This is a genomic window from Halomarina pelagica, assembly GCF_024228315.1.
GTDB lineage: Archaea > Halobacteriota > Halobacteria > Halobacteriales > Haloarculaceae > Halomarina > Halomarina pelagica.
In genome coordinates, this window is sequence record NZ_CP100454.1 from 3,198,618 (window position 1) to 3,251,287 (window position 52,670).

General features: G+C 66.8%; 65 protein-coding genes, 2 tRNA genes and 1 pseudogene (2 of these 68 cut by a window edge). 35 read left to right on the forward strand and 33 right to left on the reverse strand.

Annotated features, from left to right (window positions below):
• Positions 1–307, forward strand: partial view of an archaellin/type IV pilin N-terminal domain-containing protein gene (locus tag NKI68_RS16655; RefSeq protein ID WP_254544248.1) — the end only. Its footprint begins 728 nt before the window's first position; only the last 307 of its 1,035 coding nucleotides appear in the window; its start codon lies off the left edge, out of view; it ends in the stop codon at positions 305–307.
• Between the two features lie 11 nt (positions 308–318).
• On the opposite strand, the gene NKI68_RS16660 is transcribed toward NKI68_RS16655, so the two are convergent.
• From NKI68_RS16660 to mvk, 6 genes are all read right to left on the reverse strand, one after another.
• Positions 319–1,383, reverse strand: coding sequence for a DUF7972 family membrane protein (locus tag NKI68_RS16660; RefSeq protein ID WP_254544249.1), 1,065 nt, complete (start codon positions 1,381–1,383; stop codon positions 319–321).
• Entirely contained in the window at positions 1,376–1,567 is a 192-nt protein-coding gene (gene sp36 / locus NKI68_RS16665) for a Sp36 family protein (protein ID WP_254544250.1), read from the reverse strand. The genes NKI68_RS16660 and sp36 overlap by 8 nt, the downstream gene beginning before the upstream one ends.
• A 61-nt stretch (positions 1,568–1,628) precedes the next feature.
• Complete coding sequence (gene idsA3 / locus NKI68_RS16670; RefSeq protein WP_254544251.1) at positions 1,629–2,660, reverse strand: geranylfarnesyl diphosphate synthase; 1,032 nt, start codon at positions 2,658–2,660, stop codon at positions 1,629–1,631.
• Positions 2,657–4,009: a ribonuclease J gene (locus NKI68_RS16675; RefSeq protein WP_254544252.1), complete on the reverse strand. Its 1,353-nt coding sequence runs from the start codon at positions 4,007–4,009 to the stop codon at positions 2,657–2,659. The genes idsA3 and NKI68_RS16675 overlap by 4 nt, the downstream gene beginning before the upstream one ends.
• 303 nt (positions 4,010–4,312) lie before the next feature.
• Entirely contained in the window at positions 4,313–5,044 is a 732-nt protein-coding gene (locus NKI68_RS16680) for an isopentenyl phosphate kinase (protein ID WP_254544253.1), read from the reverse strand.
• Entirely contained in the window at positions 5,041–6,030 is a 990-nt protein-coding gene (gene mvk / locus NKI68_RS16685; RefSeq protein WP_254544254.1) for a mevalonate kinase, read from the reverse strand. Before mvk ends, NKI68_RS16680 begins: the two co-directional genes overlap by 4 nt.
• A gap of 125 nt (positions 6,031–6,155) precedes the next feature.
• Here mvk and NKI68_RS16690 point away from each other — a divergent pair, with 125 nt between their 5' ends.
• From NKI68_RS16690 to NKI68_RS16700, 3 genes are all read left to right on the forward strand, one after another.
• Entirely contained in the window at positions 6,156–6,437 is a 282-nt protein-coding gene (locus NKI68_RS16690) for a winged helix-turn-helix domain-containing protein (RefSeq protein ID WP_254544255.1), read from the forward strand.
• A gap of 53 nt (positions 6,438–6,490) precedes the next feature.
• Positions 6,491–6,793 (forward strand): DUF8036 family membrane protein, encoded by a 303-nt coding sequence (locus tag NKI68_RS16695; protein WP_254544256.1) that lies wholly within the window; start codon positions 6,491–6,493, stop codon positions 6,791–6,793.
• 85 nt (positions 6,794–6,878) lie between these two features.
• On the forward strand, positions 6,879–7,565 hold the full coding sequence (locus NKI68_RS16700; RefSeq protein ID WP_254544257.1) for a COG4315 family predicted lipoprotein: 687 nt from the start codon (positions 6,879–6,881) through the stop codon (positions 7,563–7,565).
• 51 nt (positions 7,566–7,616) lie between these two features.
• Here the strand turns inward: NKI68_RS16700 and rpsB are convergent, their stop codons facing one another.
• The 14 genes from rpsB to moaA form a co-directional block, all read right to left on the reverse strand.
• Positions 7,617–8,441, reverse strand: a complete 825-nt coding sequence (gene rpsB, locus NKI68_RS16705; protein WP_254544258.1) for a 30S ribosomal protein S2 — start codon at positions 8,439–8,441, stop codon at positions 7,617–7,619.
• A complete protein-coding gene (gene eno / locus NKI68_RS16710) occupies positions 8,438–9,634 on the reverse strand; it encodes a phosphopyruvate hydratase (RefSeq protein WP_254544259.1) in 1,197 nt (398 codons plus the stop codon). The genes rpsB and eno overlap by 4 nt, the downstream gene beginning before the upstream one ends.
• The gene (locus NKI68_RS16715; RefSeq protein WP_254544260.1) at positions 9,631–9,816 is read right to left on the reverse strand and encodes a DNA-directed RNA polymerase subunit K; all 186 of its coding nucleotides are present in this window, start codon (positions 9,814–9,816) and stop codon (positions 9,631–9,633) included. The genes eno and NKI68_RS16715 overlap by 4 nt, the downstream gene beginning before the upstream one ends.
• Positions 9,816–10,010, reverse strand: coding sequence for a DNA-directed RNA polymerase subunit N (locus NKI68_RS16720; RefSeq protein WP_254544261.1), 195 nt, complete (start codon positions 10,008–10,010; stop codon positions 9,816–9,818). The genes NKI68_RS16715 and NKI68_RS16720 overlap by 1 nt, the downstream gene beginning before the upstream one ends.
• A gap of 12 nt (positions 10,011–10,022) precedes the next feature.
• Positions 10,023–10,421, reverse strand: a complete 399-nt coding sequence (locus NKI68_RS16725; protein WP_254544262.1) for a 30S ribosomal protein S9 — start codon at positions 10,419–10,421, stop codon at positions 10,023–10,025.
• Entirely contained in the window at positions 10,415–10,852 is a 438-nt protein-coding gene (locus tag NKI68_RS16730; RefSeq protein ID WP_254544263.1) for a 50S ribosomal protein L13, read from the reverse strand. Before NKI68_RS16730 ends, NKI68_RS16725 begins: the two co-directional genes overlap by 7 nt.
• Complete coding sequence (locus NKI68_RS16735; RefSeq protein WP_254544264.1) at positions 10,849–11,196, reverse strand: 50S ribosomal protein L18e; 348 nt, start codon at positions 11,194–11,196, stop codon at positions 10,849–10,851. The genes NKI68_RS16730 and NKI68_RS16735 overlap by 4 nt, the downstream gene beginning before the upstream one ends.
• A gap of 21 nt (positions 11,197–11,217) precedes the next feature.
• Positions 11,218–11,302: transfer RNA gene (locus tag NKI68_RS16740), tRNA-Leu, on the reverse strand.
• 136 nt (positions 11,303–11,438) lie between these two features.
• A complete protein-coding gene (locus NKI68_RS16745) occupies positions 11,439–12,182 on the reverse strand; it encodes a DNA-directed RNA polymerase subunit D (RefSeq protein ID WP_254544265.1) in 744 nt (247 codons plus the stop codon).
• A gap of 4 nt (positions 12,183–12,186) precedes the next feature.
• Positions 12,187–12,576: a 30S ribosomal protein S11 gene (locus NKI68_RS16750; protein WP_254544266.1), complete on the reverse strand. Its 390-nt coding sequence runs from the start codon at positions 12,574–12,576 to the stop codon at positions 12,187–12,189.
• Positions 12,577–13,104 (reverse strand): 30S ribosomal protein S4, encoded by a 528-nt coding sequence (locus NKI68_RS16755; RefSeq protein WP_254544267.1) that lies wholly within the window; start codon positions 13,102–13,104, stop codon positions 12,577–12,579.
• Position 13,105: 1 nt separating this feature from the next.
• A complete protein-coding gene (locus NKI68_RS16760) occupies positions 13,106–13,597 on the reverse strand; it encodes a 30S ribosomal protein S13 (protein ID WP_254544268.1) in 492 nt (163 codons plus the stop codon).
• A 23-nt stretch (positions 13,598–13,620) separates the two neighbouring features.
• A tRNA-Ser gene (locus tag NKI68_RS16765) sits at positions 13,621–13,705 on the reverse strand.
• 160 nt (positions 13,706–13,865) lie between these two features.
• On the reverse strand, positions 13,866–14,843 hold the full coding sequence (moaA, locus tag NKI68_RS16770; protein ID WP_254544269.1) for a GTP 3',8-cyclase MoaA: 978 nt from the start codon (positions 14,841–14,843) through the stop codon (positions 13,866–13,868).
• A 186-nt stretch (positions 14,844–15,029) separates the two neighbouring features.
• Between moaA and NKI68_RS16775 the strand changes: the two genes are divergently transcribed.
• Together NKI68_RS16775 and NKI68_RS16780 are read left to right on the forward strand one after the other, a co-directional pair.
• Complete coding sequence (locus NKI68_RS16775; RefSeq protein ID WP_254544270.1) at positions 15,030–16,103, forward strand: Mrp/NBP35 family ATP-binding protein; 1,074 nt, start codon at positions 15,030–15,032, stop codon at positions 16,101–16,103.
• A gap of 11 nt (positions 16,104–16,114) precedes the next feature.
• Positions 16,115–16,315 (forward strand): annotated as a pseudogene (locus tag NKI68_RS16780) (DUF7976 family protein); the annotation flags it as partial.
• Positions 16,316–16,331: 16 nt separating this feature from the next.
• On the opposite strand, the gene NKI68_RS16785 reads toward NKI68_RS16780, so the two are convergent.
• Positions 16,332–17,276 (reverse strand): hypothetical protein, encoded by a 945-nt coding sequence (locus NKI68_RS16785; protein ID WP_254544272.1) that lies wholly within the window; start codon positions 17,274–17,276, stop codon positions 16,332–16,334.
• 50 nt (positions 17,277–17,326) lie between these two features.
• Positions 17,327–20,428, reverse strand: coding sequence for a PKD domain-containing protein (locus NKI68_RS16790; protein ID WP_254544273.1), 3,102 nt, complete (start codon positions 20,426–20,428; stop codon positions 17,327–17,329).
• A 141-nt stretch (positions 20,429–20,569) separates the two neighbouring features.
• On the opposite strand from NKI68_RS16790, the gene NKI68_RS16795 reads away from it, so the two are divergent.
• The 4 genes from NKI68_RS16795 to NKI68_RS16810 all read left to right on the forward strand — a co-directional run bounded on the left by NKI68_RS16795 (position 20,570) and on the right by NKI68_RS16810 (position 23,704).
• Positions 20,570–21,604 carry a tyrosine--tRNA ligase gene (locus NKI68_RS16795; protein WP_254544274.1) on the forward strand — a complete coding sequence of 345 codons (1,035 nt, stop codon included), beginning with the start codon at positions 20,570–20,572 and terminating at the stop codon, positions 21,602–21,604.
• 343 nt (positions 21,605–21,947) lie between these two features.
• Complete coding sequence (locus tag NKI68_RS16800; RefSeq protein ID WP_254544275.1) at positions 21,948–22,610, forward strand: helix-turn-helix domain-containing protein; 663 nt, start codon at positions 21,948–21,950, stop codon at positions 22,608–22,610.
• A 156-nt stretch (positions 22,611–22,766) separates the two neighbouring features.
• Complete coding sequence (locus NKI68_RS16805; protein ID WP_254544276.1) at positions 22,767–23,351, forward strand: flavin reductase family protein; 585 nt, start codon at positions 22,767–22,769, stop codon at positions 23,349–23,351.
• Positions 23,352–23,467: 116 nt separating this feature from the next.
• A complete protein-coding gene (locus NKI68_RS16810) occupies positions 23,468–23,704 on the forward strand; it encodes an HVO_2901 family zinc finger protein (protein WP_254544277.1) in 237 nt (78 codons plus the stop codon).
• Between the two features lie 55 nt (positions 23,705–23,759).
• Here NKI68_RS16810 and NKI68_RS16815 read toward each other — a convergent pair whose 3' ends face one another.
• Positions 23,760–24,221: an SRPBCC family protein gene (locus NKI68_RS16815; RefSeq protein WP_254544278.1), complete on the reverse strand. Its 462-nt coding sequence runs from the start codon at positions 24,219–24,221 to the stop codon at positions 23,760–23,762.
• Positions 24,222–24,311: 90 nt separating this feature from the next.
• On the opposite strand from NKI68_RS16815, the gene NKI68_RS16820 reads away from it, so the two are divergent.
• The gene (locus NKI68_RS16820) at positions 24,312–25,286 is read left to right on the forward strand and encodes an aldo/keto reductase (protein ID WP_254544279.1); all 975 of its coding nucleotides are present in this window, start codon (positions 24,312–24,314) and stop codon (positions 25,284–25,286) included.
• A gap of 37 nt (positions 25,287–25,323) precedes the next feature.
• Here the strand turns inward: NKI68_RS16820 and NKI68_RS16825 are convergent, their stop codons facing one another.
• Positions 25,324–25,728 (reverse strand): hypothetical protein, encoded by a 405-nt coding sequence (locus tag NKI68_RS16825; protein ID WP_254544280.1) that lies wholly within the window; start codon positions 25,726–25,728, stop codon positions 25,324–25,326.
• 227 nt (positions 25,729–25,955) lie between these two features.
• Here NKI68_RS16825 and NKI68_RS16830 point away from each other — a divergent pair, with 227 nt between their 5' ends.
• From NKI68_RS16830 to NKI68_RS16845, 4 genes are all read left to right on the forward strand, one after another.
• Entirely contained in the window at positions 25,956–26,630 is a 675-nt protein-coding gene (locus tag NKI68_RS16830; RefSeq protein ID WP_254544281.1) for a YqjF family protein, read from the forward strand.
• Between the two features lie 74 nt (positions 26,631–26,704).
• A complete protein-coding gene (locus tag NKI68_RS16835) occupies positions 26,705–27,205 on the forward strand; it encodes a PH domain-containing protein (protein WP_254544282.1) in 501 nt (166 codons plus the stop codon).
• Positions 27,206–28,729, forward strand: a complete 1,524-nt coding sequence (locus NKI68_RS16840; RefSeq protein WP_254544283.1) for a PH domain-containing protein — start codon at positions 27,206–27,208, stop codon at positions 28,727–28,729.
• A 77-nt stretch (positions 28,730–28,806) separates the two neighbouring features.
• Positions 28,807–29,415, forward strand: a complete 609-nt coding sequence (locus NKI68_RS16845; protein ID WP_254544284.1) for a DUF998 domain-containing protein — start codon at positions 28,807–28,809, stop codon at positions 29,413–29,415.
• A 147-nt stretch (positions 29,416–29,562) separates the two neighbouring features.
• Here the strand turns inward: NKI68_RS16845 and NKI68_RS16850 are convergent, their stop codons facing one another.
• Positions 29,563–31,248: a potassium channel family protein gene (locus NKI68_RS16850; RefSeq protein ID WP_254544285.1), complete on the reverse strand. Its 1,686-nt coding sequence runs from the start codon at positions 31,246–31,248 to the stop codon at positions 29,563–29,565.
• 82 nt (positions 31,249–31,330) lie between these two features.
• Here NKI68_RS16850 and NKI68_RS16855 point away from each other — a divergent pair, with 82 nt between their 5' ends.
• From NKI68_RS16855 to NKI68_RS16875, 5 genes are all read left to right on the forward strand, one after another.
• Positions 31,331–31,561, forward strand: coding sequence for a CDGSH iron-sulfur domain-containing protein (locus NKI68_RS16855; protein WP_254544286.1), 231 nt, complete (start codon positions 31,331–31,333; stop codon positions 31,559–31,561).
• Between the two features lie 85 nt (positions 31,562–31,646).
• Positions 31,647–32,819: a M24 family metallopeptidase gene (locus NKI68_RS16860; protein ID WP_254544287.1), complete on the forward strand. Its 1,173-nt coding sequence runs from the start codon at positions 31,647–31,649 to the stop codon at positions 32,817–32,819.
• A gap of 32 nt (positions 32,820–32,851) precedes the next feature.
• Entirely contained in the window at positions 32,852–33,637 is a 786-nt protein-coding gene (locus NKI68_RS16865) for a hypothetical protein (protein WP_254544288.1), read from the forward strand.
• A gap of 48 nt (positions 33,638–33,685) precedes the next feature.
• Entirely contained in the window at positions 33,686–34,411 is a 726-nt protein-coding gene (locus NKI68_RS16870; protein WP_254544289.1) for a prephenate dehydrogenase/arogenate dehydrogenase family protein, read from the forward strand.
• Positions 34,408–35,817: a DUF8157 domain-containing protein gene (locus NKI68_RS16875; RefSeq protein WP_254544290.1), complete on the forward strand. Its 1,410-nt coding sequence runs from the start codon at positions 34,408–34,410 to the stop codon at positions 35,815–35,817. Before NKI68_RS16870 ends, NKI68_RS16875 begins: the two co-directional genes overlap by 4 nt.
• Here NKI68_RS16875 and NKI68_RS16880 read toward each other — a convergent pair whose 3' ends face one another.
• Positions 35,818–36,417: a hypothetical protein gene (locus NKI68_RS16880; RefSeq protein WP_254544291.1), complete on the reverse strand. Its 600-nt coding sequence runs from the start codon at positions 36,415–36,417 to the stop codon at positions 35,818–35,820.
• A gap of 161 nt (positions 36,418–36,578) precedes the next feature.
• Between NKI68_RS16880 and surE the strand changes: the two genes are divergently transcribed.
• Positions 36,579–37,346, forward strand: a complete 768-nt coding sequence (surE, locus tag NKI68_RS16885; RefSeq protein WP_254544292.1) for a 5'/3'-nucleotidase SurE — start codon at positions 36,579–36,581, stop codon at positions 37,344–37,346.
• A gap of 42 nt (positions 37,347–37,388) precedes the next feature.
• Here surE and NKI68_RS16890 read toward each other — a convergent pair whose 3' ends face one another.
• On the reverse strand, positions 37,389–38,978 hold the full coding sequence (locus NKI68_RS16890; protein ID WP_254544293.1) for a CocE/NonD family hydrolase: 1,590 nt from the start codon (positions 38,976–38,978) through the stop codon (positions 37,389–37,391).
• 109 nt (positions 38,979–39,087) lie between these two features.
• Here NKI68_RS16890 and NKI68_RS16895 point away from each other — a divergent pair, with 109 nt between their 5' ends.
• Together NKI68_RS16895 and NKI68_RS16900 are read left to right on the forward strand one after the other, a co-directional pair.
• Positions 39,088–39,480 (forward strand): CopG family ribbon-helix-helix protein, encoded by a 393-nt coding sequence (locus NKI68_RS16895; protein ID WP_254544294.1) that lies wholly within the window; start codon positions 39,088–39,090, stop codon positions 39,478–39,480.
• Positions 39,481–39,534: 54 nt separating this feature from the next.
• Positions 39,535–39,750, forward strand: coding sequence for a hypothetical protein (locus tag NKI68_RS16900; RefSeq protein ID WP_254544295.1), 216 nt, complete (start codon positions 39,535–39,537; stop codon positions 39,748–39,750).
• 57 nt (positions 39,751–39,807) lie between these two features.
• On the opposite strand, the gene NKI68_RS16905 is transcribed toward NKI68_RS16900, so the two are convergent.
• Positions 39,808–40,341, reverse strand: coding sequence for a DUF488 domain-containing protein (locus tag NKI68_RS16905; protein WP_254544296.1), 534 nt, complete (start codon positions 40,339–40,341; stop codon positions 39,808–39,810).
• A gap of 152 nt (positions 40,342–40,493) precedes the next feature.
• On the opposite strand from NKI68_RS16905, the gene NKI68_RS16910 reads away from it, so the two are divergent.
• Entirely contained in the window at positions 40,494–41,174 is a 681-nt protein-coding gene (locus NKI68_RS16910; RefSeq protein WP_254544297.1) for a carbonic anhydrase, read from the forward strand.
• A 111-nt stretch (positions 41,175–41,285) separates the two neighbouring features.
• On the opposite strand, the gene NKI68_RS16915 is transcribed toward NKI68_RS16910, so the two are convergent.
• On the reverse strand, positions 41,286–42,152 hold the full coding sequence (locus NKI68_RS16915) for an alpha/beta fold hydrolase (protein WP_254544298.1): 867 nt from the start codon (positions 42,150–42,152) through the stop codon (positions 41,286–41,288).
• A 317-nt stretch (positions 42,153–42,469) separates the two neighbouring features.
• Between NKI68_RS16915 and NKI68_RS16920 the strand changes: the two genes are divergently transcribed.
• The 4 genes from NKI68_RS16920 (at position 42,470) to NKI68_RS16935 (ending at position 45,150) form a co-directional block, all read left to right on the forward strand.
• Positions 42,470–43,258 (forward strand): helix-turn-helix transcriptional regulator, encoded by a 789-nt coding sequence (locus tag NKI68_RS16920; RefSeq protein ID WP_254544299.1) that lies wholly within the window; start codon positions 42,470–42,472, stop codon positions 43,256–43,258.
• Between the two features lie 249 nt (positions 43,259–43,507).
• Complete coding sequence (locus tag NKI68_RS16925) at positions 43,508–44,140, forward strand: ester cyclase (RefSeq protein ID WP_254544300.1); 633 nt, start codon at positions 43,508–43,510, stop codon at positions 44,138–44,140.
• A gap of 357 nt (positions 44,141–44,497) precedes the next feature.
• On the forward strand, positions 44,498–44,761 hold the full coding sequence (locus NKI68_RS16930; protein ID WP_368410959.1) for an antitoxin VapB family protein: 264 nt from the start codon (positions 44,498–44,500) through the stop codon (positions 44,759–44,761).
• Complete coding sequence (locus tag NKI68_RS16935) at positions 44,758–45,150, forward strand: type II toxin-antitoxin system VapC family toxin (protein ID WP_254544302.1); 393 nt, start codon at positions 44,758–44,760, stop codon at positions 45,148–45,150. The genes NKI68_RS16930 and NKI68_RS16935 overlap by 4 nt, the downstream gene beginning before the upstream one ends.
• A gap of 104 nt (positions 45,151–45,254) precedes the next feature.
• Here NKI68_RS16935 and NKI68_RS16940 read toward each other — a convergent pair whose 3' ends face one another.
• Positions 45,255–45,779 (reverse strand): PIN domain-containing protein, encoded by a 525-nt coding sequence (locus NKI68_RS16940; RefSeq protein WP_254544303.1) that lies wholly within the window; start codon positions 45,777–45,779, stop codon positions 45,255–45,257.
• Positions 45,780–46,100, reverse strand: a complete 321-nt coding sequence (locus NKI68_RS16945) for a hypothetical protein (protein WP_254544304.1) — start codon at positions 46,098–46,100, stop codon at positions 45,780–45,782.
• Between the two features lie 697 nt (positions 46,101–46,797).
• Here NKI68_RS16945 and NKI68_RS16950 point away from each other — a divergent pair.
• Both NKI68_RS16950 and NKI68_RS16955 read left to right on the forward strand, forming a co-directional pair.
• Positions 46,798–47,613, forward strand: coding sequence for a helix-turn-helix transcriptional regulator (locus NKI68_RS16950; RefSeq protein ID WP_254544305.1), 816 nt, complete (start codon positions 46,798–46,800; stop codon positions 47,611–47,613).
• Between the two features lie 73 nt (positions 47,614–47,686).
• The gene (locus NKI68_RS16955) at positions 47,687–48,493 is read left to right on the forward strand and encodes a class I SAM-dependent methyltransferase (RefSeq protein WP_254544306.1); all 807 of its coding nucleotides are present in this window, start codon (positions 47,687–47,689) and stop codon (positions 48,491–48,493) included.
• 685 nt (positions 48,494–49,178) lie between these two features.
• Here NKI68_RS16955 and NKI68_RS16960 read toward each other — a convergent pair.
• Both NKI68_RS16960 and NKI68_RS16965 read right to left on the reverse strand, forming a co-directional pair.
• Entirely contained in the window at positions 49,179–49,748 is a 570-nt protein-coding gene (locus tag NKI68_RS16960; RefSeq protein ID WP_254544307.1) for a hypothetical protein, read from the reverse strand.
• 454 nt (positions 49,749–50,202) lie between these two features.
• Positions 50,203–50,571: a winged helix-turn-helix transcriptional regulator gene (locus NKI68_RS16965; protein WP_254544308.1), complete on the reverse strand. Its 369-nt coding sequence runs from the start codon at positions 50,569–50,571 to the stop codon at positions 50,203–50,205.
• Positions 50,572–50,765: 194 nt separating this feature from the next.
• Between NKI68_RS16965 and NKI68_RS16970 the strand changes: the two genes are divergently transcribed.
• The 5 genes from NKI68_RS16970 to NKI68_RS16990 all read left to right on the forward strand — a co-directional run.
• Positions 50,766–51,113, forward strand: a complete 348-nt coding sequence (locus tag NKI68_RS16970) for a DoxX family protein (RefSeq protein ID WP_256562691.1) — start codon at positions 50,766–50,768, stop codon at positions 51,111–51,113.
• Between the two features lie 84 nt (positions 51,114–51,197).
• Positions 51,198–51,665 (forward strand): hypothetical protein, encoded by a 468-nt coding sequence (locus NKI68_RS16975; protein WP_254544309.1) that lies wholly within the window; start codon positions 51,198–51,200, stop codon positions 51,663–51,665.
• Positions 51,666–51,746: 81 nt separating this feature from the next.
• A complete protein-coding gene (locus NKI68_RS16980; RefSeq protein WP_254544310.1) occupies positions 51,747–51,995 on the forward strand; it encodes an Rdx family protein in 249 nt (82 codons plus the stop codon).
• 18 nt (positions 51,996–52,013) lie between these two features.
• Entirely contained in the window at positions 52,014–52,274 is a 261-nt protein-coding gene (locus tag NKI68_RS16985; protein WP_254544311.1) for a glutathione S-transferase N-terminal domain-containing protein, read from the forward strand.
• Positions 52,275–52,527: 253 nt separating this feature from the next.
• Positions 52,528–52,670 carry the beginning of a bile acid:sodium symporter family protein gene (locus tag NKI68_RS16990; RefSeq protein WP_254544312.1) on the forward strand. Its footprint extends 781 nt past the window's final position, so 143 of the gene's 924 nt are visible here — the first part of the coding sequence; the start codon lies at positions 52,528–52,530; the stop codon falls past the right edge of the window.

Sequence of the window (52,670 nt, forward strand, 5' to 3'; positions counted from 1 at the left end):
CGTCAGCGAGTCCCGCCACCCGTCACACATGCGCGTCCTCCGCGACGGCGACCCCGTCCCCAACCTCGACGCCGGCGACGGCCAGCAGTCGGTCGCCGGGTACGTCTCGCCCTACGTCAAGGGCGATCGCGTCTCGCTCGCCGACAACCAGGCGATCTTCCTGTTCGACTTCAACACGAACACGCCGGCCTCGGCGGTCGACTACCAGGACGCGGTCGTGCTCGTCTCCTTCTTCACGCAGGAGGAGACGGTGCAGTTCCGCGAGAACCGTCGCGGGGAGGACGTCGTCGTCTGCCCCGGTGGGTGAGATGCCTCCTCTCAGCGCTGGGAGTCGCGCAGGATGAGCGGACCGATGGCGAGGGTTCGCTTCGCGATGGTGACGACGCGGATCACGTAGGCGATGAACAGGAGAAACGGGACGACCGTGACGGTGAACGCGGCCGCGGTCACCCACAGGAGGTCCGTGACGCCGAGGGTCGCCCCCGTGAACGTGGCCGTGTCCACAAACGTCGCCATGATGGCCGCGACGACGAGCGCGGGGACCGCCGCGTAGACGATGAGCTGCGAGAGGTCGATGAGCGCCCACTGGAAGTAGAGCGTCTTCACGTGCTCGCGGGCGGGGCCGAACATCGCGAGCGACGTGTGGAGGTCGTCGAGGGCCTGTCGGGTGTCGCCGTCGATGTCGTCCGCGTACACGTCGCGGAGCCGCTCGGTCTGGAACATCTTCCAGGCGTAGTTGTAGTCGAGCGCCGCGTAGAGGACGTCGAACGAACCGAAGGTCGCTCCGTCCAGGCGGTCGCGGACGAGGTCCGCGTTCTCGACGAGACTGTCGACGAACTCGTCTACCTCCCGCTCCAGGTCGTCCTCGGCGTCCGACCCCGCGTCGAGATCGTCGACCAGCTCGCGGACCTTCTTCGCGCGCTTCGCGGACGCTTCGACGATGGCCGCGAGGAACGCCGACGGGTCGGCCGGCGCCGTCGTCCCGATGAGTTCGCCCGCGTACGTGCGGAAGTCGAGCGCGTTGCTCATCCGTTCGCGCTGGTCGCCGAGCGGCCCGTTCTCCTGGGAGATGACGAGCTGGCTGATCGTGACGACCAGCGTCACGCCCGTGATGAGGGCGCTTATCATCGTGGTGAACAGCGTATCGAGGATATCCCCGCTCGCGACGGTCTGCGTGAACGGCGGGAGGAAGAACACCCCCGCGAGGAGGAACGCGACGAACACCAGCGCCGCCAGGACGCCGGTGACGAGGAGCCGGTTCGCGCCGAGCAACAGCCAGAGCTTGAGTCGGTTCTCCCCGGCGCGCGCCCGCATCGTGTTCTCGGTGCTGACGTCCGACTCCCGTCCCGCCGACCGCTCGGAGCCGAGGGCCGTCTCACTCATCGGTCAGGGGGCGCTTGAGGACGAGGTACTTCGTCCCGCCGCCGGCGTAGTCGACGGAGCAGACGAGCTCCCACCCCTCGGTGCCGAGCTCGTTCAGCGCCTCCTTCGGATCCGCCGCCTCGTGTTTCGTCGCCTCCCGCGGCGGTCGGAGCGTCTCGTACTCCCAGCGATGGGGGTCGTTCATCGTACGCTGTTGGACTCGTCGCGGGGGTAAAAACCTGACCGCGGCAGGGCGATCCGGCCGGTCAGTAGGTGCGGTCGACGAGGTAGTCCGCGATGCCCGCGAGCGTCGTCCGGGCTTCGGACTCGGGGAGGACGTCGAGGCGCTCCTTCCCCCGGGCGACGAGGTCCCGCGCCGTTCCGCGGGCGTACTCGATGCTCCCGACCGCATCGAGGCGCTCGACCGCGGCCTCGATGTCCGCTTCGGTGACGTCGTCTGGGCGCTCCGCGTCGACGAGCGCGTCCACGTCGACGCCCCGCTCTGCGGCGTGCAGGGTGACGATGGTTCGCTTGCCCTCTACGAGGTCGCTCCCCCGCGTCTTGCCGAGCGTCTCGCTCGGGACGGTGAGGTCGAGGAGGTCGTCCTGGATCTGGAACGCCCGGCCGACGTCGAGCCCGTAGCCGCAGAGCGCGTCGACGACCGCCTCGTCCGCGCCGAGCAGGATCGCGGGGATGGCCGCGGCGGCGGCGTACAGCACCGCGGTCTTGTGCTCGATCATCTCGAGGTACTCGTCGGTCGTCACGTCGTCGCGCCCCTCGAAGTCCACGTCGAGGGCCTGCCCCTCGCAGATCTTCGTGCAGGTGGTGGCGAGCGTGTCGAGCGCGCGCACCGACCGATCGGCCGGCGCGCCGGTCTCGAGCATGCACTCGAACGCCTTCGAGTAGAGGGTGTCTCCCGCGAGGATGGCGGTCTCCGTGTCGTACTCCCGGTGGACCGACGGGACGCCGCGACGGAGGTCGTCGTCGTCCATGATGTCGTCGTGGATGAGCGTGAACGACTGGATGACCTCGACGGAGACGGCGGCGGCCATGACGTCGAGTTCGTTCGGACCGAACGCGCGGTAGTCGTCGGCTCGCGGTTCCGTATCGGTGACCGCCTCCGCGGCGAGCAGGAGCATCGTCGGGCGCAGTCGCTTGCCGCCCGCGTCGAGCAGGTATCGGGACGCCTCGTAGAGGCGCTCCGGACGCTTGACGGGGAGCATCTCCGCGATGGCGTCGTTGACCTCCCCGCGGCGGTCCTCGATGGCCGCCTCGACGCGCGCTCTCCCGGCGCTCATTCCGTCAGCTGGATCATGTTCCCGTTTCGCGTGACGTGCAGGTCGCGGCCGAGCTTGTAGCCCTGGCCGGCCGCGAGGTCCGTGTAGGGCGCGAAGCCCTTCATGTCCTGGTGGGCCGGGATGACGTGCTGGGGCTGGAGCGCCCGGAGCATCTCGTAGTGGCCCTCCTCGCGGAGGTGCCCGGAGACGTGGACGTCGTCGTAGATGCGCGCGCCCTGCATCTTCAGCAGCTTCTCGGACTGGTAGCGCTGGCCCTCGTTGGTCGGCTCGGGGATCACCCGCGCGCTGAAGATGACCTTGTCGCCGTCCTCGAGGTCGTAGGGCGTCTCCCCCCGCCCCATCCGGGTGAGCATGGCGCGCGGTTCGCCCTGGTGGCCCGTCACGATGGGCAGGTAGTTCTCCTTGCCCTCGTTCATGATGCGCTTGAACGTCCGGTCGACGGACTTGCGGTGGCCGTACATCCCGAGGTCCTCGGGGAAGTCGACGAAGTTCAGCCGCTCTGCGGTGCCCGAGTACTTCTCCATCGAGCGTCCGAGCAGGACCGGCTGGCGGCCGATGTCCTTCGCGAACTCGACGAGGCTCGTCACGCGGGCGATGTGACTCGAGAACGTCGTGGCGACGATGCCGCCGTCGTAGTCCTCGACGCTCGTCAGCACGTCCTTCAGGTGGCGTCGCGCGACGGCCTCGCTCGGGGTGCGACCCTTCCGACCCGCGTTCGTGCAGTCCTCGATGTAGCAGAGGACGCCGTTGCCCTCGCGGCCGATCTCGCGGAAGCGCGGCATGTCGATGGGGTCGCCCAGCACCGGCGTGTGGTCCATGCGCTTGTCCAGCCCGTAGACGACCGCCCCCTCGGGCGTGTGGAGGACGGGGTTGATCGCGTCGATGATCGAGTGGGTGACGTTGACGAACTCCAGTTCGACCTGGCCCGTGTCGCCGATGCGCATCGTCTCGCCCGCCTCCATCGGGACGAGGTCGTTCTGGACGCCGAACTTCTCCTCGCTCTGGATCTGCTGCTTGACGAGTTCGATGGTGAACGGCGTCGCCACGATGGGCGCGTCGTAGCGGTGGGCGAGCTTCGAGAGCGCGCCGATGTGGTCGAGGTGACCGTGTGTCGGCACGATGGCCTGCACGTCGCCCTCCAGGTCGGACATGACGCGGTCGTCCGGGATCGCGCCCATGTCGATCAGGTCGAGGCTGTGCAGCCGCTCGGTCTCGAGGTTGTCGTGAATCAGTACCTGCGAGAGGTTGAGACCCATGTCGAAGACGACGACGTCGTCCCCGGCACGGACGGCCGTCATCTGCCGGCCGACCTCTTCGTAACCGCCGATCGTTGCGATTTCGACTTCCATAGTTTCCACTCCGAGAGGAGTCGCCCGGGGAGCGCGGCCCGCGCGCGCGACCGGCGAAGACGTACCGCTGGCACTCCAGAGGCCCGCGTGATCCGGACGAATCGAGAGACCGCGCCCGGATCCCGCCGGTCGCCCGCCCGCGTTCTCGGGGCGACCGTATGCTCGGTTATCGCGTCCTACAAGCCGCGGTGTTAAAAACTACGTGGCTTGCTCCCCAGAATGTGACTCCGTGTCGAGGGCAGAATCCAGCGTTCGGCGAGCGCCGCGCGCGAGGCCGCGCTCCCCGGTCGAACGCACCGCCCGCTACCCGACGCGCGTCCCCGGATCGTCGCCCGCGAGAAACGCCTCCACCTCGTCGAGTTCGAAGACGAACGCGGGGACGGAAAGCGATAGCAGTTCGCGCACCTTCGCGGCCATCCCGCCGGTGACGTCCGTCGAGTCGCTCCCGCCGATCGCACCCCCGATCTGTTCGAGCGACTCGACGCGCTCGATCACCTCGCCGTCCTCGTCGTAGACGCCCGGGACGGCCGAACAGAGGCCGACGCGGTCGGCGTCGAGGTGGTCCGCGAGTTCGACGACCAGTTCGTCGCCGCTGACGACGGTCGCGCCCTTGCCCTCGTGGGCGATGACGTCGCCGTGGACGACGGGGACGAACCCCTCCCGGACGAGCACCCGGACCTGTCCGGTCGGGAGCACGAGGTCGCTCACCGCGTTGCGAAAACCCGCCGAGAACGGGTGGACCGGGACGGCCGGCACGTCCTGGGCGTGGAACGCGTCGAGGACCGTGTCGTTGAGGCGCTTCATCGCGGCGTGGACCGCGACCACGCCCTCGTAGTCGTGGGTCCCCCGCGTCCGACTGATGCCGTGCTCGCTCGCGTGGTGGTGGCCGAACGACCCGCCGCCGTGGACCAGCACGAGGTCGTCGTCCGCCGCCGAGACCGCGGCCGCGATCCGGTCGAGCGCCGCCGCGTCGACCGTCTCCGGCGTGTCCTTGTCCGTGACGACGCTCCCGCCGAGTTTCAGTATCGTGGTCATCCCTCGGCGCGCACCCCCTCGCGGTCGAGTTCGGCGCGGAACGCGTCCTCGCAGCCGGGCGTGTAGCGCAACGCCGTCTGCGCGCCTGCCGTCTCGTCGAGCGCGACGATACACCCGCCCCCGCCCGCGCCGGTCAGCTTCGCCCCGAGCGCGTCCGCGTCGCGGGCGGCCCACACCATCGCGTCGAGCGAGCGCGAGGAGACGCCGAGCGCCGAGAGCAGGCCGTGGTTGAAGTCCATCAGGCGGCCGACCTCCTCGACGTCGTCCTCGGCCAGCGCGCGCTCGCCCTGACGGACCACGTCGCCGATCGCCCCCACCGTGTCGGCGGCGAAGTCGTACTCCTCGCGGAGCGCGCGCACCCCGGCGACGAGGTCGCCGGTGTCGCCCGCGCCGCCGTCGTAGCCGACGACGAGCGGCAGGTCCGGGATGTCCTCGATACGCTCGCAGTCGTCGCCCTCGACCCGGACGGCCCCGCCCACCGTCGAGCAGAACGTGTCGGTGCGGGACGCCTGGCCGTCCTGTACGTCGTGTTCGACTCGATACGCGCGGTCGGCCAGTTCCTCGGACGACAGTTCGACGCCGAGTTCGCGGGCCGCGGCGTCGATGGTCGCGACGATGACGGCCGCCGACGAACTCAACCCCGCCCCCAGCGGGATCTCGCTCTCGACGATCAGGTCGAGGCCGGCGTCCGGGGCGGCGGCGGCCTCGCGGGCCTGCTCGACGGCCCCGTCGACGTAGCCCATCGCCGCCTCCACGAGCGGCGTGGGCACGTTCACGTCCAACTGGTCGTTCGCGCCGCCGCTGTACTCGACGGTGAACCCGTCGAGAGTCAGGTCGCGGGCCTCCACCTGGAGGCGGTCGTCATCGCGGCGATGGGCGGTCACCCGCGCCCGACGGTCGATAGCACAGCCGACCGCCGGCTCGCCGTAGACGACGGCGTGCTCGCCGAAGAGGTATAGTTTGCCCGGCGCGCTCGAAACGGTCATACCCGCCCGTAACCGGACCGCCCGTTTAAGCGTATCCGAACGGTTCCGGTGGACGGACGGTCGCGAGCAGGTCGCGAACAGTGGGGGGAGGGAGTATATTAGGGGGGAGTCGCAACCGGTAGCCGATGGAGACGGCCCTCTGGTACATGCTGGCCGGCGCTCGCGGCGGGCCGAACCGCATCCGCATCGTTCGTGCGCTGAGAGAGCGCCCGCGGAACGCCAACCAGCTCGCGGAGGACCTCGGCCTCGATTACACGACGATTCGCTACCACCTCGACGTGCTCATGGACCACGACGTGGTCAGGAACAGCGGCGGCGGGTACGGGACGGTGTACCTGCTGACCGATCGGATCGAGCGCAACTGGACGACCGTCGAGTCCGTCATCGACACGCTGGAGGACGCATGACATGATTCAAGAGAGACGCACCCCGTACCCGATAGCGCGGAGGAACGGATAAGATGGCCCTCTGGTTCGACGTCACGCGGCTCGCGACCGCGCTCAACCTCGTCCTCCTCGGAGGACTGTGCTACGTCTGGGTCCGCAACTACCTCCGGTTGCGGACGCCGTTCACCCTCGGTCTCCTGGTCTTCGGCGCGTTCCTGCTCGTACAGAACGGCTTCGCGCTCTACATCTACGTCCTCGATCCGACGACGAGCGACTGGTTCGGCGCGATCCCCGAACGCTACAACGTCGCCATCATGACGCTCACCGTCCTGCAGTTCGGGGCCGTCCTCGCGCTGACCTGGATCACCCGAAAGTAGCCCCGCACCGCCGACTCTTTGGACGGAGTTTGGAGAGACTTCGGAAAACGCCCTTCGTCGGCCGTCGCGAACGTACCGACTCGTGATGAAACGACGAACGCTCATCAGGGGTGCGGTCGCGACCGGCGGTGTCGCTTCCTTCGGCGCACTCGCGGGGTGTGCACGGACCGGCGACGACGGTGGCGACGGCGCAACCGGCGGAACGAACGAGACGACCGACACCGGCGACACGGCGAACGACAGCGACGACACGACGACCGACACCGGCGACGGCGACGGCGACGGTGGAACGGCCACGGCGACGGTTCGAACGGCGACGGTGGATCCCTACGGCGAGATACTGACCGACGCCGAGGGGATGACGTTGTACCTGTTCACGAAGGACGAGGGCGGAGCCAGCGTCTGTTACGACGACTGTGCGACGGCCTGGCCGCCGTTGACCGCGAGCGGGCAGCCCAGCGCGGGAACGGGCGTGACGGCACGGCTCGGAACCGCCGAACGGACGGACGGCTCCACGCAGGTCACGGCGGCGGGTCACCCGCTCTACTATTACGAACCGGACGAGGCCCCCGGCGACGCGAAGGGGCAGGGCGTCGGCGGCGTCTGGTTCGTCGTCGGTCCGGATGGAACGCGGGTGACGGAAGGTGCCACCGGTGGTACCGATACCCCTGGCGAGAACGACACGTCGAGCGACGACGGTACGTCGGGCGGTGGTGCCGACGGCGGGAACGGGAGCGGGAGCGACGGAGGAAGCGGCGGCGGGTACTACTGACGGCGCGGCCGCTCTCACCTGCGTCGGGACGAACCGAAAAGGTCTGGCGTCTCAGATACCGGCTTCGAAGTCCTCGAGCGCGTAGGCCGGTTCCGCGCCGCGGTTGTCGAGCGTCTCGTTCGCGAGCAGCCAGTAGACGACCGACAGCGCCTTGCGCCCCTTGTTGTTCGTCGGGACGACGATGTCGACGTTGCTCGTCTGGTTGTTCGAGTCGCACATCGCCACGACTGGGATGCCGACGGTGATCGCCTCCTTCACGGCCTGGCTGTCGCCGATGGGATCGGTGACGACGACCACGTCGGGTTCGATGTAACCCGCGTACTGCGGGTTCGTCAGCGTGCCGGGGATGAAGCGCCCGGTGCGGGCGCGCGCGCCGACGGCGTCGGCGAACTTCTCCGCCGGGAAGCGACCGTACTGGCGCGAGGAGGCGACGAGGATCTGCTCGGGCTGGTAGTTCGCGAGGAACTTCGCCGCCGTGCGGATGCGCTCGTCGGTCTGGCTCACGTCGAGCACGTACAGCCCGTCGGTGCGGACGCGGTGGATGAACCGCTCCATGTCCTTCGTCTTCTGCTGGGTCCCGATGTGGACGCCGGCAGCGAGGTAGTCCTCGACCGGGATCAGGAGGTCCGCCTCCTCGTCGGGCATGACGTCCTCGTCGAAGGCGGGTCCCGACTCCTCCTCCTCCGGTTCGGGGTCGGAATCGGGGTTCGCCCCCGCCTCGTCCGAGGGTGCGTCCTCGGTCTCCGGTTCGGCCGCCTCGTCGGCGGCGGGCGTCTCTGCGTCGGTGGACTCCTCTCGGTCCTCGCTCTCGGGGGCGTCCGCAGCGGCGGCCTCCTCGTCGGCGAGTTCCTCGAGTCCTTCTTCGTTGTCGCTCATGCGTTTTCCTCGATTCGAATGAGTTCGTTGAGTTTCGCGGTTCGCTCGCCGCCGACCGCCCCCGTCTTGATGAAGGGAGCCGCGGTCGCCACGGCCAGGTGTGCTATCGTCGTGTCCTCCGTCTCGCCGCTACGGTGGGAGACCACCGGCGCGTAGCCGTTCTCCACCGCGAGTTCGATCGCGTCGAAGGCGTCGGTCAGCGTCCCGATCTGGTTCGGTTTCACCAGGATGCTGTTGGCCGCCCCGCGTTCTATCCCCGTCGTGAGCCGCTCCGTGTTGGTGACGAAGAGGTCGTCGCCGCAGATCAGCGCCTCGCTGCCCACGCGCTCGGTCAGCGCGGCGAAGCCGTCGAAGTCGTCCTCGTCGAGCGGGTCCTCGACGTAGACGAGGTCGTACTCCTCGACCAGGTCGGCGACGTAGTCGATCTGCTCGTCGGGCGTGCGCTCGACGTCGGCGTACTGATAGACGTCGCCGTCGAACAGTTCCGAGGCGGCCACGTCCAGCCCGATGCCGATCTCGAAACCGACGTCGTCCTCGACGGTCGAGACGGCCTCGGCGACCACCTCGAACGCCTCGGCGTCGTCGATGGCGGGGGCCCACGCGCCCTCGTCGCCCTTCGCCGCGGGGACGCCGCGTTCGGCGAGGACGTCGCTGACCTCGCCGTGGACGGCCGCGTTGGCGAAGACGGCGTCGGCGACGCTCGGCGCGCCGACGGGCGCGGCGAGGAACTCCTGGATGTCCGTCGCGTCCGCGGCGTGCTCGCCGCCGCCGATGACGTTGCCGAGCGGCGTCGGGAACTCGTTCCCGCGGAACGCGCCCCCGAGGTGCTGGTAGAGCGGCGCGCCGAGCATGTCCGCCCCGGCCTTCGCGGCGGCCATGCTGATCGCGACGGCGCTGTTCGCGCCGATCTCGCCGAAGTTCTCCGTCCCGTCCGCCTCCCGGAGCACCCGGTCGACCGACCGCTGGTCGCCCGCGTAGACCTGCCCCTCCAGCCGGGGGACCGCGAGTTCGCGCGCCCTGGCGATGGCCTCCTCGGCGGGGAGTTCGATGGCCTCGTACTCGCCCGTCGAGGCACCGCTCGGGGCGGCACCGCGCCCGAACCCGCCGCTCTCGGTGGTGACCTCCGCCTCGACCGTCGGGTTGCCCCGCGAGTCGAGGATTCGGCGGAGCCGGATCTCGGTGATGAGCGTCACGCGTTCTTCCCCCCTCGGTGGACGGTGAACGGCAGTACCCCCGCGTCGTACTCCTCGGCGGCGATCAGGATGGGTTCCGTCTGCTCAGAATCCACCAGCACCGGCGCGCCGTAGGAGACCTGCAGCGCTCGCGCGCCGATAATGCGGGCTTTCTCGTACCGATTGTGTCGTTGTTGTGCCATCACTGGTACGGGGAGACGATGTCGACGAGGTCCTTGTGCGAGACGAGCATCCGTCGGCAGCACGCGCGTTCGACGCCGAGGTCGTCGAGCACCGCCGCCGCCGGCTCGCCCTCCTCCTCGGTCCGACGCTCGTACTCGTCCCAGTACTCGCCGACGACCTTGCCGCACGTGAAACACCGGACGGGTATCATCATGGGTGGATCACCTCAGCGGTAGGATTTCTGGTACCGCGCTCGCGCGCCGGGACCGCCCCACTTCTTCGACTCGGACTGGCGCACGTCGTTCACCAGCAGCGAGCGGTCGAACGTCATGTACGCGTCGCGCAGCTCCGCGTCGTTCGAGTGCTCGACCAGCCCCCGCGCGATGGCGGTGCGGACGGCGTCGGCCTGTCCGGTGATGCCGCCGCCGGAGACGCTCACCTCCACGTCCACGCCGTCGCGGAGGTTCTCGCTCGCGATGCGGAACGGTTCGAGCATCTTCAGCCGAGCCATCTCCGGCTCGACGAGTTCGACGGGCTGTGCGTTGATTCGCACCCGGCCCTGGCCCTCGCGGACCGTGGCGCGGGCGACGGCGGTCTTCTTCTTGCCGCTCGTGTTGGTTACCATGTGACGTTCGCCCCCAGCTGTTCGCTGATCTCGCCCAGCGAGACGAATTTGATGTTCGATAGTCGGTCGAGGGAGGTGTCCTCGAGCACCTCGGCGTCGTCCTCCAGCGGATCGCCGACGTACACCCGGACGTTCTCGAACGCCTCGCGACCGCGGGGCGTCTTGTACGGGAGCATCCCGCGGACCGAGCGCTTGAGGATGCGGTCGGGACGCTTCGGGTAGTACGGTCCCTGATCGGACCCGACGTCGACGCGCTTGCGGAAGACGCTCATGACGTCGTCCTCGTTGCCCGTGATCACCGCGTGCTCCGCGTTCACGATCGCGACGCGCTCGCCGTCGAGCGCACGCTGGGCCACGTTGCTCGCCACGCGCCCGAGGATGCAGTCGCGGGCGTCGACGACGAGGTCGGCGTCGAACTCGGCGAGGCTCATCGGATCACCCGCACGTTCGCGCCGTCGGGGTTCTGTTCGAGTGCCTGTTCGAGGTCGATGGCCTCACCGACCTGACTGATCTTCGTGCGGGCCGTCCCGGAGAAGTCGACGGCGGCGACGGTCACGTCCTTGCGGAGCGCGCCGCTGCCGAGGACCTTGCCGGGGATGATGACGGTCTCCTCTTCCCTGGCGTACCGCTCGATACGCCCGAGGTTGACCTCCGCGTGCGTGCGCCGGGGCTTCTCGAGCCGCTCGGCGACGTCGCCCCACACGGCCGCCCCGCTGCGCGCGGCGGCCTTACAGTCGGCGATGAGACTCTGGAGTCTCGGGTTCGTCTTGTTCATTATTGTGACACCTGAGAGAAGTGCAGGGAGCAGGATTTGAACCTGCGGACCTCTACAGGACAGCGCCCTGAACGCTGCGCCGTTGGCCAGACTTGGCTATCCCTGCTCGCAGTTTCGTGTACTTCGAGACCCCACATACCACTTTCGATGCCTCGCGGGCACCGGGTTCGCGTCACAGGGGTGGTAGTGGGGGTCATGGTGTGGTCGTGGTGTGTCCGTGTTCGTCTGTCGTTCTCGCGTCTCTACAGCTGGACCGCCCGGACCAGCTCGTCGGCCCGGTCGTACAGGGAGTCGACGGCCGCGAGGACGAGTTCCTCGACGCTCATCGACCCGTCCGTCTCGACGTGGAACACGAACGCGTTCGGAACGTCGTGCACCTCGACCTCCTCGTCCGGGTACCGCTCTCGGAGGTCGTTGTCGAACGTCTCCGTCGGGACGAGTTCGCCGTCCTCCTCGACGACGCCCCGTACGATCTGGGGCTCGTCGTCGGCGAACTCGGCGCGATCGCCGACGACCTCGACGCGCTGGAGGTGGCGGTACCCGATGGCGACGCCGCCCTGGAACTTCGCGTGTTCCTTGCCGCGGTCGAGCGTGGCTTCGGCCTCCACTTCGAGGCGCTGGTTCTCCTTCAGGTCGATGATGGGTACGTTCCCGTCCGCGGGTTTCACCAGCCCGTCGCTGGAGACGAGGTCGCCCGAGTAGGCCGTCGCCGGTCCCTCGACGTCGAGCGCCAGCGTCACCGTCTCGCCCAGTTCGTACTCGCCCGGCGGCGTCGTCAGGGGAACCAGCCCCAGCCGCAGGCCGATCATCTCGTCGAACATCACCGACGAGTTCTCGATGACGCGCACGGTGTCGATGGACATCGTGGGCACGTCCGCGAGCATCGCCCGGCGGATGCCGTTGGCGAACGCCGGGGTCACCCCCCGTACGAGGAACCGCGCCTCGCGTTCGCCGCGGTCGATGAACTCCACGTCGAAGTCGCTCATGATGTTAGAACCCGCTGTTCTTCGGCGGGCGCGTTCCGTCGTGCGGGATGGGCGTGACGTCCTCGATGCGGCCGATCTCCAGTCCGGCGCGTGCGAGCGCGCGGATCGTCGCCTGCGCCCCCGGGCCGGGGTTCTTCTGCAGGTTGCCGCCGGGGCCGCGGACGCGGACGTGGACGCCGGTGATGCCCTGCGCCATGACGTCCTCCGCGACGCGGTCTGCCATCTGCATGGCGGCGTACGGCGACGCCTCGTCCCGGTTCTGCTTCACGACCGACCCGCCGGAGGACTTCGCGAGCGTCTCCGCGCCCGTCTCGTCCGTGACGGTGATGATCGTGTTGTTGAACGATGCGTGCACGTGAGCGATGGCCCATCGCCCGTCTGATTCCTGACTCATTTACTCTTGACCCTCCGCCCGGGCGGGGTGCAGATCGTCCGCCAGCGGGCTCGTCTCGTCGAACGTGATGCCGTCCTCCTCCTCGACGAGGACGGTGTACGACGGGGTGGTGACGCGGTGACCGTCGACGGTGACGTGACCGTGGACGATGAACTGTCGCGCCTGCTGCGGCGTGCTCGCCAGTCCCTTTCGGTACGCGACGGTCTGGAGGCGGCGCTCCAGCACGTCCGTGATGTCGAGGCTCAGGACGTCGTCGAGGCCGTCCTCGCCGCCGAGGATGCCCTTGCGCTTCAGGCTCTCGAGGAACTCGCTCGCCTCCTCGCCCGCGGCCTCGGGGTCGCCCATCGTCCGACCGAGCAGGCTCCGGGCCTCGCGGCGGTAGTCGCGCAGCTGCGACTGGCTCCGCCAGAGTTCCTCCTTGTTCTTCAGGCCGTAGCGCCCGACGAGACCGGCCTCCTCGGCGATGCGCTCGCCCTGGAAGGGGTGATTCGGCGTCTCGTAGCGCTTGGTGTTCTGTCCGAGCGCCATCTTACTCGGCCTCCTCCTCCTTGATCGCCTCGACGTTCACGCCGACCGTGCCCTCGGTGCGACCCGTGGACTTCGTGCGCTGACCGCGGACCTTCTGGCCGCGCTTGTGGCGCACGCCCTTGTAGGAGTTGATCATCTTCATGCGATTGACGTCCTGCCGACGGAGCATCGAGAGGTCGTTGCCGACCTCGTGCACCGTCTCGCCGGAGAAGTAGCCGCGCTGGTGGTTCGTGAGCCACTCGGGTACCTCGTCGGCGTAGCTCTCGACGGCCTCGACGACGGCGTCGATGTCCTCGTCGTCGAGACGGCCGAACGTGGCCGTGCGGTCGACGCCGGCCGACTCGCAGACGAGCCGGGCCGTCCGGCGACCGATGCCGTTCATCTCGATGAGCGCACGCTCGACGCTCTTGGTCCCGTCGAGGTCCGTCTGTCCGATGCGGACGAAGTATCGGATGTCGTCCTCCCCTTCGCCCTCAGGTTGTTCCGTACTCATGGTGTGGTGGTGTGGTGATCGAACGTTGTGGCGGGGATTCGAACCCCGGAGGCTTGACGCCACTGAGTTAGCAACCCAGCGCCTTGGGCCAGGCTTGGCTACCACAACTCGCGTACACTCGCGCCCTGTTCGGACTCGGGAGCCGGACTCCCTACACTGATTGCATTCTGATCAAACCCGGCGGCCCTACTTAAGCGCACCGGATTCACGAGCGGCTGAGAGTCGTACGCAGACGCGTAGAGGGTTCGTCGGAGCGGACCCGTGCGGCTCAGTCGGAGTACGACACCGGCGCGCCGATGTACTCCTCGTTGATCGTCCACTCGCCGTCGTCGTCCCGGACGAGGTACTCGCCGTAGTACGGCACCCGGTTGTGCACGACGTCGACGAACGCCTCTCGGATCTCCTCGCGGGACATCTCTCCCATCGGACGCAGGTCGTCGTTGCGGTTGAGACAGCCCTTCAGGTACCCCTCGTGCGTCACGCGCACGCGGTGGCAGTTCGCGCAGAAGTCCTCGTTCCCGACCGGGTCCACCACCTCGACCATCCCGCCGCCGATCCAGTAGCGCCGCCGGTCGTGCATGTCGCGCTGTTCGATCCGGTCGGCCTGCTCGGCGAGCCAGTCGTGCACGCGGCCGATGTCGATGGCCCAGTCGGGCCGCCCCGCGAGTTCGGGCATGTACTCGATGAGCTGGAGCTGGAGGCCGTCGTTCGAGGCGACGTGCTCGACCATCTCGGGGACGTATCCCGCGGTCGCCTCGAAGACGACCATGTTGAGCTTCACCGGCGTCAGCCCCGCGTCGACCGCAGCCAGCACGCCCTCGATGACCCGGTCGTACGAGCCGCTCTTGGTCACCTCGCGGAACGCCTTCGGGTCGAGCGCGTCCTGCGAGACGTTCACCCGGTCGAGTCCGGCCGCCGCGAGCGCTTCGGCCCGCTCGGGCAGGAACGTCCCGTTCGTCGTCAGCGACGTCTCCATCGAGTCCGGCGTCCGTTCGATGATCTCCTCCAGGTCCTCCCGAAGCATCGGTTCCCCGCCGGTGAACTTCACCTTCCGGACGTCGAACTCCTCGCACACCTCGAGAAAGCGCACCACGTCGTCCGTGGTCATCTCGTTGTCCCCGGCCTCCATCGGTCCCCGCGTGTCGCCCAGCCCCTCGTTGTGACAGTAGACGCAGTCGAAGTTACACCGGTCCGTCAGCGAGATTCGAACGCCGGTGACCTCGCGGCCGAACCCGTCTACGAGCATACCCGAACCTGTCCGTCAGCGCGCTTAAACTCGTGGGGTGATCCGGCGCGGATGTAACCGGTATCAGTTACCTACCCTCGCGGTCGTGCGTCCGAGTAGCTACATCCCGTCCCGATCCGGCGGACTGAACGCTCTCCGACCGACTGCTCCACAACCCTTATCGGCCGGTGCCGTCCACTCTCCCGTATGAATAGAGAGGACGTCCTCGATCGCCTCCGGAGCGTCGACGATCCCGACCTCGGCGACGACATCGTCTCGCTCGGGCTGGTCAACGACGTTACGGTCGACGACGGCTCCGCCCGCGTCTCGCTCGCGCTCGGCGCGCCCTACTCGCCGACGGAGACCGCCATCGCGAACGAGGTGCGCGAGGCGCTCGCGGACACCGGTCTCGACCTGGAACTCACGGCCGACGTCGACCGCGGCGTCTCGCCGGAGGAACAGGTCCTTCCCGGCGTGAAGAACATCGTCGCCGTCGCCTCCGGGAAGGGCGGCGTCGGAAAGAGCACCGCGGCGGTGAACCTCGCCGCGGGACTCGCCGATATGGGCGCTCGGGTCGGCCTCTTCGACGCGGACATCTACGGGCCGAACGTCCCCCGGATGGTCAGCGCCGACGAACGGCCGCGCGCGACGGAAGACGAGACCCTCATTCCGCCGGAGCGTTTCGGCGTGAAGCTGATGAGCATGGCGTTCCTCGTCGGCGAGGACGATCCCGTCATCTGGCGCGGACCGATGGTCCACAAGATCATCACGCAGCTCTGGGACGACGTCGAGTGGGGCGACCTCGACTACATGGTCGTGGACCTCCCGCCCGGGACGGGCGACACGCAACTCACGCTCCTCCAGAGCGTCCCGCTCGCGGGTGCCGTCATCGTCACGACGCCCCAGGAGGTCGCGCTCGACGACGCCCGCAAAGCGCTGCGCATGTTCGGCAAACACGACACCGCCGTCCTCGGCGTCCTCGAGAACATGAGTTCGTTCCGATGTCCCGACTGCGGCAGTACCCATCCCATCTTCGGCGAGGGGGGCGGGCGGCGCTTCGCCGACGAGGTCGACATGCCCTTCCTCGGCGAGGTCCCCCTCGATCCCGCCGTCCGCGAGGGCGGCGATTCCGGCGCGCCGGTCGTCCTCGACGAGGACAGCGAGACCGGTGCCGCGTTCCGACGGTTCGTCGAACGGACCGCGAACAACGTCGGCATCGTCCACCGCCGCCGGACCAGTCAGGCGAATCAGGCCCACCAGTTCGATCAGCCCCAGCGATGACCGTCGAGGACGACCCCGAGACGGCGGAACGCCTCCGCGAGATCGCGGCGGACGTGCGCGACGGGAGTTCCGAGGCCTCGCAACTCGCCGCGATCCTCTACCGCGTGAGTGACCTGTATCACCCCGACGAGGAGACGACCCCGCAGGAGATCTATCTGAACGTGAAGTACATCCTCGGGATCAAGGAGCAGGGCGGGATCGAACGGCGGTAGGGGATACGTTACCCGTTCAGCCCATTCGCCACACGACGAACCCGCCCGCCAGGAGCGCGACGATCGGGAGGGCGATCGGCACGCCGCCGACTTCGACGCCGCCGCTCGCCCGCTCTGCGAGCGTATCCGTCGGATCGATCGAGGCGTTGTGATACTCGTACGGGTCGTCGCTCCAGGGCGCGGCGACCGGCTCGAACGACTCGTTCCACATCGTCGTCGTTCCACCGGCACGCCCGACGAATCCCACCTGGTGGATGCCACCTTCGGAATCGTTGAAATCGCCGGTGTAGAGGCGCGCTTCGCCGGCGATCTCGATGTTCTGTTCGTCGAGGAGTTCGACGGTGATAGTTTCGCTACCACCTGGGGGAGGAGTTGGAAAGTAGAGGCTTCCATCCGTCCCCTCCGTGTGAACCATGAGCTTCATAGGATACCTCTGAATAGACGGATTTACTACCGTTACGTTGACCACGGACGAGGACTGCCCCTCGATCATCGCGTTTCCGACCGAAATGTCAGTGATCCGGGGTACTTTGACCCCGTTGGGGTGCTCTGGATCGATGTCGTAGGTGAACGTGAATGCCGTGTAGTCCCCGAAGGTGGACACGATGACGGTGTGTCGATCTTCGAGCGCGTCGAGTTCTGTGTGGAACTGATACTCACTCTTCCACGAATGGTCCGGACGAAGCTTGATTTCGGTCGAATTCAAGCGCATTCCGTCGACTTCGACCACTACTCCAGCGTATACCGTTCGTTCTGTCGGATTTTCTCCTTTAATCCACAAGGTATGAGACGACGTGTTCAGCCAGATCTCATATTCAGCACCGGTGCTGGCAGTCAGTACCCGTTCGACTGTCTCCGAGTGCTCCGTTGTTTGCGTGGATGCATCTACCGTTCCACCTGCTAGCGTAATCACACCCAACACCATAGCAGTCAGTACAAACATTCTAACACTCATTCGCATGAATATTCAAATATGATACTCTTTCAAATACTTTACCTTTCGAATACTGTTCAAGGCTCGTATGAGTCGTAGTTCCGGCGGATTCGGTCCTTGATCTCCTCCTTCGAGAGGAGGCCATCGCCCGTGAATTTCGTCTCGAACGAATCGATCACCTCGCGGGTCAGATCCGGGTCGGTATCGCTCGTGTGGTACCGAACGATCACGCCGCGGACGGTGGCGCGCGTTTCTCTCACCGTCATCGGGTCCTCGTACGCGGGTCTCACCACTCGTTCGTGTCCCTCTCGAACCAGTATCCACGTTCGATCCCGGACGGTACCGCCGATCCGGAAGTTCTCCTGGTTCTTCACGAGTCGCCACGCCATGCGATCACTCGAGACAGTTCGATACGCCCGCCACTCGTATTTCGCTCCGTGAACCAGTTCACGCGATACTGCCTTGTATCGCGTATCGGAGACGGTACGCCATCTCGTATACTCGTGTTCGTACTCCGTGACGTATTCGGCAGGTCGCAGGAGGTGGCGTCGAGTTCGACCCGTGGGGTCGTGCGAGTACGACCGCGGAGCGATCGACCAGTACGTGTGCTGCTCTTCCCACGATACGCGCCTGGTGGTCGTGACCGTGTAGCAACCGATCCAGGGGAGACACTGCCTGCTGTCGACCTCTCGAACCGCAGTTTCCGTCGTCCAGTACTCATACTGTCGCTCTGTGATATAGATCGCGGGGGACTCCTGAACGCGTCGAGTGTCCCCCGTGAACGCATCACCGCGAGTGCGTCGCCACTCGATATCGGTGTACGGTTCTCTCCACGTCAGCGTCTCCGCTCCGGCTACACTCCATTCCGGATGTTCGTCGACGAACAGCCGACGCTGCCAACGCTGGTCGAACAGTTTCTCCCGCGTCTCGTACTTCGCGTCCCGTACCTTCACCCGCCGCTCGATCTGATATTCGCTCACGTCCGTCGTAACATCCTCCACGGTAAACCCGTAGGACCGGAGCCGCCGCGCTTCATCGCGGCTCTCCGCCAGTATCCGGGCTTCGATGGGCTTTTCGATCACGTAGCTCAGTTTCGAGACCCACAACTCCTCGCGGCGCGTCTCGTTGAGATGCGTCACCGAAACGGTGGGGAGACGATATCGTTCGCGGACGTACCCCGGCCGCGCCTCGTTGAACAGAACCAGCGTCGGTCGCAGTCCCCGGGCGGCCAGATCGCCCGCTTCAATCTCGATCACGCCCTCGTAGTACACGGCGTTCTCACCGCCTGGATCATCGCCAGGGGCACCCCTCATTGCCACGAACGGCACCTCGCGCCATTCTACGATCTCCCCCGCTGAACCGTCCAGTTTCGCACCGATCGATATGTCCGCCGTCTCCCGACGGAGATGAACGGGTTCCGTTTGTACGCGAACGCGGAGTTTCGTAAACGGAGCGTATGGTTCGTATCGATCGCGATACGTAGTGCGCCACTGTACGGGAATCGACCGTACACGGGTCTCACTGTCGAGTATTTCGGGGACAAGTCCGGCGTGTGCGCTCCACGTCTGGATCGCTGTTTGACCTTGGCCGTCCTTTAATACAAGTTGCCCATTATCCCAGAAGCTCAATACCGCCGTCGTATTGTCAGGGGTTATCGGCTTAGCGCCCAATTTCCATCCGAACCTGAGATCACTCCCATCCGGATCGAACGAACCGCTCGCGTCGATCTTGATCGGCTCGACGTACCCTCCGCTCGTTCCATCGTTCAACGTCCGGAATCTGATCTCGGGGGGACTCGGTGTCACAGAGAATTCCGACAGATCGTCAGACGAACGCACCGTTTCGTCGTAACCGTAGTAATCGAAATTGGAGATGACAGTGTAATCACCCGGTTCGAGCCCTGCCCAATACGAATGAACCTCGAGAATTCCGTCTTCGACGACCTCCTTCTTTCGGGTGACCGTAAATACCTTAGTCGAAGCTTTAGCTCGTAGGTCCACGTACACCCGATCCGGATCCGCCCCGTTCAACGCGATCTTCACGACGTGGTGTGCCGTGTACCGCCCCGGATCGATCCGATCGTGGTACGAATCGACCGGTCCGTTCACGAACTCCGCGGAGACGAGTTCGGGGGTTCCTACCGGCGAGAGCGTTCGGGTCACCGTCGCCGTCTGCCCGCGGGCGTCGATCGCCGTCGCGGTCAGCGTGTAGTTCCGCTTCGGATCGTACTCGCTCCAGTCGAACGAGAGCGAGTACGAGTCGCTCTCTCGGGCTCGAACGTCGCTCGGGTTCATCGTCGCCGTCTCCGTCCCGAGGCGAGTCACCGTCACCTGGACGCGTTCGAGATTACCGAACCCGTCGCTCGCGTCTGCGGTCCCGGAGATTGCCCCCATACGACGGAGGTTCGGGAGCGAGAGCGTCGGTTTCGGATCGGCGACGACGTCGGTCGTTCCGTCGGGGAAGCGTGCCGTCGTCGTCGAACCGTCGACGTAGGTGACGACGGCACGGAGTTGGTGGAGCCCCGGTTCCCAGGCGCGCGTACGCTGGCGTCCCGAACCGACCGTCCGTCCGTCGACGATCCAGCGGACGGCGTCGATCGCACCCCAGCCGCCGTCCACGTCTAACTCGTAGCTCCCCCGGAGCGGTCGCGCGCCGGTGACGAGCGTCGGGCCATCGATCGTCGGCTCACGACCCGCCGCGATCGGCGGGCTCGTCGGCGGATCGGACGCCGGGGGAGCGGGCGACGGTGGCGTGGCGGACGGCGGGCCGGACGAGGGAGGCCGAGGCGTCGGTGGCGTGGGCGGAGCGGACGGTGCTTCGCTCACGTAGACGTAGAGCGTGTCGGAGGCGTCGTTTCCGTCGTCGTCGGTGACGGTCACTGTCACCTCGTACCGACCAGTTTCACTCGCTACGAACGTGGTGCGTGGATCCGTCGGATCCCTCGGTTCGACGCTCCGGTTCGACGGGGTTCGTATCGCCCACTCGTACCGGTCGATGTGGCCGCCAGGATCGCGCGACCCCGTCGCGTCGAGGATGACGGTCGCTCCCCGTTCGACTCGCTGGTCGAGCCCGGCGTCGGCCAGGGGTCGTTCGTCCGGTGCGAGTCCGACGGCGGGTGTGACAGATAGTGACAGTACGGAGGCGAGGATCAGGAGACGTCGAGCGGTGAGTCCAACCATGAGTCCAATACCGAGACGTTCAGGAAATATTACTTATAAAATTTCGTAATTGTTCGAGAGGAAGACTTGCGGCGGGGATCGTGCCGTGACCCCCTAGCCATGTAGCGAATCACTTATCCGCGAAAGCGCGGAAGCGAGGCTATGGACACGGCCGAGCGGCGGGAGCTGGTCACCCGCTACACCGAGGAGGTCGTCACGGAGGAGGAGTTAGCCGAGGTGCTCTCGCGGGAGGAGCCGCGCGCGTACATCGGGTACGCGCCGACCGGCGAGATGCACATCGGTCACTTCACGACCATCCGGAAGCTGGCCGACTTCCTCCGGGCGGGCGTGGACGTGACGGTGCTCGTCGCGGACCTGCACGCCCACCTCGACGACGAGAAGAGCCCGTTCGACCTGCTCGACGCCCGCGCGGAGTACTACCGGGTCGCCATCGAGGCGATGATCGACGCGGCGGGCGCGGACGGCGAGGAGATCGAGTTCGTGCAGGGCCGAGAGTTCGAACTCGATCGACCGTACACGCTCGACCTCTACCGGATGATCGCGGACACGACCATCAGCCGCGCACAGCGCGCGGGCAGCGAGGTCGTCCGGCAGTCTGACAACCCGAAGCTCGGCGGACTCGTCTACACGCTGATGCAGAGCCTCGACGTGGCGGCGCTCGACGCCGACATCGCCTACGGTGGTATCGACCAGCGCGGCATCTACATGCTCGCCCGCGAGCTGCTCCCGAACTACGGCTACGACAAGCCGGTGTGCGTGTTCGCGCCGCTCCTCTCGGGGCTCTCGGGCGGGAAGATGAGCGCGTCCGAGGCGGGGTCGAAGATCTCGCTCACCGACGACGCCGAGGCGATCCACGAGAAGCTCCAGGGGGCGTACTGCCCCGCGGGCGAGGTCGAGGACAACGGCGTCCTCGAGTACGTCCGGTTCCTCGTCTTCCCCATCCTCGGTCAGCGCGGCGAGGAGTTCGTGGTCGAGCGCCCGGAGAAGTTCGGCGGCGATCTCGTCTACGAGACGTACGACGACCTCGAAGCCGACTTCGTGAGCGAGGAACTGCACCCGCTCGACCTGAAGAACGCCGCCGCCGACGCTATCGACCGCGTCGTCGCGCCGATCCGCGAGCGCATACTCGCGGATCCCGACCTCCTGCGGACGGCGTACCCCGACCTGTACGACTGAGCGTCCTTGCCTGGGAAAGGTGAATCGATTAGTACGCGTCCCCGAATGTCGTAGTCGGTGGGCGCTCGCGTCCGCGACTGGACGCCCGCCGAATCGTCAGCGCCCGCCGAACCGTCGAAAGCCACGACGCACGGGAGCGTAGCGACACCAGCGGACGATCCCGGGGGGAGATCTGGGGAACTCCTTCCGGGGTCGGCAGTGGTTACCGCCGAACGCGTTTCCGTCGGACGCGTTTCCGTCCGAGTAGCGCGTCGTATTCGGATTTTCGGACGCCGACACCGGCGTTCGCGGGCGATCGAGTGGATAGGTTTACCACCCCCTCGGTCGCCAGTAGGAGTGACTCATGGCGACGGTCACGAGGGCGAAGATCCCTGCACAGGAGTTCGCACTGTACGAAACGCTCCGTGCGGTTCCCGACGTCGAGTTCGAGTGCGAGCGACTCGTGGAGAGCGGGGAGGGAGTCGTGATGCCGCTCCTCTGGGCGCGAGGGGCCGACCCGGAGACGCTGAACGAGGCGTTCGAAACGGATCCGAGCGTGAGCAACGTCAGGCTCGTCGGGGAGTTCGACGAGGAACTCCTCTACCGGATGAACTGGATCGAGCAGGTCCACCTGGTGCTCCAGATGCTGACGACGCTCCACGCGACCGTGATGGACGCGTACGGGGACGACCAGTGGTGGCACCTGCGCGTCCTCTTTCCCGATCGCGCCGCGCTCTCCCGGACGAACGACTTCTGCGAGTCGCGGGGTCTCACGTTCGAGGTCGTCCACGTCCGCGAGATGCGCGACGACCCGGTCGGTCGCTTCGGCCTGACGAACGAGCAGTACGAGGCGCTGACGATGGCGTGCGAACGCGGCTACTTCCGGGTACCGCGGGAGACGGGGCTCGACGCGCTGGCCGACGACCTCGACATCTCCCACCAGGCGCTCTCCGAGCGACTCCGTCGGGGCACCGAGGCCCTCGTCGAGGAGACCCTTCTGATCAGCCCGCTCACGGGGCGACGGTAGCGCGACGCCGCGGCTTTGCACCGCCGCAACTCCCCGACGACGTTCGACCGCCGATGTCCGCTCGCGTCAGCGTGAGGATCCGAGCGTCGTACGGTTACGAACGATCGAGAACGCTGCACTGATCGTCGTCGCCGTTTCAGTGGGAGGAGAGATCCGATGGAGATCGACCCGAGCCGAACGCAGTCGATGTACCGGACGCTGTCGGGCGCGGTCGTACCGCGGCCCATCGCGTGGGTGAGCACGACGAGCGAGGACGGCGTGGACAACCTCGCGCCGTACAGTTTCTTCAACGTGGTGAGCAGCGCACCGCCGACGCTCCTGTTCGCCCCGGGCGATCGGCCGGGGGGATACACCGACACCGCCCGCAACGCGATCGACACGGGCGAGTTCGTGGTGAACGTCGTCGATCGCGCGATGGCCGAGGCGATGAACGCGACGAGCGCGACCCTCCGACGGGGCGAGAGCGAGTTCGAGCACGCGGGCGTCGAGGCCGCCCCCTCGACCCGCGTGCGACCGCCCCGGGTGGCGGCCTCGCCCGTCTCCTTCGAGTGCGAGCTGACCGACTTCGTCGAGATCGGCACCGGGAACGCCGTCTTCGGAGAAGTCGTCTACGCCCACGTGGACGACGCGGTCACGACCGACGGGAAACTCGACGTGACGAAACTCGACGCGGTCGGCCGCCTCGCGGGGAGCTACTACTGCACCACGCGCGACCGCTTCCGCATGGTTCGGCCCGACTGAGCGGAAACCCCTCGACGGCGTAGGGGCGCCTCGAGGATCCGCCGAATTCGACTGCGACAAGCGTTCACACACCAGTTTGCGGTATTATTATATTTCAAGACGGCTCAGTGGTAGGCATGGTGCACACCTGCCGGAACTGCAAGCGGACCTTCGACACGGAACTCGAACTCGAACTCCACCAGGACACCTGTTCGGACGCGCAACTGTTCTGCCGGAAGTGCGGCACGCGGTTCGCGGAGCGACGCGCCACCCGCGACGGCTGGCACTACGCCTGCCCGACCGACGACTGCGACGGCGAGGGCATCGGCGAGGACCTCCTCCGGGTACGGGACGCCCTCACGGTCGCCCGCTGAGGTCGGTCCCGTCGCCCGCAACGCGGCTCGCTACCCTCGCAGGTGTGCTCGTCGTTCACGTCGCCGCTCGCGCCATCTCCTCTAGCGTCGCGAGCGCACGCCGACAGACGACCGCGTAGCCCGCCGCGAGCGGCGGCACTTCGAAGACGACCCGACAGCCCCCGCCGACGGGTTCGACGCGGTGTCCCGTCGCCGGCACGGTCGGCGAGAGGTCGAGGACGTTCCGAACGAGGGCGACCGTCGGCGCGCCCACTTCCCACGTCCAGCGGTAGTCGGCGCAGGAGGTGACCACGAACGGCACCCAGACGCCGCCGGCCGCCTCGGTCACCTGCACGCGTCCGCGCGTCCCCGCCTCGACGTACCGCCGGTCGCACTCGACCGCCCGCACGGACGGCCCCCACTCCGGCCAGCGGGTCGTGTCAGTCAGCAGGTCCCAGAGTACGTCCGGCGGCGCGTCCATCCGGCGGCTCACCTCCAGGCGGTAGCCGTCGGGCGTGTTCCGGAAGGCCAGTCCCATGTCCGGGGAGAGGAACGCGAACGGGATAAAGCGTTCACGGGGATCACCCCGCCCCGTGAACGCTTTTGCCTCCCGACGAGAGGCGGGAGCATGGAGTACACCACGCTGGGCGACACGGGCGTCACCGTCAGCAGGATCTGTCTCGGCTGCATGAGCTTCGGTAGCTCCGACTGGCGCGACTGGGTGCTCGACGAGGAGGCGGGCGTCGAACTCGTCGAGCGGGCGATCGACCTCGGGATCAACTTCTTCGACACGGCGAACATGTACTCGCTGGGCGAGTCAGAGCGCGTCCTCGGGGAGGCGCTCGAGGGGCGGCGCGAGGAGAGCGTCGTCGCGACGAAGGGCTTCTTCCGGATGGACGAGGACGACCCCAACTCCGGCGGTCTGTCGCGCAAGGCGATCGAGCAGGAACTCGACGCCTCCCTCGACCGGCTCGGGATGGACGCGATCGACCTCTATCAGATCCACCGCTGGGACGACGACACGCCGATCGAGACGACCCTCCGGGCGCTCGACGACGCCGTCCGTCGGGGAAAGGTGCGCTACGTCGGAGCCTCCTCGATGTGGACCCACCAGTTCGCGGAGGCGTTGCACACCTCCGACCGGCTCGGCCTCGAGCGGTTCGTCACCATGCAGAACCACTACAACCTGCTCTACCGCGAGGAGGAGCGCGAGATGCTCCCCTACTGTCGCGAGCGGGGGATCGGGGTCATCCCGTGGTCGCCGCTGGCCCGCGGCTACCTGACCCGGCCGCACGAGGAGTTCGACGCGACCACGCGCGGCAAGACCGACTCCCACGCCCAGCGCCACCCGTACTTCGAGGGGGGCGGGCGGGAGATCAACGAGCGCGTGCGGGAACTGGCGGACGAGGAGGACGCGACGATGGCACAGATCGCTCTCGCGTGGATGCTCACGAAGGAGTGGGTCGACGCCCCCATCGTCGGGACGACGAGCGTCGAGCACCTCGAAGACGCGGTCGCCGCGCTCGACATCTCCCTCGCCGATAGCGACGTCGAGTACCTCGAAGAACCGTACGAACCGGTGCCCATCTCCGGGCACGAGTGAGGGCCGCGACGCTTCGCGGGCTCCCCGTCGTTCGCGTCTACGTCGACGTTCGGCGTCCCGTCGGGAGGTCCGGCTCGAACGTCGCGAGGAAGGCGTCGAAGGCGTCCTCTGCCGGCGGTTCGGACCGTCCCTTCGTTCGAACTCCCCCGTCGTCGAGTTCCTCCTCGTCGTTGAGTTCCTCCTCGTCGTCGAGTTCCCTCACCTCGTCGAGTTCGATTACGACGGGTTCCCGTCGCACCGTCGGTGCCAGTCGGGTTCCGCCTCGGTACATCGCCGCCACCTGTCGCATGGCGATCGCCCCCTGGTGGTTCAGCCAGCGCTGCTCGCCGGCGAGCGTCTGCACGGCGTCGTAGACGGCGCGCTGTCCGGAGACCGCCGCGGTCGTCAGCGGTTGCGCCGTCACGTCCGTCCGCCCCTCGGTCTGTGCGGAGTCTGAACTCATAGTGTGCGTGACAGTGGCGGTCGCGCCACCACCTGCCATCCCCACGCGGGGGGACGGCAGAGCGGCGCAAAAGCGTTCCGTCGGTCGCTCTCCCGGACAGTCTCCGGGGGCATCGCTCGCCTGTCGCCGATTGTCGGTTGCCGGTCGTCGGTTGCCGGTCGCCGCTCGGCGTTCGTACCCGTTCACGCGGCGACAGCCCGATACCCGCGTCGCCCGTACCGTTCGCTATGTCCGTGCTCACGATGCGCTGGCGGGACACCCTCTTCGCCCACTGGCCCGTCGCGCCCGAGGTGGTGGCCGAGCGCCTGCCGGACGCGCTCTCGCTCGACACCTACGACGGACGGGCGTGGCTCGGCGTGGTCGGGTTCCTGATGGAGGACGTCGGTCCGCGCGGGGTTCCGTTCGGCCTCACCTTCCCGGAACTCAACCTGCGAACGTACGTGACCCGCGGCGGCGAGCCGGGGGTCTACTTCTTCAACCTCGACGCCGGCGACCGGCTGAGCGTCGCGATCGCACGTCGGTTCTTTCGGCTTCCGTACTACCGCGCCGAGATGCGGTTCGAGCGTCGCGGCCGGGGGGTGACGCTCCGCAGCCGTCGGCTCCACCCCGGCGCGTACCCGCTCGGGTTCGAGGCCACCTACGGTCCGACGAGCGGGGGCGTGAGGGACCGCGAACGGGCCGACTTCCTCACCGAGCGCTACCGCTTCTACACGGAGAGCGACGACGGGCGGCTCTACGCCGGCGACGTCGAGCACGACCCGTGGCCGCTCCGCCGCGGGCAGGCGACGTTCGAGCGCAACGACTGCTTCGCGGCGAACGACTTCGACCACCCGACGGGCGACCCCGTGCTGTACTACTGCCCACGTCTCGACGTGCGCGCCGGTCGCCTCCGACGCGCGTGATCCGTCCCCCGGCGAGCGCCCGGGGGTCGCCGGTTCCGCCCAGCTATTTAGCGCTCCCGGCCGACCTCCCGCCAATGGAGGCTGCCGAACAGGACGTCTCGTCGCTGACCGGTCCCGACCGGTCGCTCGATCCCCGCGTGCGGTTCGTCTGGGTGGGACAGTCGCTCGTGAGCGCGGCCGTGCTCGCGGCGGTGGTCGGCGCGGCCGCCGTCCTCACCCGCGGACTCCTCTGGCCGGGCGTCGTCGCGTTTCTCCTCCTCGCGGCCGTCGGCGTCGCGCACGCCCTGCTCCGGTACCGCACGTGGCGCTACCGCGTCCGCGAGGACTCGCTCTACCTCGAACGCGGCGTCCTCACGCGCGTGACGACGGTCGTCCCCTACGTCCGGGTCCAGCACATTGACACGAGCCGGGGACCGCTCGAGCGGTCGATCGGCCTCGCGACGCTCGTCGTCTACACCGCCGGGTCGCGGGGTGCGGACGTCACCGTCCCGGGCCTCACCCCCGAGGACGCGGAGGACCTGCAGGCGCGCCTGAAGCGCCTCGCCATCGCGGCGGAGGGCGAGGAGGCCGTCTGAATGCGTCTCGACCCCCGGTCGGTGGTCTATCGCACGGCGAGAGCCACCGTGCGGTTCCTCTGGGCGATCGTCATCCTCGTCGTCAGCTCGCAGTTCGACGACGGTCGCGGCGGGCTGCTCGTCGGTGGCGTCGCCCTCCTGCTCGTCGCCGTCGCGCTCTACCAGGTGGCGTACTACCGGCGCTTCGAGTACGACCTCACCGAGGACACCTTCGACATCCGCTCGGGCGTCGTCTCGCGGCGCGACCGGGAGATCCCGCTCCGGCGCGTCCAGAACGTCGACGTCGGCCGGAACGTCCTCCAGCAGGTGCTCGGCATCGCCGAGGTCCGCCTCGAGACGGCCGGCGGGGACGAGACGGAGGCCGTCCTGCGCTGCGTCTCGGCCGCCGAGGCGACGCGGTTGCAGGACGAGATCAGCCGCCTGAAGCGGGGCGAGCGCGCGCGAGCCGGGGCGACCGCCGACCGCGACGCCGAGACGGTGTTCGCCATCACGATCCGCGAGCTGTTCCTCCTCGGCGTCGTCTCGCTCGACCTGCGGCTCGTCCCCGTCTTCTCGGTCGTCGCCGGCGTGCTCGTGCCGTCGCTCGCCGCCGACGCGTCACCGTTCGACCCCTTCGGACCGATCGCGGGATCGATGGCCGCCTCGCCGCTGGTCGCGATCTCGGTCAGCACGGTGGCGCTGTACGCGGTCGCGGCCGCCGCGAGCGGCCTCATCGCCGCGACGAACTACTACGGCTTCCGGCTGACCCGCGGCCCCGACGAACTGCGATACGAGCGCGGCCTCCTCCAGCGGTACACCGGGACGATCCCGCTCTCGAAGGTCCAGACGCTCACGATCGGGGAGAACGCCCTCGCCCGCCTCGGCGGGTACGCCTCGCTCGCCGTCGAGACGGCGGGCTACGCCCCCGGCGACGGCGACGGGTCGCAGTCGGCGATCCCCTTCGCCGACCGCGAGCGGGTGTGGTCGCTCGTGCGGAGCGTCGAGGACGTGGGCGAGGTGACGTTCGAGCGCCCGCCGAAGCGCGCCCGGACGCGCTACGCCGTGCGCTACCTCCTCCTCGTCCTCGGGCTCACGGCGGGGTTCTACGCGCTGACGCGTCTCGACGGCATCGACGGGCGGTGGTGGGCCACGCTCGCGCTCCTGCCGGTCGCGCTCGCGGCCGCGCACCTCAAGTGGCGGAGTCGAGGCTACGCCGTGGACGACGGTCACGTCGTCACCCGCAACGGCTTTCTCGTCCGGACGACGCGGATCGTCCCCTACCACCGCGTGCAGACGGTGCTCACCTCCCAGACGGTGTTCCAGCGGCGGCGCGACCTCGCCACGCTCGTCGTCGACACCGCCGGATCGCGGAGCCTCACGGGCGGCGGCGTGCGCGCGGTCGACGTCGACGCCGGCACCGCGGAACGACTACGCGACGACGTCGAGGCGCGACTGTACTGGTCGCTTGCGGCGCGACGCGAGCAGCGGCGACGCGAGCGGGAATCGGCCCTCTCGGACGAGGACTGGTCGCCGTCGCCGGCGTGAGCGGGGGCCCCGACGGGCACCCTCCCACCACCGGCGTTGCGGAAACGCTCTTGACGCGTCGGGACGGTGGTGGAGGCGTGGACGCCGACCAGAACGCCGATCGGCGCGCCGATCCGGAGCGACTCGGAACCGCGGCCGGCGTGCTCGCGCCGGTCGTCGCGCTCGGTGCCATCGCACTCGCCGCCCTCCGGTCCCCGACGTTCACCTGGGCCGGGAGCGCCCTCTCCGACCTCGGCGCGCCCGGGACCCGCACCGCGTGGCTGTTCAACGGCGGACTCGCGCTCGGCGGGGCGCTCGCGCTCCCCTTCGCGTGGCGACTGTGGCGGGCGGCGCGCAACCGCGCCGAACGGGCGGGCGCGGTCCTCCTCGCGCTCGACGCCGTCGCGCTCGCGCTCGTCGGCGTCTTCCCGATCGGTACCGCCCTCCACGCGCCGGCCGCGGTGTCGTTCTTCCTCCTGCTGTCGCTCGCGCTGTGGACCTACAGCGCGGGGAACCTCCTCGCGGGGGAGCGCCGACGCGGGGCCGCGACGGTCGCGCTCGGGGTCGTCACACTCGGGGCGTGGGTCGTCTGGGCGGCGGCGCTCCGCGACCTCGCGCCGGGACTCGCGCTCCCGGAGGCCGTCGGGGCGGTCGCGCTCGGCGCGTGGACGGCGACGACCGCCGTTCGTCTGTGGAGGACCGCGTAGCGGGTGGGGAGGACGTGGAGGGCAGTGAGGGCGGGAAGATCGGGGCGGGCGAGGGGGAACGGCCTACCGATCGAGTTCGATCCGGGACGCCCCGAGGGCGAACAGCGCCCAGCCGGCGAGCGCGAGCGGCGCGTTCAGTAGTCTGACTCACCCCTCGACCCACTGCGTGAACTCCCTGACGTCGTCGTCCGTCCCGGCGACGATGAGGTCGTCGCCCGCGCGGATCGTGAAGTCCGGTCCGACGTCTGTGACGACGCTCCCGTTTCGCTCGACGGCGACGACCGTACAGCCGGTTCGGGCGCGGACGTCCGCCTCGCCGAGCGACCTGCCGGCGAGCGGTCCCGGTTCGGCGCGGATGATCTCGACCTGCTGGTCGAAGGTGATGACCTCCTCGTCGAGGATGGTCGAGGCGAGCATCCGCCCGCTGACGATGGCGAGCGAGAGGACGTAGTCGGCCCCGGCGCGGTAGAGCTTGCGGACGCTCTCGGGCGAGTCGGCGCGGGCGATGATCTCGATGTCCGGGGCGAGTTCGCGGACGACGAGCGTCGCGAAGATGGTCGTCGTGTCGTCGGGGAGCGCGAGGATGACCGTGCTCGCCCCCTCGATCCCCGCCTCCGTGAGCACCTCCGCCTTCGTCACGTCGCCGACCACCTCGACGCCCTCCTTGTCCACCTTGTCGACGGTGAGGCAGGAGATCCCCGCGGCTTCGAGGGCGTCCTCGACCGTCGAGCCGACCATTCCGTACCCCGCGACGATGACCCGGCCGCGCCGGAGGCGGCGCTGCTCTGAGAGCGTGAGGCGCTTCAGCCGCTCGAGCTGGCGCTCGTTTCCCGCCACGAGGAGGATGGTCTGCTCGTCGATGTACGAATCCGGGGAGGGGGGACTGACGAACTCGCCGCGGAACCACGCGCCGATGACGTTCGCGCCGGTCCGCTCGCGGATGCCGCTCTCCGCGACGGTGACGCCCGCGATGTCGCTTCCCGACTGCACCGGTAGCTCCACGATGTCGAAGTCCTCGGCGATTTCGACCGCCCCGCCGAGGTCGCGGGAGAGTCCCGCCGTGACCTTCGTCGCGAGGCTCTCGCCGATCAGTCGGCGGGGCGAGAGCACCTGGTCGCTGCCGGCGAGACGCTGGTACTCCGCGAGGCCGGCGTCCTCGACGAACGTGATGACGGGCACGTCGCAGACCTCCTTGGCCGTGAGCGCGATGCTCGCGTTCGTCTCGTCGTCCACGTCGACGACGAGCGCCCGCGCGTCGGGGAGGTTCACCCCGTCCCTGCAGGTCTCGATGCGCTCTGGGTCGCCGTGGACGACCGTCGTCCCCGTCTCGTAGACGTCGGCGGCGCGCTCGCGGTCCGATTCGACGACGACGTACGGAATGTCGCGCGTCTCGAGTTCGCGGACCAGCGCCTGCCCGCGGGCGGTGTAGCCGGCCACGACGACGTGGTCCGCGTAGCCGTTGATCCGGGTCGGCGCGCTCGTCGAGAGCCGCTCTTCGACCCACGGTGCGAGGAACACGGGGAGCGCGAGGAAGATGAGCGCGACCCCGGTGAACTGCATCAGGACGGCGAACAGCTGCATCTGCCACGTCGTCCACTGCTGGGCGTCCTCGCCGTAGCCGGTGGTGGTGAACGACTCAACGACGGCGAGCAGCGCCTTGGCGAACGTGATCTGTCGTCCCTCGAACGCCGCCATCCCCGCCTGGTACGCGAGGGTGTAGAGCACGATGATGCCGACGAGACCGTAGAGATAGCGGACGACGCGGCGACGTTGTTTGCTCCCGCCCCGTCCGCCGAAGGCGGTCAGCAGTCGTCGTACCCGCCGGACGTTCATGGCTACTCCCTCCCCGTCGGAACGGTTAACCGTTGGGTTAGCGCGGGAAACCGTTAACCCGCGCCGCGATCGACTCGCGTCCATGGCCCGCGACGTGACCCACACCGCCGACGGTCCGCGCATCGTCACGCCGGAGGACATCGACGCCGAGAAGGGCGACGTCGCCGTCTGCCAGTGCGGGCTCTCCCGGGAGTACCCCTTCTGCGACGGCTCGCACCGCGCGACCCGCGACGAGGAGGAGGGCGTCGTCTACCGCTACGAGGGCGACGACCCGGAGGGCGAGCGACGGGTCGTCCGCGAGCGCGAGGGGTAGCGCGGGGGCGTCAGCGCGGGACCGTCCGTCCCAGGGGGGACGCCCGCCTCGGTAGCGTTTTGGCCGCCGAGCGTGATCACCCCCTATGCGACCGGACCTCTCGAAGCTCGACGCCTTCCTCGACGAAGCGGGCGCTGACGGCTACCTCGTCTACGCCGACGCGGACGAGTCCGACCAGCGGTACCTCTCGGGCTTCGCCGCGCCCGACCCGTACGTGACCCTCTACGACGGCGACCTGCACCTGCTCGTCTCCAGCCTGGAGTACGGCCGGGCGACGCGCGAAGCGCCCGCGGACGACGTCGCCCGGATCGCCGACTTCGGGTACGACGCGAAGCGCGAGGAGTACGGCCCACACGGGGCGAGAGACCGCGTCCTCGCGGAGTTCCTCGCCGAGCGCGGCGTCTCGTCGGTCGCCGCGCCCGCCCGCTTCCCGCTCGCCACCGCCGACGGCCTGCGCGACCTCGGCGTCGAGGTGACCGCCGAGACCGACGGCGTCGTCACCGAGATCCGCGCCACGAAGACCGACGAGGAGATCGAGTACGTCCGCGGCGCACAGCGCGCCAACGAGGTCGCGCTCGCCCGCGCGGAGGAACTCGTCCGCGAGGCCGAGATCGACGACGAGACCCTCGTCTACGACGGCGAGGCGCTCACCAGCGAGCGCGTCAGGCGCGAGATGGAGATCGAACTCCTCCGGCGGGGCTACGCGCTCGAGGAGGCCATCGTCGCCTGCGGCGCGGCGGCGGCCGACCCCCACGACCGCGGCAGCGGCCCCCTCCGGCCGGACGAACCCATCATCGTCGACGTCTTCCCGCGCGACAAGGAGACGAAGTACTACGCCGACATGACCCGGACGTTCGTGAGGGGCGAGCCGACCGAGACGGTCCGCGAGTGGTACGACCTCACCGGGCGGGCGGTGGCGGCCGCCCTCGACGCCGTCGAGCCCGGCGCGACCGGCCGGGACGTCCACGACGCCGTCTGCGACGTGTACGAGGCGGCGGGCGAGCCGACCCTCCGGAGCGACCCCACGACGGAGACGGGGTTCATCCACTCGACGGGCCACGGCGTCGGCCTCGACGTGCACGAACTGCCGCGGCTCGCCGACGTGGACGAGGAACTCGAACCCGGACACGTCATCACGATCGAGCCGGGGCTGTACGACCCCGACGTCGGCGGCGTCCGCATCGAGGACCTCGTCCGCGTCACCGAGGACGGCTACGAGAACCTGACGAGCTATCCGAAGGAACTGGTCGTGGAGTAAGAACTTTCTCCCGACGGGTCGGACGCCCGACAATGGACCGCTCCGCCTTCCGCTTTCCCCTCGCGCTCGGCGCGTACGCCGCGGGCGTTGCACTCACCGTTCTCTCGACCCTCGTGGGGTGGAACCCGTTCTCGGCATCGGTGATCGCCGCCGCGGTGCTCATCGGCGCGTTCGCCTGGGCGCTCGCCGCCTCGCGTCGCGTCGACGCCACGCGGTTGGTCGCCTCTCGCGCGATCCTGTTCGTCGAAGCCGTTCCGCTCGTCGTCCTCCTCGGCGTCACCGTCGGCGATCCGGGCGGTGACTGGCCGTACCCGGCGGTTCACGGGCCGTTCGTCTGGACCGCCGCCGCCCTCGCCGTCCACTGGACCGGCTACAGGGAGTTCGCGGCGACTCTGCGCGCCACCGAACCGGTCGTCGCCGAGTGGACGGCGCGCGCCGGCGACGCCTATCGCCGGCGACGGCGCGTCGTCGGCGTGGGGACGGGGGTCCCGCTGTTCGTCGGCGGCCTCGCGTTCTCGATGCGGTACCCAGATGCGTTCGTCCCCCTCCTGAGCGTCGCCGTCGTCCTCCTCGCGCAGGGCGTTCGCGCGGGGCGGCCCTATCACTACGTCGTCTTCGAACGCGGTATCCTCCGCGGCGAGGTCGGCTCGTCTATCCCGTCGTTCGTCCCGGCGGGACGAATCGAGCGCGTGTCCCTGGACGACGACGCGCTCGTCATCCGGCGGCGGCTTCCGTGGCCGTTCCCGTTCAACTCCCGGCGCGACGCGATCCCCGACGCCGAGTCGGTCGCCGAGCGGGTTCGCCGCGCGCTGCACTGACCGCCAGTACTCGGACAGGCTTTTGCACCGCGCCGGACACCTCAGGGCATGAACGTACTCGTCGTCGGCGCGGGCGAGATGGGGACGTGGTTCGGCTCCTGTCTGGACGCCGACCTCGCCTACGCCGACACCGACCCCGCGGCCGCGGAGCGCGCCGCCGAGACGACCGGCGGTCGGGCCGTCGCGCTCGACGCCGAGGAGCGCTTCGACGCCGTCTGCCTGGCCGTCCCGATGTCAGCGATCGCCGAGGCCGTCGCCGTGCACGCCGGGCGCGCGGAGCGCGCCGTCGTCGACCTGGCCGGGGTGATGCGCCCCGCGGTCGCGGCGATGCGGGAGCACGCCCCCGACCGCGAGCGGCTGAGCCTCCACCCGCTGTTCGCCGCCAGCGCCGCGCCGGGGCGCGTCGCCGTCGTCGCAGACGAACCGGGCGAGGCGACCGATCGGATTCGCGCCGACCTCGCCGCGGCGGGCAACGACCTCTTCGAGACGACGCCGGAGGAGCACGACCGCGCCATGCGGACGGTGCAGGCGCAGGCCCACGCCGCCGTCCTCGCCTACGGGCTGGCGCGCGAGGGGATCGACGAGCGGTTCCACACGCCCGTCTCGCGGCGGCTCGCGGACCTCGTCGAGCGGGTGACCGACGGCACGCCCCGCGTCTACTCCGAGATCCAGGCCACCTTCGGCGGGGCCGACGCGGTCGCCGAGGCCGCAGAGCGCGTCGCGGGCGCGGACGACGACGCGTTCGAGGCGCTCTACCGGGAGGCCAGCCGGTGAACGCCGACCAGCGCGAGGGGGTGCTCGACGCGGCGCGCTACCTGCGCGAGGTGCGCCCGCTCGACCCCGAGGAGCTGTGCGAGTACGTCGAGGGGCGACCCCACCCGGCGGTCGTCCGGCAGGTGCTCCGCGAGGCGGCCTACGACCTCCGGATCCGCGAGCGCGAGGACGGAACGTTCGCCCCCGTCGAGGACGGCCCCCTCGACCTCCCCGTCGGCGAGATCCGTCGCTTCCCGCGGTCCCACGAGCGCCGCCTGGAGGACCTCCTCGTCGAGCGCTACGGCGCGCGCTGGCACGCGGGGGAGTCGGGCGATCGGCTTCGCGCGACGATCCGGCGGGTCAAGGACGAGTACTACCGCCAGCACCCCGTCGAGTACGACGAGGAGACGGCGCTCGCCTACGCGATCTACCACCTGCCGGACTACTACGCCGTCGGGGGGTACGTCGCCGCCGACCTCGCGAGCGGCGGGTTGCTCCCGCGGGCGGTCCGCGTCCTCGACGTGGGCGCGGGCGTCGGCGGCCCCGCACTGGGGCTGCTCGATCTCCTCGCCGGCGAGGCGGTCGTCGAGTACCACGCGGTCGAGCCGAGCGCGGCGGCCGACGTGTTCGAGCGACTGGTCGAATCGGGGCCGAACCGCCGGGTGACGGTCCACCGCGAGACGGCGGAGGCGTTCGAGCCGGCGGGCGAGTACGACGTCGTGCTGTTCGCCAACGTCTGGAGCGAACTGGACGACCCGGAAGCCGTCGCCCGGCGCTACGTCGAGTCGATCGCCGAGGACGGGACGATGGTCGGGGTCGCTCCCGCCGACAGGAACACCGCGATCGGCCTGCGCGAGGTCGAGCGGGCGCTCGAACGCGACCCCGGCCTCACCGTCTACGCGCCCGAGGTTCGCCTCTGGCCGGGGCGGACGCCGAGCGACCGCGGCTGGTCGTTCGACGCGAAGCCCGACCTCGCCGTCCCCGACGTGCAGCGCCGCCTCGACGACGCCGCGGCCGACCCCGAGCACTCCCCCGGCGAGTTCGTCAACGCGGACGTGCAGTACGCCTACACGTTCCTCAGACGGGACGGGCGGCGCGCGATCGACTTCGCGCCGGAGGCCTCCCGGTTCGCCCGGATGGCAGACGCCGAGGAGCACGTCACCGAGCGCATCGACCTCACGGCGATCAAGCTCAGCCGCGACCTCGGGCGGAACAACCCGCTGTTCAAGATCGGCGACGGGAGCGAGGCGGTCGACCACTACGCCGTGCTCACCCGCGAGTCGGCGCTGAACCGCGACCTCCGCCGGGCCGACTACGGCGACCTGCTCGTGATCGAGAACGGCCTGCTCCTGTGGAACGACGACGAGCGGGCGTACAACCTCGTCGTGGACGGCGAGACCGCCGTCGACGCCGTCTCCGTACCGTGATCATCGGACGGCCTGCCGCCGGATCTCGTATCGCTCGACGCCCTGCTCGGACCGGACGACCGTCTCGACGGTGACGACGCCGCCGTTCCCCCTGACGGCGAGCGCGCCGCCGAGATCGGTCTCGATCGTCCGCTTGCTCGTGTGCGTCTCCCCGGGCGCGAGGCGACCGACTCGTTCCGCGCCCCGCCAGACGTGCTCGCCGTCGGCGGAGATGCGGGTCTCGACCACGACGCCCGTCCTGGGCCGATCGTCGCGGTTGGTCACGGAAGCGACGACGGTCGCTCCGGTTGGGGTGATGGGTTCGACCCGCGTGACGCTGAACGCGTAGGAACCGGGGCCGCCCCCGCTCGTCGCGGCCGTCGGCGTCGGGGAACCGCCCCCGCCGTTCCGTCCGCTCGCCGGCGGCACCGTCCCCTCCGCGAGTCGGCTGTCGTCGACGACGATCGAACCGGCGCTGCCGGTCCGGTCGCCGTCGTCGTTCGGTACGAGCGATCCCTGGTGGCCGGGGGCGGGCGCGCCGCCGACCACGAAGACGAGGCCCGTCGCCGTAGCGAGGATAGCGCCGAGGCTGACGAGCGTAACGAATCTGTGTGCGTGCATCGTGCTTCAACTGCCAGTCCGCGTGTGCCACCTGCGGGTTTCCTGCAGACCCGAATAAACGACGTGGCTATACGTACTCCGCTCCCCCATCAGCGGGCTAGTGGGTCCCCGACGTTCTCCCGGCCCGATGCGTTTTTGCGGTACGGCGGCACAGGGCACGCATGAACGTCCTCCTGACGAACGACGACGGCATCGAGGAGACCGGGTTGCAGGCGCTCTACGAGGCGCTCTCGCCGGTCGCGGACGTGACGGCGATCGCCCCCGCGAAGGACCAGAGCGCCGTCGGGCGATCGATGTCGAGCCGCGTCGCCGTCGACGAACACGAACTCGGCTACGCCATCCACGGGACGCCCGCCGACTGCGTCGTGGCGGGTCTCGAGGCGCTCGCGCCCGAGACGGACCTCGTCGTCTCGGGGTGCAATCGGGGGGCGAACCTCGGACAGTACGTCCTCGGGCGGTCGGGGACCATCAGCGCCGCCGTCGAGGCGGCCTTCTTCGGCGTCCCCGCGGTCGCCGTCTCGATGTACATCCCCACCGGCGAGGTGGACTACACGACGTTCGACCCCGGCGTCGAGGAGTACGCCGAGGCGATGCGCGTCGCCCGTCACGTCGCGGAGCACGCCCTCGAGGAGGGCGTCTTCGAGGAGGCGGACTACCTCAACGTGAACGTCCCCCTCGCCGACGGCGAGCCGTGCGAGATGGAGATCACGACCCCCTCGACGGTGTACGACATGGGAGCGGACCGGACCGAGGGCCACATCACGCTCGTCGATCGCATCTGGAACCGGATGGCCGAAGGCGAGGTGGTCGACCCCGAGGGGACCGACCGCCGGGCGATCATGGAACGGCGGGTGAGCGTCTCGCCGCTGACGGCGTCGCACACTCCTTACCAGCACGACGCGCTCGACCGCCTCGCCGCGATGTACTGACGGGCCCGCTTTCCCCTTGACCGAGTATCGGGCATCCCGCGGTCAATCTCGCCGGGCGACGACCGGCACCTCGACGGTCGACTCGTCCGGCGCGTGGTGGACCGTGACGCCGACGGCCTCCCGCGAGTTGTAGAAGCCGGCGTCCGTCGTCGCGACGGTGAACCGGAGCGCATCACCCGCGCGCAGGCGGCGCTGGATCGCGACCATCTCGGCCCTGACCGTCCGCTCGTCCGTCCCGCGGAGGCGAAGCGGCGTCACCTGGTTGCCGACGAGCGTCGCGTCCCCGTCGCTGAGGTGGTAGAACTTGGCGAAGAGCTGCGCGTCGGGGCCGAGCGGGGAGACGCGCAGGGAGAGCCGCGGCGCGCCGAGCACCTCCAGGTCGCGCTCGATCGGGACGTCGAAGTGCGCCGCCGTCCCGGGCACGTGGTCGCCGTTGACCGGCGAGAGCTGGCTCGTCGAGGTCGGAACGAGGGTGTTGGCGATCGTCGTCGCGTCGAGGGAGGACGCGTCCGCGAGGTCGATCGTCCGCGCGTCGGCGTTCGCCGGCGGCAGGGCGTTCGCCCGGCGGAACCGACCGGTCTGGACCTCGTAGAAGGTGACCGGGGCGAGGTCGGCCGCGCCGCGCCCGGCGACGTGCTCGTCCAGCCACGCGAGCGCGAGGTCGTCGAGCACCCGACGCTGCTCCGCGCCCGCCGTGTCCGTGAGCGTGTGGCCGCCCTGGAACAGGACGAGCCGCGTCTCGACGCCGCGCTCGCGAAGCCCCTCGAACGTGCGGATCGCCTCGTTCGGGACGAACAGCGTGTCCGGCCACCCCGAGACGAGGAGCGTCGGCGTCTCGACGGCGTCGAGCTTCCGCCCCGGCGAGCGCGCGGCGTAGTACGCCCGCCCCTCGTCGGGGAACTCGTTGGTCGCCGTCGCGTACAGGATCGTCCCGTGGACCTCCGGATCGAGGCCGTTCTCCACGTCCTCGTACGTCGGCCAGCCGTCGCCGGAGGTGAGGCCGCGCGATCCCGTGATGCCGGTCGCGTAGAGCAGCGCGTCCCAGCCCGCCTTGACCACGCCGTTCGGGGCCAGCGAGTAGGGGAGGTCGTTCCACGCCCACCGCGGGACGATGGCGTCGAGGCGCGGCTCCTCCGCGGCCGCCTCGAGCTGGATCCCGCCCGCGTAGGAGACGTTGTCCATGCCCACCGTCGGATCGCCCGGCGCGTCGGTCGCCACCGTCGGGCGCGCGGCCAGCCAGTCGAGCAGCGCGCTCACGTCGCGCACCTCGTTCGGGCCGTCGACGCCGACCCGACCGCCGCTCTCGCCGAACCCCCGCGAGTCGTACGCGAGGACGGCGTACCCGTGGCCCGCGTAGAGATCCGTCAGCCGCCGCACCCGCTCGCTCCCGTGGTCGCCGCCCCAGCCGTGGGTCATGAGCACCGACGGGAACGGCCCCTCGCCGTCGGGCGTCGTGAACCGCCCCGCCAGGGTCGTCCCGTCGAACGAGTCGATCTCGACCGGGCGACCGGAGTAACCGCTTCCGGTCGCCGCGGCGGTGCGCACGCTCGCACCCGCGGTCGCGCCCGTCGCGGCCGCCGCCAGCGCCCCGAGCGCCCCCAGCACCGCCCGCCTCGTCGGTCGGTCGCGCATGGACGGTCACTCCCGCCGTGAGGGCAACCCGCTGTCGCCGGGCATGACCGGGGTACTATGTCGGTCACCGCAACGGGTACCTCGCGTCGGCGTGACGAGGAACGCGTAGATGCGAACGAGTCTCAACGTCCCCGACGACCTCGTCGAGGAGTTCGACCGCGTGTGGAGGGAACAGGGGTTGGACAGCCGGTCGCGGGCGGTCAGGGAGGCGATGCTCGAGTACGTCGAGTCGCACTCGCGCCTCGAGGCGATGACCGGCGAGATCGTCGCGCTCGTGGGGTTCGACTACCGTCACCACGAGGTGATCCGGGAACTCCACGCCGTGCAGCACGACTATCAGGACGTCATCCTCAACACGAGTCACACCCACCAGGGGGAGTGGTGTCTGGAGTCGCTGTTCTGTCGCGGGGAGGCGAAGCGGGTGCGCGAACTCACGTACCGACTCCGCGACTTCGACGGCGTTCGTCGGGTGAAGGTCATGGTGATCCGGGAGCGCGCGTGATCGCCCGGCGTTCGGAGGCCCACATACTTGCTCGCCGCGCGCGAACGCCCGGTCGTGTCGAACCGACCGGCGCGGACCGCGCTCGTGACGGCGCTCGGCGACCGGCGACGGCACCTCGTCGCGCTCGCGCTCGTCGCGGCGGCGTTCGGGGTCGCGGCCGTCCTCGCGTCCAGCGTCGCGTACTACGCCGCGGCCCTGATCGCCTTCGCGGTCTGGATGGGCTGGTTCGTGCTGACGGCCGTCGACTGGCTAGACCGCGCGGACTTCTGAGGCGGTGCGCTCCCCGACGACACCGATCCCCGGACTCTCGTCTCCGCTGGCCGACGGTCAGGCAGTCCCCTCGTCTTCCGGGTAGAGGACGCGACCGTCGCGGATCTCGGCGAACCGGGTCAGTTCGTGTTCGTCGGCGCGATCGGGACCGAAGACGTGGACGACGTCGTGACCGCGGGCGACGAGCCAGTCGGCGACGATCCGCCGGTGACAGCGCCAGTAGACCGCCTCGGCGCACGTGATCGCCGGCGTCCGCTCCGCGGCGAGCGCGATCAGTTCCTCGAGGGCGTCCTGGAAGTCCGCGGTGAGCGCGTAGTCGGCGTAGGCCCGGAAGGAGGCGTTCTCCCAGGCGGCGTTCGGCGACGCCGAGAGGGGACTCGAACGTCGGCCGCCGAGCGCCTCGATGTGACGGTACTCGATCCCGTGCTCGCCGAGGGTTTCGGCGAGGGCCTCCGCGTCGAACTGCGGGTTGCGTTCGGAGCCGGGAAAGCGGCGAACGTCGACGACGAGCGTCACTCCGTGAGCGCGCACCGTCTCGACGAACTCCTCCGCGGAGCGCGAGGAGTGCCCGACGGTGTAGAACCGGGCCATACGACGGGTAGGCGACCGACCCGGGTATGCGTTCGGACCGCTACCGGAGGACTTCGATCGAACGCGGCCGTCCCCAACGAGGGGGAAGGATCGCGACAACTTCGGCCGCAGGGGAAGCAAAGATCCTACTCGGGCGAGTCCTATCGGGTACCATGCGCCAGGTATTCGCCGAGTTGCTCCGGAACAATTCGGAGCACGTGAGCGCGTTCAAGGACCGGTTCGACGACGTACAGGACGCCCAGCGGCCGGACGCGGTCACCGTCTGCTGCTCCGACTCGCGTGTCCTGCAGGACCAGATGTGGGGGAACGACCAGCCCGGTCGCCTCTTCACGTGTAGCAACATCGGGAACCGCGTCGTCCAGCGGACCGACGCCGGCGACGTCGTCTCGGGGGACGTCCTCTACCCGATCGAGCACACGGGTACGGAGACCGCGATCGTGGTGGGACACACGGGCTGTGGAGCCGTCACGGCGGCGTACGCAGACCTCACGGACGGGCTCTCCGAACCTGCCGGTATCGACCACTGTCTCGGGCTGTTGGAGACGCACCTCGAGGGGGGCGTCGAGTTGCTCCCCCCGGACGTGGGTGAAACGGACGCCGTAAACCGCCTCGTCGAGTACAACGTCGACAGGCAGGTCGAGTTCCTCGTCGAGAGCGACAAGATCCCCGCGGACGTCGACGTCGCGGGCGTCGTGTACGACTTCCAGGACGTGTACTCCGGGAATCGGGGTGAGGTCCACGTCGTCAACGTCGACGGCGAGACGAGCGTGGAGGCGCTCCGGGAGGAACATCCCGAGATCGACTCGCGGATCGAACGACTCTGGGAGTACTGATACTGAGCGTCCCGTCGACGTGCGGGGCGACCGGGAACTGACGGCGGGAAAACGAGGCGGGGGAAACGCGGTGGTCCTCCCGTCGTTCGTCACCCGACCGGGTACGAATCGTCACCGCGACCCGGTCCCGGAGTTCCCGTCGGAGGCATCCGCTCCATCGATCGGACGAGTGCGTGCGAGGAACGCCCGAACGGCGGCGGTGAAGTAGTCGGGGGTATCGAGGTTCGAGGCGTGGCCGGCGTGCGGTACTTCGTCGATCTCGACGTTCGAGAGGCGAACCGCCAGCTCCGCCGCGTGGCGCTTCACGAACGGCAGTTCGTTCTCGCCGTACAGGACGAGCGTCGGGACGGTGATCGCCGAGAGGTCGATCGACGCCCCGTGAAATCGCGTCATCGACCGGATCACCTTGGCGAACTCGTCGGTGGTCATCTTCGGTCCCGCCTCGCGGAGTCGTTCGATCCGCCCGTAGTCGCCGCTGACGCCGCCGAAGAGCCGTTCCGTCAGCCACACGTTGGCACGCTCGACCCGTTCGTATCCGACGAGTCGAACGGGCGGGATCAGCGCGTTCAACGCGACCCGACGCAGGAACCACTCGCCGCGGGTGAGGATCCTCGGGGTGAACGTGTCGGCGAGGATCAGGCCGGCCAGTCGGTCGGGGTGGGCCGCCGCGTACGTCTGGGCGATCATCCCGCCCATGGAGAGTCCGCAGAGAACCGGTCGGTCGAGATCTAACGCGGTAACGAGGGCGTGCAGATCCGCCGCGAAGAGATCCATCGTGTACTCGGGTTCGGCCGAGCCGCCGGTCCGGCCGTGCCCGCGGACGTCGTAGACGACCGTCGTGTAGTCGTCCGCGATCGCGTCCGCCTGTCGGTCCCACATCGCGTGATCGACGATGGACGCGTGGACGAACACGATCGGCGGCCCCTCGCCGCGTCGCTCGTAGTACGTCTCGACGTCGTTCGTTCGCACTGTCGGCATATGGACCTCTCAGACGCGCTCGACCGGCATGAACGCGAGGTCGACGTCGAGGACCCCACGACGGGACGGGTGGCGGGGATCTCACCCCCGGAGACGGACGCCCGCTCTCTCGGCCCGGACTCTCTCGTTCGTCTTCGGTTCCTCCGCTCTACTTCGTTCGGGTAGCCGAAATCCGCGTTCGGCCCCTGGCCCCCGGAGATGACCGCATCTAAAACCGCTATGATGGGACGAGAGTGGTCTTAGATACGTTACGAACGTGAACTCACGACCGGCGAACCGCACGACAAGAATATTGTCTGCTACTACGTAGCACGAATATGGATGCAGCCCTCGACGAGATCAAGTATCTCGCAGCCTCAGCGCACCGCATCGAGGTGATCGACGCACTGGCTGACGGGCCACACAGCCGGGCCGACCTCCGGGCACTGACCGGGGCATCGTCGTCCACGATCGGGCGGACGTTGGCCGAATTCGAGGATCGGGGGTGGGCCGTACGAAACGGGCATCAGCACAGGGCGACCTCGACAGGAGCGTTCGTCGCGGAGGAGGTCGTAAGTTTACTTCACCGGATGGAAACCAGACAGAAGCTGCGCGAGGTCGCGCAGTGGCTTCCGACCGAGAAGCTCGGCATTACGATCGATGCGTTCTCCGAAGCGGTCGTCACAGTCGACGACACCGACGACCCATACCGGTCCGTCCGTCGCTACGACGACCTGATCGAAGAGGCGGAAACGATGCGCGCGTTCGGCACTGCGACGCTCAAGTCGGCCAACGCGGGCACGCTGTTCCGGAACGTCCGGAGCGGTATGGAGACCGAGATCATCTACCCACCCCCTATCGTCGAAGCGGTGCTGGACTGGTCCCCCGAAGCGGCCAAGAGAGGACTCGACAGCGGTACCCTCACCATCCTTCTACACGACGCCCTCCCGTGTGGACTCACGATCTTCGACGACCGTGTCGCGCTCACCGGCTACGATCCGGATACCGGGATGTTACGGGCCATCGTCGACACCGACGCCCCGGAGGCGCGCGAGTGGGCGACGTCGCTCTACGAGTCCTATCGAGCCGAGGCCCGGCCGCTCGACCCACGTGCTCTCGAAGCCTGAGCCAGGGAGTGCGTCGTGGCCGTGGGCCTGCTCGCGTGCCGATCACTCTCCTCGATTTCTGTTTCGTCGTCCGGTCGCAAAGCGATCGGTCAGCGGACCGATCGAGTGACCATCCGAACCGAGCGCGGGTTCCCCACGTGCAGGTGACGACGTTCTTTCGCCCCCTGCAAGTCGCCCAGGGGTTGCGCGAATCCCACTAGGTGCCTATACGTTTCCCGCGCCCGTACGGCTGTGCCAGGAGGCGTACCCATGACAGATTCGAAGGAATCGGATGAAACCGGGGCATCAGAGGCGTTGGAAGCCTCGCTTTCCGGAGTTTCGGACGAGAGTGATGCCCGGAATGTAACGACTCACGATCGACACGATCGTCTCGCTCGTGAACACTTGCGCATCGTGGCTGCCGCCGACTTCGACGCGGTCGATGGCAACGTCACGCCCGACTACGTCAACCATCGTTCTGCCGACGAGCCGATGGGGACGCGCCAGCGCGGTCCCGACGGATTGAAAGCCACGATCCGCTGGCTGCACAGAGCCTTCACCGATATACGGTTCGAATTCCACGACGTCATCGTCGACCGAGACCGGGTAGCGGCACTGGTGACCATGCACGGCCAACAGCACGGGCCGTTCGTAGTACACGACTCGCCCGACGGGGAAGTCACGGACGTGTTCCCATCGATGAATCGAGCGTTCTCCGTCGAACAGACGCACTGGTTTCGGATCGCCGACGGTGCCGTCGCGGAACACGACGCCGTGCGTGACGATCTCGGCATGGCCAAGCAGCTCGGGTGGATTCCACCGCGACCCGACTACTTGATCCGAATGGTCCTGGGCCGATGGCGTGAACGCCACGCACAGCGCCGCTTGACGGGTCGGCCATAGCGCGAATGGAATCGGGCGTTATCGGAGGCCGATTGCGTGATTCCGAACCTCGCGTCGACCGTCTGGCCGACCGAGTAAGTGAGTAACTACGAATAAAACCGAGAAGAGGCCCTTTCTATCAATAACTTCACGATAAAAGCAAGCACAGCTAGCGGAAGAAAATTTGGCTAACTAGCCGTCGATAGAACCCCTGAACGTCCGAACTCGACTACCGCTTGTCCCGTTGTTCCACTTTATTCAGATAGTGAACTCCACCATGCAAAACTGCGCACGCTACCGCTTCGTTCGCTCTCCGAACGGGTGGCCCATCCACTGGAGCGAAGTATTTTACCTGTACACACACAAGTGTGTATGGACATGGCGACCAAGACTATCTCGCTCGACGAGGAAGCGTACGAGCGGTTGAAAGCTCGAAAGCAGGAGGGAGAGAGCTTCAGTGATGTCGTCAAGCGACTCGCTGGAGAACGGTCGTGGAAGGAGATCGCCGGTATTCTGGACGACGAAGAAGCGGATGCCCTCGAAGCCGCCATCGGAGAGGGTCGCTCCCGGTCTCGAGAGCGGAGCGACCGACTCGCAGACGAGTTCGGCGAAGCCGTCGGGAGTGACGAGAGAGCGGAATGATTCAGGACACGTCCTTCATCGTCGACCTCCTGCGAGGCGACGAGGACGCTGAGACACTTCTCGATGCGATAGAGAAGGAATCACGCCCACAGAAGGTGTCTTCGATAACGGTACTCGAACTCTACGAGGGTGTCGCACGTTCCGAGACGCCGAGGGAGAAACGAGAACGGATTCTCGGCGTGCTGGATAGTAAATCCGTCGTCCCCGCCGACCACCCCGTCATGCGGAAAGCGGGGAAACTTTCGGGTGAACTGATTACTCGTGGAGAACAGATCGAGCGGGAGGATTGCATCATCGCCGCTACTGCACTCCTGAACGACGAACCAGTCGTCACGAGGAACACCGAGCATTTCGAACGCATCGAAAACCTCGATGTGCGGTCGTACTAGTCAGGGGGAGACGATACCGACTCTTCTTCGACGCGCTCCCGTGCGCTCTCAGTAGAGAGACGAACAGGGAAACGAAACGTCACAGGTCGTGATTTCGGATCGAGTCAACCGCCCTCGCGTCGCTGTCGAAGCGTGGCCTTCGCACGCTCGACGTAGGAGTTCGACGACCAACTGCGAGCATCACTCATCTCGCCCAGGAACTCATCAGCAGCGTCAGGTGAGAGCGCGTCGTTGCGAACCAGCGCAGTGAGAAGGATCGGTGTCGTTACGAGACGGGTTTCGGCCAGCGAGACGTGGACGAGCGCGAGTCTATTGAACTCGTCACAGAGTAGTTGCACGGCGTCGATTTCGTTCGCCAGCGTGACCGCCGCGTTCTCGCCGTCGTCCAGTGGAAACGTCTCATCCAGTTCGACGGAACGCACCTCAACTGCGGAGCGACGATCGAGAACCTCTTGCGCCGCCTCACCTGAGGCGTCGTCGTAGGATGCCGTCTCGGTGAGTTCATCGACGACCCGCCTCGGGACAACCACGTTATGCGAATCGAGGAGAAGGTCAAGTGGGTTCGGGGAAGCGTCCGCCACTGTCCCGAGGCTAACGAGGGCTGACGTATCGGCGACTAGCAGAACCATCTACGAGTCGGCCAGCTCCTCCGCAACCTCGTCCACGAACGCATCGGTCAGTTGCTCTTTCAGCAGTCGGAAGTTAGCGGCCTCCTCGTGACCGACGAGGCCCTTCAGTTCCTCGAACGTGATGTCGTCGTCGTAGAAGGCGTCTGCGACCTCCTGTTTCATTTCGTCGGAGTGCGCGGCGTCCCGCAGGTAGTCCCGAAGCGCGGAGATGAGGATGTCCGTCCGATCCGTCTCGAGCACCGCAGCGAGCGCGTCAGCCCGGTCCACCAGCCCTCTCGGTGCGCGGAACTGCACGCGCTTCTTCTCGGACCCGGAACTCATGTGTGTACATTGTGAGTGCAGGAGCAAAACGCTTGCCCTCCCATCACTGCCCCATCCCCCGGGGCCACCGGGAGGAAATATGGTGTTTTTCACCGAACTCGGACCGAAAGACCAGCAATCAGAAGAATATCTTCGAGACTAAATGGGTGCTATACGATTCGTATCGCCCGAATTCGGCTACCGATTGCTCCGTTGCTCGACCTTGTTCAGGTAACTGAAATCCGTAACGGATTTGGGCGAAAGAAAGTCATATTTCGAATCTGAAACCCTCGAATACGACAGGTAGAATCGATTACTCGACACCGCATATAAACAATAGAGTGCAGCGGTTAGCGGTCCGCCGCGAACTACCCTCAGAAACGCCCGTCAACCGACCGGCGATCGCGTCCACGATGGTAATGTGCCGTGGCTCTGTTGAGACCCACAAACGGTGATATCTTTGGACACCTGTACTGAATACAGGGCGCGAATGCAGCATGAGATTCGGCTCGATCTGAGAAAGTGGTGATCGCTCAGTACAGGAGACCCCACATACCGTAGCAAATCTCGATCTACCTGACTTTTGCCAAAAACTGTGTGCAAGATACAGAGGGAGTACCAAAAGAGGCTCGGGCAAGGATGACGACCACGGCGTAGACCCGGGGCCTGAGCACCCAACTCGCTAATCGCTAAATGGTAGCGCGTCTAACGCCCAGAAATGAGTCTACCATTCGACGACATCCAGTCGTCTCTCGAAGAGATCGAGTTTCTCGCTCGGTCACCGAACCGTATCAGAGTGCTCGACACGCTCACAGCGGAGCCGATGAAGCGACATGAGATCGAAGCTGGCACCGGCATTTCGAGAGCGACTCTCGCCCGCATCCTTGACGACTTCGAAGATCGGGGATGGGTGATACGAGAGGGCAAGCAATACGAGACGACACCCGTCGGCAACTACGTCGCGCAAGAATTCACGGATGTCTTGAAGCGCTTCGCGCCCGTTCCGGGACTCAACGAGGTGGCGCAGTGGTTCCCTGAGGAGGGGTTCGATTTCGACCTTGGATGTCTGGCCGGGGCGGAGATCATCCGTCCAGCCAGGAGCGACGCGCTCGCACCGACGACACACATTACTCGCCGGCTCCGGACCGCCGACCGGGTTCGAGTCATCTCGTATTCCCACCTCTCCGACGTCATGGAGGTGTGCTGGCGAGCAACCGCCGAGAGAACCCTCGAACTCGAAAGCATCGTTGATCGGGGAGTGCTCGAACGGATCGAAACCGATCCCCGAATGCTCGATCACGCGCAGGAGATGGTCGAGTCCGGGCAGGCGAAGTTCTTCTGGCACGAGGGTCCAATCCCGGTCACCGTGTTCCTTATCGACGACGTGGTACTGCTGTGTCTGTCCGGTGACGAAGGGGCTCCACACGCGGTGATAGAAACTTCAGACGAGACGGTCCACTCGTGGGCAGAATCGATTATCGATACCTATCGCTGTGAGGGAGAAGTACTCGACCCGAGACTGCTCACGGAGTGAGAGCCGCTTACGGTGTGAGAGATTCTCTGTACGCGTCTATACCACGCTGGAGCACCTCTCTCCGAGTGGAAGCATGACTCCCGACACACTCTCTCCAGACGAGCGAGCAAAACGCGTGTGGTCTCTCGGATCGTATCCCGATATCGCGCCGAATTTCCTGGGCATGGCGGCTCATCTCGTCGAGGCTGTCGGGATCGGTACAACCGACACCGTCCTCGACGTTGGCTGCGGGACCGGGAACGCCGCCATCACCGCCGCTCGTCGAGGAGCACGCGTCACAGGGTTGGACATCGTCCCGGCGATGCTCGATGAAGCATGTGAGAACGCGACGATCACTGACATTGAGACGATCGACTGGCGGGAGGGCTCCGCGACGGATCTTCCATTCGAAGATGACGTGTTCGACGTCACCCTCTCGTGTCTCGGCCACATGTTCGCAGAACCGCCCGATGACGCTGGTCAAGAACTGCTCCGTGTGACGCGACCGGGTGGACGAATCGCGTTCACCTCGTGGACGCCCGATGGCCTCGTTCCCGCCATGGGTGCAGTACTGAACAACTATCTCCCGCCGAATCCCAATCCGCCGGAGCCACCGTTTCTATGGGGCGACCCCGATGTCGTCCGTGAGCGAGTGGGTGGCGGGGTCGAGAGCCTCGTGTTCGAGACCGGAACGGCGCTGACTCCCGTGCTGTCACCGGCCCACTACTGGGAGAAGGCAATCACGGAGTCGGGACTGTTCATCGTGGCGCTCGACACGGTTGCCGAGGCCGATCACCCGGCACTCCGCGAGGAGATGATCGAGACGATCGAGCACTTTTTCGACGCCAGTCAGAACGCGGTCCCCATGAACTATGTACTGACGACGGCGACGGTCACCTGACCGGATCGTCCACCTCCGTCGACGGTGGGTGCGAGAAAATCTCGCTGTCTCTATGGAGTCTTCTCTTCTCGTTTGCAGTATCAGCGATTGAGGGATATGCGCCGTGTATCTTGCACGGGTTCAAGAATATCTATCACAACTGGTAGGAATCCCACCGGTCAATGCGCAGATTCTCTTTCGGGTAGTTCAGATCCAATCACGCGGAATAAATGGCGACGGCTTGCTGTATATATCCTCTAAATGCAGCCAAGCGGCTCCTATTTAACTGAAGGATTCAAGGACTCTGATTCTCGTGACGCATCGACCGGGTAGCGATCCCTACCAATAGATGGACTCGTGAGCGGACGTCCTCAAATATTTCGTCAGTCGCCGCAAGGTCACTCTTTGATTCAGTGCCCGAGATGGCTATGGAACTGTGTTATCGTTCACCGATCCGGGAATGAAAGAGCAACTGCCGGAAGAAGATTTGACCTCCCGACCGCCAATAGAAGCCCTGAAACAGCCGAATTCGACTGCCGGTTGCTCCGTTGCTCTACTTTGTTCAGGTTTTGGACTGACGTTACAGATTTCGTTTACTTTGCCGCTACTTTCCCATGGCAGTGAGTTTTGAATATTGGATAAATATCATATATGGTGATGTGAATGATGTGGTTAGTGTCAAGCGCCGGGAGAAACATCCGAACGGTTACTGTTCGAGTGCGGCGATACAGTCCTCACGAATCTCCCACAGTTCATCCGTAGAACATTCTGGACGTTCTTGCTCACCCCATTCAGCCAAATACCGTCGATGGAGCCGAACCTTGTATGCTCCGATTTGAGGCGGCTGAATCGTTTCCTCGTACAATAACTCACCGACAGGCACACTTGCATTCGGTTTGGTAAAGTCGAATCGTTGACTTTGGGTGCTAAGGTAACAGTGTGCTTCCGGAATCGATTCAAGTCCATAATCAGACAAAACTCGACCGACACCGGAGGTGTTTCGCTCGCTCATCTCGTAGATACCGAGTGTCAGTTGGAATGTGTCGACACCGTGTTCCGTGGCGAGTTGAGCGAGGAGTGCATGTTTCGTGCTGCACGTTCCTCGCTCTTCCACTAAAACCAGCGGCAGGTTGGTCTTGTTTGACGTACGACCATATGGGAGGTCTCGAACGTGCTCAACGGCTCGATGGAAATCAGTTATACCGCGTTCACAGAATGCGGCAGAAATCATTCCGTAAGAACGAATCGAGAAATTCGGAAATTGTTTGGACTCCATATATGTTACCGTCCTCAATATTGTGAGGCGGTATAGTTTCTAGGGTATTAGGTGTAGTGCGATACTTCACCTAACTCCTTGACCCGGAAAGATAACACTGCAGACGGAAGAAGAATCGACTATCCGACCACCAATAGAAGCTCTGAGACTGTCGAATTCGACTATCTGCTTTCCCGCTGCTCTACTTTGTTCAGATAGGTGAAATCTGTAATGGATTGGAGCGAAAATAACACAACTCTGGGAACTCAACCCCTCGAAAATCCACCACACGGGCGTCCAGTCGCGCCTACATATAAATGAGTGACCGTAGGAGAGATCACTGGAAAAGAGTCACCCCGGTCATCTGAACTTGAGCGACGACAGTGATGAAACGAAGTGTGTCCTAATCGGAATGTTCGCGACGAAACTAGCCGCTCCCAACCGGCTGGCGGTTGCCTATTCTCAGAGTGGCAGGTCAGGCACAGGACGACGTCTCTTGGAGATGCTCGTCTCCCCACTCGTCCATCGCCTCGATTATGGGTTCTAATGAGGCTCCTTGCTCGGTCAAGGAGTACTCGACGCGGAACGGTTTCTCGCTCACGATCGCCCGGTTCACCAATCCGTTCTCCTCTAAGTCCTCCAGACTGTTTGAGAGGACGGTACTCGAGATCGTGCCGATCTCGGCTTTGAGGGCGTTGAACCCCAGGGGGCCGTGCGCGAGCAAGCGGTGAACGATGACCGGATGCCACTTCTTCCCGATGAGGTGGGCCGTGCACGTCACGGTACACCAGTCGTCGTCAGCACACCACGACGCGACACACTCCTGCTCGGTCTTTTTGCTCATCCTGTCCGTCGGTAGTGGATGTGGAGCTATTATTATTACGAGACTAAGTTGCCAACCCACAGTAGATCAGCAAACAGTACCACCTCAGTCTGCCCTTCGCTTACGCTTATTCGAGTCCTCGGACACCAGCCACTACGGAAGCGACATATACAGACCGCGTTCGGTCGATACGACGGTCGATACCAGACTGGGCGCTGCTCGGCCTCCGTCTCGTCGTCGCCGCCCTCATAGCGAAACCAGCACTCGGCAAGTTCCTGACATACGGGGGTTCCGTTGCGTTCTTCGATGCCATCGGGATGCCGGCTCCGGCGGCGATGGTCATCGTCGCTGGAGTCGTCGAAGTGGGAGCAGTCGCACTGCTACTTGTCGGTACAGGCGAGCGACTCGCAGCCCTCTCGCTCATCCCTGTGATGATCGTTGCGATACTGTACGTTGGACCAGACTGGAAGAACGTCGGCGTCCTGTTCGGCTCTCTAGCGGTACTCGTGCTCGGAGCCGATTCGACTCCCATCAAGTGGTCGCCCCACAAACTCCGGGGTTAGCTCGCCCTCACCTAGTCCGGATCATCGAGCCCATCAGCTCGGCCTTGTCTTAGCCTTATTGCGACGCTTGTGGTCGCTTCGAACGTGACACAACACAGACTCAGGGACGGATTCGGCTACGGTGTCGTCGCGACAATTGCGATGTCTGTCCTCATGCTAATGGCACTGATCTCGGGGCTGTCGCCGATGCCTCAGCCGGTCCCGAAGGCCGTCGTTGAGCAACTCTTCAGTGCCGGGCTCCCGAAGCCAGCGATGATGGCACTCGCGATCGGCCTCCACCTCGGCTATGGCGGGCTGATCGGCGCGGTCCTCGCACGAATCGCCCGCCCGGTGACCCTGCTGAAGGGCCTCGCACTCGGCGTCGGGCTCTGGGCGATGATGCAGGTCACGTTCCTCCCGTTCCTCGGATGGGGCCTGTTCGGGATGGCGATCACGCCGAAGATCGCGGTTGCAACGCTCGTCTTGCACCTCGTGTACGGTGGCGTGCTTGGGTGGGCGCTCGATCACGACACGTCCTCTACGGGTAGGACGTCACCGACAACGACAGACTGATTCGATCCTGGTTAGGGCAGGCTAACCCGGTCAGGGAACCCTTGTCTTAGCTTTACGGCGATGACAGTTCAAGAGTGTAGTATGACGTCAGTCGAAATCGAATACTGCGTTCCCTGCGGACTGCTCGACCCGGCGGTCCAAACCCAGACACGGCTCCTTGACGAATTCGGCCAGGATCTGGATGGTGTGACGCTCGTCCCCGGCCATGGTGGTGTGTTCGTCGTCCGAGCCGATAGCGAGACGATCTGGGACAAAGACGTCCACGGCGCTGACCTTGATCTCGAATTGGTCGCCGAGGCTGTCGAGGACCGTCTTCAGGTGACCGCCTAATCACCTTCCCATGATCATATGTTGGAACTCTACCAGGCAGAGGCGTGTGGCTACTCGCAGAAGGTGCGCGAAACGCTGACCGACCTTGGTGTCTCGTATGTGGTTCACAACCCACGGTCAGCAGCCGGTGAGCCCCGGAACGAACAGACTCACGACGAGCTTCGAACATTGGGCGGACGGGACCAGATTCCGTTCCCCGTCGATCACCAGCGAGGCGTCACAATGTACGAAAGCGACGACATCGTGGACTATCTACGAACACACTATTCACGAGAGTGACGCCCGAAACGGGGTGACTGCCCTATCCGGAGTGTATGAGCTGGCGGCACCCTTCGGTCCCCGACAACGTCGAACTGGTCTCGGCCCGCACCGGCTGGGTTGAGCGGAGATGCGGCTAGCGTCCCGAGATACTCGACGCCAGCACCGTGGAGAACGCTCAACCAATTATTGAGACCGTCACCGAGTGTTTCCAGTGCGGCAGTAACCGAGAATACGAACCACCAAACCCCACATGAACGAATCCACCACATCGATGTCGGACACCGTCGTGACTCGTGTTGCAGGCTTCGTCGACGAGTATCTGCTCCTCTGGGTGCTTCTTTCAGTCGGCATCGGGTTGCTCTTCCCATCCATCGCAGTTCTCACTCCATTGTCGACGCCGATTCTGGCGGTCAT

Bases quoted from the DNA above. Each gene is read 5' to 3' on its own strand.
- NKI68_RS16855 (WP_254544286.1), top strand. From the start codon at position 31,331: ATGGCCCGCGACGTGACCCACACCGCCGACGGTCCGCGCATCGTCACG.
- NKI68_RS16850 (WP_254544285.1), bottom strand. From the start codon at position 31,248: ATGAACGTCCGGCGGGTACGACGACTGCTGACCGCCTTCGGCGGACGG.
- NKI68_RS16790 (WP_254544273.1), bottom strand. From the start codon at position 20,428: ATGGTTGGACTCACCGCTCGACGTCTCCTGATCCTCGCCTCCGTACTG.
- NKI68_RS16870 (WP_254544289.1), top strand. From the start codon at position 33,686: ATGAACGTACTCGTCGTCGGCGCGGGCGAGATGGGGACGTGGTTCGGC.
- NKI68_RS16895 (WP_254544294.1), top strand. From the start codon at position 39,088: ATGCGAACGAGTCTCAACGTCCCCGACGACCTCGTCGAGGAGTTCGAC.
- mvk (WP_254544254.1), bottom strand. From the start codon at position 6,030: ATGACCGTTTCGAGCGCGCCGGGCAAACTATACCTCTTCGGCGAGCAC.
- NKI68_RS16910 (WP_254544297.1), top strand. From the start codon at position 40,494: ATGCGCCAGGTATTCGCCGAGTTGCTCCGGAACAATTCGGAGCACGTG.
- NKI68_RS16695 (WP_254544256.1), top strand. From the start codon at position 6,491: ATGGCCCTCTGGTTCGACGTCACGCGGCTCGCGACCGCGCTCAACCTC.
- NKI68_RS16810 (WP_254544277.1), top strand. From the start codon at position 23,468: ATGGTGCACACCTGCCGGAACTGCAAGCGGACCTTCGACACGGAACTC.
- NKI68_RS16835 (WP_254544282.1), top strand. From the start codon at position 26,705: ATGGAGGCTGCCGAACAGGACGTCTCGTCGCTGACCGGTCCCGACCGG.
- NKI68_RS16755 (WP_254544267.1), bottom strand. From the start codon at position 13,104: ATGGCGCTCGGACAGAACACCAAGCGCTACGAGACGCCGAATCACCCC.
- NKI68_RS16825 (WP_254544280.1), bottom strand. From the start codon at position 25,728: ATGAGTTCAGACTCCGCACAGACCGAGGGGCGGACGGACGTGACGGCG.
- idsA3 (WP_254544251.1), bottom strand. From the start codon at position 2,660: ATGAGCGCCGGGAGAGCGCGCGTCGAGGCGGCCATCGAGGACCGCCGC.
- NKI68_RS16830 (WP_254544281.1), top strand. From the start codon at position 25,956: ATGTCCGTGCTCACGATGCGCTGGCGGGACACCCTCTTCGCCCACTGG.
- NKI68_RS16840 (WP_254544283.1), top strand. From the start codon at position 27,206: ATGCGTCTCGACCCCCGGTCGGTGGTCTATCGCACGGCGAGAGCCACC.
- moaA (WP_254544269.1), bottom strand. From the start codon at position 14,843: ATGCTCGTAGACGGGTTCGGCCGCGAGGTCACCGGCGTTCGAATCTCG.
- NKI68_RS16675 (WP_254544252.1), bottom strand. From the start codon at position 4,009: ATGGAAGTCGAAATCGCAACGATCGGCGGTTACGAAGAGGTCGGCCGG.
- sp36 (WP_254544250.1), bottom strand. From the start codon at position 1,567: ATGAACGACCCCCATCGCTGGGAGTACGAGACGCTCCGACCGCCGCGG.
- surE (WP_254544292.1), top strand. From the start codon at position 36,579: ATGAACGTCCTCCTGACGAACGACGACGGCATCGAGGAGACCGGGTTG.
- NKI68_RS16805 (WP_254544276.1), top strand. From the start codon at position 22,767: ATGGAGATCGACCCGAGCCGAACGCAGTCGATGTACCGGACGCTGTCG.
- NKI68_RS16660 (WP_254544249.1), bottom strand. From the start codon at position 1,383: ATGAGTGAGACGGCCCTCGGCTCCGAGCGGTCGGCGGGACGGGAGTCG.
- NKI68_RS16715 (WP_254544260.1), bottom strand. From the start codon at position 9,816: ATGGCACAACAACGACACAATCGGTACGAGAAAGCCCGCATTATCGGC.
- NKI68_RS16960 (WP_254544307.1), bottom strand. From the start codon at position 49,748: ATGGAGTCCAAACAATTTCCGAATTTCTCGATTCGTTCTTACGGAATG.
- NKI68_RS16915 (WP_254544298.1), bottom strand. From the start codon at position 42,152: ATGCCGACAGTGCGAACGAACGACGTCGAGACGTACTACGAGCGACGC.
- NKI68_RS16950 (WP_254544305.1), top strand. From the start codon at position 46,798: ATGAGTCTACCATTCGACGACATCCAGTCGTCTCTCGAAGAGATCGAG.
- NKI68_RS16880 (WP_254544291.1), bottom strand. From the start codon at position 36,417: ATGCACGCACACAGATTCGTTACGCTCGTCAGCCTCGGCGCTATCCTC.
- NKI68_RS16985 (WP_254544311.1), top strand. From the start codon at position 52,014: ATGTTGGAACTCTACCAGGCAGAGGCGTGTGGCTACTCGCAGAAGGTG.
- NKI68_RS16700 (WP_254544257.1), top strand. From the start codon at position 6,879: ATGAAACGACGAACGCTCATCAGGGGTGCGGTCGCGACCGGCGGTGTC.
- rpsB (WP_254544258.1), bottom strand. From the start codon at position 8,441: ATGAGCGACAACGAAGAAGGACTCGAGGAACTCGCCGACGAGGAGGCC.
- NKI68_RS16815 (WP_254544278.1), bottom strand. From the start codon at position 24,221: ATGGGACTGGCCTTCCGGAACACGCCCGACGGCTACCGCCTGGAGGTG.
- NKI68_RS16930 (WP_368410959.1), top strand. From the start codon at position 44,498: ATGGCGACCAAGACTATCTCGCTCGACGAGGAAGCGTACGAGCGGTTG.
- NKI68_RS16935 (WP_254544302.1), top strand. From the start codon at position 44,758: ATGATTCAGGACACGTCCTTCATCGTCGACCTCCTGCGAGGCGACGAG.
- NKI68_RS16795 (WP_254544274.1), top strand. From the start codon at position 20,570: ATGGACACGGCCGAGCGGCGGGAGCTGGTCACCCGCTACACCGAGGAG.
- NKI68_RS16680 (WP_254544253.1), bottom strand. From the start codon at position 5,044: ATGACCACGATACTGAAACTCGGCGGGAGCGTCGTCACGGACAAGGAC.
- NKI68_RS16860 (WP_254544287.1), top strand. From the start codon at position 31,647: ATGCGACCGGACCTCTCGAAGCTCGACGCCTTCCTCGACGAAGCGGGC.
- NKI68_RS16745 (WP_254544265.1), bottom strand. From the start codon at position 12,182: ATGAGCGACTTCGACGTGGAGTTCATCGACCGCGGCGAACGCGAGGCG.
- NKI68_RS16785 (WP_254544272.1), bottom strand. From the start codon at position 17,276: ATGCGAATGAGTGTTAGAATGTTTGTACTGACTGCTATGGTGTTGGGT.
- NKI68_RS16820 (WP_254544279.1), top strand. From the start codon at position 24,312: ATGGAGTACACCACGCTGGGCGACACGGGCGTCACCGTCAGCAGGATC.
- NKI68_RS16955 (WP_254544306.1), top strand. From the start codon at position 47,687: ATGACTCCCGACACACTCTCTCCAGACGAGCGAGCAAAACGCGTGTGG.
- NKI68_RS16720 (WP_254544261.1), bottom strand. From the start codon at position 10,010: ATGATGATACCCGTCCGGTGTTTCACGTGCGGCAAGGTCGTCGGCGAG.
- NKI68_RS16865 (WP_254544288.1), top strand. From the start codon at position 32,852: ATGGACCGCTCCGCCTTCCGCTTTCCCCTCGCGCTCGGCGCGTACGCC.
- NKI68_RS16965 (WP_254544308.1), bottom strand. From the start codon at position 50,571: ATGAGCAAAAAGACCGAGCAGGAGTGTGTCGCGTCGTGGTGTGCTGAC.
- NKI68_RS16800 (WP_254544275.1), top strand. From the start codon at position 21,948: ATGGCGACGGTCACGAGGGCGAAGATCCCTGCACAGGAGTTCGCACTG.
- NKI68_RS16735 (WP_254544264.1), bottom strand. From the start codon at position 11,196: ATGAACAAGACGAACCCGAGACTCCAGAGTCTCATCGCCGACTGTAAG.
- NKI68_RS16775 (WP_254544270.1), top strand. From the start codon at position 15,030: ATGAATAGAGAGGACGTCCTCGATCGCCTCCGGAGCGTCGACGATCCC.
- NKI68_RS16725 (WP_254544262.1), bottom strand. From the start codon at position 10,421: ATGGTAACCAACACGAGCGGCAAGAAGAAGACCGCCGTCGCCCGCGCC.
- NKI68_RS16760 (WP_254544268.1), bottom strand. From the start codon at position 13,597: ATGAGTACGGAACAACCTGAGGGCGAAGGGGAGGACGACATCCGATAC.
- NKI68_RS16940 (WP_254544303.1), bottom strand. From the start codon at position 45,779: ATGGTTCTGCTAGTCGCCGATACGTCAGCCCTCGTTAGCCTCGGGACA.
- NKI68_RS16750 (WP_254544266.1), bottom strand. From the start codon at position 12,576: ATGAGTCAGGAATCAGACGGGCGATGGGCCATCGCTCACGTGCACGCA.
- NKI68_RS16980 (WP_254544310.1), top strand. From the start codon at position 51,747: ATGACGTCAGTCGAAATCGAATACTGCGTTCCCTGCGGACTGCTCGAC.
- NKI68_RS16925 (WP_254544300.1), top strand. From the start codon at position 43,508: ATGACAGATTCGAAGGAATCGGATGAAACCGGGGCATCAGAGGCGTTG.
- NKI68_RS16730 (WP_254544263.1), bottom strand. From the start codon at position 10,852: ATGAGCCTCGCCGAGTTCGACGCCGACCTCGTCGTCGACGCCCGCGAC.
- NKI68_RS16945 (WP_254544304.1), bottom strand. From the start codon at position 46,100: ATGAGTTCCGGGTCCGAGAAGAAGCGCGTGCAGTTCCGCGCACCGAGA.
- NKI68_RS16920 (WP_254544299.1), top strand. From the start codon at position 42,470: ATGGATGCAGCCCTCGACGAGATCAAGTATCTCGCAGCCTCAGCGCAC.
- NKI68_RS16690 (WP_254544255.1), top strand. From the start codon at position 6,156: ATGGAGACGGCCCTCTGGTACATGCTGGCCGGCGCTCGCGGCGGGCCG.
- NKI68_RS16905 (WP_254544296.1), bottom strand. From the start codon at position 40,341: ATGGCCCGGTTCTACACCGTCGGGCACTCCTCGCGCTCCGCGGAGGAG.
- NKI68_RS16890 (WP_254544293.1), bottom strand. From the start codon at position 38,978: ATGCGCGACCGACCGACGAGGCGGGCGGTGCTGGGGGCGCTCGGGGCG.